The 55,913-nt window shown below is 56.9% G+C and carries 56 protein-coding genes and 1 tRNA gene (1 of these 57 cut by a window edge); 35 read left to right on the forward strand and 22 right to left on the reverse strand.

Annotated features, from left to right (window positions below; all coding sequences use genetic code 11):
• The 3 genes from AC1RDQ_RS15875 to AC1RDQ_RS15885 form a co-directional block, all read left to right on the forward strand.
• On the forward strand, positions 1–823 hold the 3' end of the coding sequence (locus tag AC1RDQ_RS15875; RefSeq protein ID WP_492587690.1) for an acyl-CoA dehydrogenase C-terminal domain-containing protein. 956 nt of this gene lie to the left of the window's left edge; the window shows 823 of its 1,779 coding nt (coding positions 957–1,779); its start codon lies off the left edge, out of view; the stop codon is at positions 821–823.
• 24 nt (positions 824–847) lie between these two features.
• Positions 848–2,491, forward strand: coding sequence for a fatty acid--CoA ligase (locus tag AC1RDQ_RS15880; protein ID WP_492587691.1), 1,644 nt, complete (start codon positions 848–850; stop codon positions 2,489–2,491).
• Between the two features lie 293 nt (positions 2,492–2,784).
• Entirely contained in the window at positions 2,785–3,126 is a 342-nt protein-coding gene (locus AC1RDQ_RS15885) for a potassium channel family protein (protein ID WP_223501153.1), read from the forward strand.
• Between the two features lie 98 nt (positions 3,127–3,224).
• Here AC1RDQ_RS15885 and AC1RDQ_RS15890 read toward each other — a convergent pair whose 3' ends face one another.
• The 5 genes from AC1RDQ_RS15890 to AC1RDQ_RS15910 form a co-directional block, all read right to left on the reverse strand.
• Positions 3,225–3,446: a formate dehydrogenase subunit delta gene (locus AC1RDQ_RS15890; RefSeq protein WP_057716316.1), complete on the reverse strand. Its 222-nt coding sequence runs from the start codon at positions 3,444–3,446 to the stop codon at positions 3,225–3,227.
• On the reverse strand, positions 3,443–6,319 hold the full coding sequence (fdhF, locus tag AC1RDQ_RS15895; protein WP_154947357.1) for a formate dehydrogenase subunit alpha: 2,877 nt from the start codon (positions 6,317–6,319) through the stop codon (positions 3,443–3,445). Before fdhF ends, AC1RDQ_RS15890 begins: the two co-directional genes overlap by 4 nt.
• The gene (locus AC1RDQ_RS15900; protein ID WP_492587692.1) at positions 6,316–7,875 is read right to left on the reverse strand and encodes a formate dehydrogenase beta subunit; all 1,560 of its coding nucleotides are present in this window, start codon (positions 7,873–7,875) and stop codon (positions 6,316–6,318) included. Before AC1RDQ_RS15900 ends, fdhF begins: the two co-directional genes overlap by 4 nt.
• Complete coding sequence (locus AC1RDQ_RS15905; protein ID WP_492587693.1) at positions 7,875–8,351, reverse strand: formate dehydrogenase subunit gamma; 477 nt, start codon at positions 8,349–8,351, stop codon at positions 7,875–7,877. Before AC1RDQ_RS15905 ends, AC1RDQ_RS15900 begins: the two co-directional genes overlap by 1 nt.
• Before the next feature lie 751 nt (positions 8,352–9,102).
• Positions 9,103–9,414, reverse strand: coding sequence for a DUF3077 domain-containing protein (locus tag AC1RDQ_RS15910; RefSeq protein ID WP_492587694.1), 312 nt, complete (start codon positions 9,412–9,414; stop codon positions 9,103–9,105).
• An 819-nt stretch (positions 9,415–10,233) separates the two neighbouring features.
• Between AC1RDQ_RS15910 and AC1RDQ_RS15915 the strand changes: the two genes are divergently transcribed.
• Both AC1RDQ_RS15915 and AC1RDQ_RS15920 read left to right on the forward strand, forming a co-directional pair.
• Positions 10,234–10,938: a zeta toxin family protein gene (locus AC1RDQ_RS15915; RefSeq protein WP_492587807.1), complete on the forward strand. Its 705-nt coding sequence runs from the start codon at positions 10,234–10,236 to the stop codon at positions 10,936–10,938.
• 17 nt (positions 10,939–10,955) lie between these two features.
• Entirely contained in the window at positions 10,956–11,123 is a 168-nt protein-coding gene (locus AC1RDQ_RS15920) for a hypothetical protein (protein WP_492587695.1), read from the forward strand.
• A 307-nt stretch (positions 11,124–11,430) separates the two neighbouring features.
• Here AC1RDQ_RS15920 and AC1RDQ_RS15925 read toward each other — a convergent pair whose 3' ends face one another.
• On the reverse strand, positions 11,431–12,906 hold the full coding sequence (locus AC1RDQ_RS15925; RefSeq protein WP_492587696.1) for a hypothetical protein: 1,476 nt from the start codon (positions 12,904–12,906) through the stop codon (positions 11,431–11,433).
• A 712-nt stretch (positions 12,907–13,618) separates the two neighbouring features.
• Here AC1RDQ_RS15925 and AC1RDQ_RS15930 point away from each other — a divergent pair.
• Positions 13,619–14,449: a hypothetical protein gene (locus AC1RDQ_RS15930; RefSeq protein WP_492587697.1), complete on the forward strand. Its 831-nt coding sequence runs from the start codon at positions 13,619–13,621 to the stop codon at positions 14,447–14,449.
• 148 nt (positions 14,450–14,597) lie between these two features.
• Here AC1RDQ_RS15930 and AC1RDQ_RS15935 read toward each other — a convergent pair whose 3' ends face one another.
• From AC1RDQ_RS15935 to AC1RDQ_RS15945, 3 genes are all read right to left on the reverse strand, one after another.
• Positions 14,598–15,773 (reverse strand): RelA/SpoT domain-containing protein, encoded by a 1,176-nt coding sequence (locus tag AC1RDQ_RS15935; protein ID WP_492587698.1) that lies wholly within the window; start codon positions 15,771–15,773, stop codon positions 14,598–14,600.
• Positions 15,774–16,221: 448 nt separating this feature from the next.
• Positions 16,222–16,551: a hypothetical protein gene (locus AC1RDQ_RS15940; RefSeq protein WP_492587699.1), complete on the reverse strand. Its 330-nt coding sequence runs from the start codon at positions 16,549–16,551 to the stop codon at positions 16,222–16,224.
• A 434-nt stretch (positions 16,552–16,985) separates the two neighbouring features.
• Entirely contained in the window at positions 16,986–17,684 is a 699-nt protein-coding gene (locus tag AC1RDQ_RS15945; protein ID WP_492587700.1) for a hypothetical protein, read from the reverse strand.
• A gap of 847 nt (positions 17,685–18,531) precedes the next feature.
• Between AC1RDQ_RS15945 and AC1RDQ_RS15950 the strand changes: the two genes are divergently transcribed.
• The 5 genes from AC1RDQ_RS15950 (at position 18,532) to AC1RDQ_RS15970 (ending at position 22,771) form a co-directional block, all read left to right on the forward strand.
• Positions 18,532–18,735, forward strand: a complete 204-nt coding sequence (locus tag AC1RDQ_RS15950; RefSeq protein ID WP_492587701.1) for a hypothetical protein — start codon at positions 18,532–18,534, stop codon at positions 18,733–18,735.
• A gap of 446 nt (positions 18,736–19,181) precedes the next feature.
• Positions 19,182–19,652, forward strand: a complete 471-nt coding sequence (locus tag AC1RDQ_RS15955) for an SLATT domain-containing protein (RefSeq protein WP_436132048.1) — start codon at positions 19,182–19,184, stop codon at positions 19,650–19,652.
• Positions 19,649–20,707 (forward strand): nucleoid-associated protein, encoded by a 1,059-nt coding sequence (locus tag AC1RDQ_RS15960; RefSeq protein WP_122425323.1) that lies wholly within the window; start codon positions 19,649–19,651, stop codon positions 20,705–20,707. The genes AC1RDQ_RS15955 and AC1RDQ_RS15960 overlap by 4 nt, the downstream gene beginning before the upstream one ends.
• Positions 20,704–21,708, forward strand: coding sequence for a GTP pyrophosphokinase (locus tag AC1RDQ_RS15965; RefSeq protein WP_492587702.1), 1,005 nt, complete (start codon positions 20,704–20,706; stop codon positions 21,706–21,708). Before AC1RDQ_RS15960 ends, AC1RDQ_RS15965 begins: the two co-directional genes overlap by 4 nt.
• Before the next feature lie 220 nt (positions 21,709–21,928).
• Positions 21,929–22,771 (forward strand): hypothetical protein, encoded by an 843-nt coding sequence (locus AC1RDQ_RS15970; RefSeq protein WP_492587703.1) that lies wholly within the window; start codon positions 21,929–21,931, stop codon positions 22,769–22,771.
• A gap of 193 nt (positions 22,772–22,964) precedes the next feature.
• On the opposite strand, the gene AC1RDQ_RS15975 is transcribed toward AC1RDQ_RS15970, so the two are convergent.
• From AC1RDQ_RS15975 to AC1RDQ_RS16030, 12 genes are all read right to left on the reverse strand, one after another.
• Positions 22,965–24,272, reverse strand: a complete 1,308-nt coding sequence (locus AC1RDQ_RS15975) for a hypothetical protein (protein WP_492587704.1) — start codon at positions 24,270–24,272, stop codon at positions 22,965–22,967.
• Positions 24,273–24,667: 395 nt separating this feature from the next.
• Positions 24,668–24,853: a hypothetical protein gene (locus tag AC1RDQ_RS15980; RefSeq protein ID WP_492587705.1), complete on the reverse strand. Its 186-nt coding sequence runs from the start codon at positions 24,851–24,853 to the stop codon at positions 24,668–24,670.
• 65 nt (positions 24,854–24,918) lie between these two features.
• The gene (locus tag AC1RDQ_RS15985) at positions 24,919–25,761 is read right to left on the reverse strand and encodes a chromosome segregation protein SMC (RefSeq protein WP_492587706.1); all 843 of its coding nucleotides are present in this window, start codon (positions 25,759–25,761) and stop codon (positions 24,919–24,921) included.
• A gap of 92 nt (positions 25,762–25,853) precedes the next feature.
• On the reverse strand, positions 25,854–28,745 hold the full coding sequence (locus AC1RDQ_RS15990; protein ID WP_492587707.1) for a DUF927 domain-containing protein: 2,892 nt from the start codon (positions 28,743–28,745) through the stop codon (positions 25,854–25,856).
• Positions 28,742–29,026, reverse strand: coding sequence for a DUF3077 domain-containing protein (locus AC1RDQ_RS15995; protein ID WP_492587708.1), 285 nt, complete (start codon positions 29,024–29,026; stop codon positions 28,742–28,744). The genes AC1RDQ_RS15990 and AC1RDQ_RS15995 overlap by 4 nt, the downstream gene beginning before the upstream one ends.
• Positions 29,023–29,304 (reverse strand): hypothetical protein, encoded by a 282-nt coding sequence (locus AC1RDQ_RS16000; protein ID WP_492587709.1) that lies wholly within the window; start codon positions 29,302–29,304, stop codon positions 29,023–29,025. Before AC1RDQ_RS16000 ends, AC1RDQ_RS15995 begins: the two co-directional genes overlap by 4 nt.
• Positions 29,301–29,459 (reverse strand): hypothetical protein, encoded by a 159-nt coding sequence (locus AC1RDQ_RS16005; protein ID WP_492587710.1) that lies wholly within the window; start codon positions 29,457–29,459, stop codon positions 29,301–29,303. The genes AC1RDQ_RS16000 and AC1RDQ_RS16005 overlap by 4 nt, the downstream gene beginning before the upstream one ends.
• A gap of 376 nt (positions 29,460–29,835) precedes the next feature.
• Positions 29,836–30,141: a hypothetical protein gene (locus tag AC1RDQ_RS16010; RefSeq protein ID WP_172791592.1), complete on the reverse strand. Its 306-nt coding sequence runs from the start codon at positions 30,139–30,141 to the stop codon at positions 29,836–29,838.
• Positions 30,138–30,392, reverse strand: a complete 255-nt coding sequence (locus AC1RDQ_RS16015) for a helix-turn-helix transcriptional regulator (protein WP_172791591.1) — start codon at positions 30,390–30,392, stop codon at positions 30,138–30,140. Before AC1RDQ_RS16015 ends, AC1RDQ_RS16010 begins: the two co-directional genes overlap by 4 nt.
• Before the next feature lie 82 nt (positions 30,393–30,474).
• Positions 30,475–31,413 (reverse strand): hypothetical protein, encoded by a 939-nt coding sequence (locus AC1RDQ_RS16020; RefSeq protein ID WP_492587711.1) that lies wholly within the window; start codon positions 31,411–31,413, stop codon positions 30,475–30,477.
• 245 nt (positions 31,414–31,658) lie between these two features.
• Positions 31,659–32,900 carry a tyrosine-type recombinase/integrase gene (locus AC1RDQ_RS16025; protein WP_492587712.1) on the reverse strand — a complete coding sequence of 414 codons (1,242 nt, stop codon included), beginning with the start codon at positions 32,898–32,900 and terminating at the stop codon, positions 31,659–31,661.
• 165 nt (positions 32,901–33,065) lie between these two features.
• Positions 33,066–33,150, reverse strand: a tRNA-Leu gene (locus AC1RDQ_RS16030).
• Between the two features lie 107 nt (positions 33,151–33,257).
• On the opposite strand from AC1RDQ_RS16030, the gene queA reads away from it, so the two are divergent.
• The 6 genes from queA to AC1RDQ_RS16060 all read left to right on the forward strand — a co-directional run bounded on the left by queA (position 33,258) and on the right by AC1RDQ_RS16060 (position 39,358).
• Positions 33,258–34,322, forward strand: a complete 1,065-nt coding sequence (queA, locus tag AC1RDQ_RS16035; RefSeq protein ID WP_056721282.1) for a tRNA preQ1(34) S-adenosylmethionine ribosyltransferase-isomerase QueA — start codon at positions 33,258–33,260, stop codon at positions 34,320–34,322.
• Between the two features lie 14 nt (positions 34,323–34,336).
• Positions 34,337–35,452, forward strand: a complete 1,116-nt coding sequence (tgt, locus tag AC1RDQ_RS16040) for a tRNA guanosine(34) transglycosylase Tgt (RefSeq protein WP_162130301.1) — start codon at positions 34,337–34,339, stop codon at positions 35,450–35,452.
• 43 nt (positions 35,453–35,495) lie between these two features.
• Complete coding sequence (gene yajC / locus AC1RDQ_RS16045) at positions 35,496–35,831, forward strand: preprotein translocase subunit YajC (RefSeq protein ID WP_007956696.1); 336 nt, start codon at positions 35,496–35,498, stop codon at positions 35,829–35,831.
• Positions 35,832–35,895: 64 nt separating this feature from the next.
• The gene (gene secD, locus AC1RDQ_RS16050) at positions 35,896–37,764 is read left to right on the forward strand and encodes a protein translocase subunit SecD (RefSeq protein ID WP_057716306.1); all 1,869 of its coding nucleotides are present in this window, start codon (positions 35,896–35,898) and stop codon (positions 37,762–37,764) included.
• Between the two features lie 9 nt (positions 37,765–37,773).
• On the forward strand, positions 37,774–38,688 hold the full coding sequence (secF, locus tag AC1RDQ_RS16055; protein ID WP_492587713.1) for a protein translocase subunit SecF: 915 nt from the start codon (positions 37,774–37,776) through the stop codon (positions 38,686–38,688).
• Positions 38,689–38,809: 121 nt separating this feature from the next.
• Positions 38,810–39,358, forward strand: coding sequence for a glycine zipper 2TM domain-containing protein (locus tag AC1RDQ_RS16060; protein ID WP_223501124.1), 549 nt, complete (start codon positions 38,810–38,812; stop codon positions 39,356–39,358).
• 259 nt (positions 39,359–39,617) lie between these two features.
• On the opposite strand, the gene suhB is transcribed toward AC1RDQ_RS16060, so the two are convergent.
• Positions 39,618–40,436: a type III secretion system regulator SuhB gene (suhB, locus tag AC1RDQ_RS16065; RefSeq protein WP_008053258.1), complete on the reverse strand. Its 819-nt coding sequence runs from the start codon at positions 40,434–40,436 to the stop codon at positions 39,618–39,620.
• 146 nt (positions 40,437–40,582) lie between these two features.
• On the opposite strand from suhB, the gene trmJ reads away from it, so the two are divergent.
• The 18 genes from trmJ (at position 40,583) to bamB (ending at position 55,751) form a co-directional block, all read left to right on the forward strand.
• On the forward strand, positions 40,583–41,353 hold the full coding sequence (gene trmJ, locus AC1RDQ_RS16070; protein ID WP_008053257.1) for a tRNA (cytosine(32)/uridine(32)-2'-O)-methyltransferase TrmJ: 771 nt from the start codon (positions 40,583–40,585) through the stop codon (positions 41,351–41,353).
• A gap of 2 nt (positions 41,354–41,355) precedes the next feature.
• Positions 41,356–42,132 (forward strand): serine O-acetyltransferase, encoded by a 777-nt coding sequence (cysE, locus tag AC1RDQ_RS16075; RefSeq protein WP_102670196.1) that lies wholly within the window; start codon positions 41,356–41,358, stop codon positions 42,130–42,132.
• Between the two features lie 251 nt (positions 42,133–42,383).
• The gene (iscR, locus tag AC1RDQ_RS16080) at positions 42,384–42,875 is read left to right on the forward strand and encodes a Fe-S cluster assembly transcriptional regulator IscR (RefSeq protein ID WP_007903581.1); all 492 of its coding nucleotides are present in this window, start codon (positions 42,384–42,386) and stop codon (positions 42,873–42,875) included.
• A 50-nt stretch (positions 42,876–42,925) separates the two neighbouring features.
• Positions 42,926–44,140 carry an IscS subfamily cysteine desulfurase gene (locus AC1RDQ_RS16085; protein ID WP_492587714.1) on the forward strand — a complete coding sequence of 405 codons (1,215 nt, stop codon included), beginning with the start codon at positions 42,926–42,928 and terminating at the stop codon, positions 44,138–44,140.
• Positions 44,141–44,241: 101 nt separating this feature from the next.
• Positions 44,242–44,628 (forward strand): Fe-S cluster assembly scaffold IscU, encoded by a 387-nt coding sequence (iscU, locus tag AC1RDQ_RS16090; RefSeq protein WP_028620148.1) that lies wholly within the window; start codon positions 44,242–44,244, stop codon positions 44,626–44,628.
• Between the two features lie 34 nt (positions 44,629–44,662).
• Positions 44,663–44,986 carry an iron-sulfur cluster assembly protein IscA gene (gene iscA, locus AC1RDQ_RS16095; protein ID WP_003227904.1) on the forward strand — a complete coding sequence of 108 codons (324 nt, stop codon included), beginning with the start codon at positions 44,663–44,665 and terminating at the stop codon, positions 44,984–44,986.
• Positions 44,987–44,994: 8 nt separating this feature from the next.
• Complete coding sequence (hscB, locus tag AC1RDQ_RS16100; RefSeq protein ID WP_057716302.1) at positions 44,995–45,516, forward strand: co-chaperone HscB; 522 nt, start codon at positions 44,995–44,997, stop codon at positions 45,514–45,516.
• A 51-nt stretch (positions 45,517–45,567) separates the two neighbouring features.
• On the forward strand, positions 45,568–47,430 hold the full coding sequence (gene hscA / locus AC1RDQ_RS16105; protein ID WP_492587715.1) for a Fe-S protein assembly chaperone HscA: 1,863 nt from the start codon (positions 45,568–45,570) through the stop codon (positions 47,428–47,430).
• 2 nt (positions 47,431–47,432) lie between these two features.
• Positions 47,433–47,774: an ISC system 2Fe-2S type ferredoxin gene (fdx, locus tag AC1RDQ_RS16110; protein ID WP_007998670.1), complete on the forward strand. Its 342-nt coding sequence runs from the start codon at positions 47,433–47,435 to the stop codon at positions 47,772–47,774.
• Positions 47,775–47,788: 14 nt separating this feature from the next.
• Positions 47,789–47,989 carry a Fe-S cluster assembly protein IscX gene (iscX, locus tag AC1RDQ_RS16115; protein WP_008070969.1) on the forward strand — a complete coding sequence of 67 codons (201 nt, stop codon included), beginning with the start codon at positions 47,789–47,791 and terminating at the stop codon, positions 47,987–47,989.
• Positions 47,990–48,078: 89 nt separating this feature from the next.
• Positions 48,079–48,504 carry a nucleoside-diphosphate kinase gene (ndk, locus tag AC1RDQ_RS16120; protein ID WP_007903599.1) on the forward strand — a complete coding sequence of 142 codons (426 nt, stop codon included), beginning with the start codon at positions 48,079–48,081 and terminating at the stop codon, positions 48,502–48,504.
• A gap of 28 nt (positions 48,505–48,532) precedes the next feature.
• Positions 48,533–49,675, forward strand: a complete 1,143-nt coding sequence (gene rlmN, locus AC1RDQ_RS16125; protein ID WP_046040918.1) for a dual-specificity RNA methyltransferase RlmN — start codon at positions 48,533–48,535, stop codon at positions 49,673–49,675.
• Positions 49,676–49,691: 16 nt separating this feature from the next.
• Positions 49,692–50,450 carry a type IV pilus biogenesis/stability protein PilW gene (gene pilW, locus AC1RDQ_RS16130; protein ID WP_154947367.1) on the forward strand — a complete coding sequence of 253 codons (759 nt, stop codon included), beginning with the start codon at positions 49,692–49,694 and terminating at the stop codon, positions 50,448–50,450.
• Positions 50,450–51,484, forward strand: coding sequence for a RodZ domain-containing protein (locus AC1RDQ_RS16135; protein ID WP_150813625.1), 1,035 nt, complete (start codon positions 50,450–50,452; stop codon positions 51,482–51,484). Before pilW ends, AC1RDQ_RS16135 begins: the two co-directional genes overlap by 1 nt.
• Positions 51,485–51,487: 3 nt before the next feature.
• Complete coding sequence (gene ispG, locus AC1RDQ_RS16140) at positions 51,488–52,597, forward strand: flavodoxin-dependent (E)-4-hydroxy-3-methylbut-2-enyl-diphosphate synthase (RefSeq protein WP_003185136.1); 1,110 nt, start codon at positions 51,488–51,490, stop codon at positions 52,595–52,597.
• Positions 52,598–52,634: 37 nt separating this feature from the next.
• On the forward strand, positions 52,635–53,924 hold the full coding sequence (hisS, locus tag AC1RDQ_RS16145) for a histidine--tRNA ligase (protein WP_008053247.1): 1,290 nt from the start codon (positions 52,635–52,637) through the stop codon (positions 53,922–53,924).
• A gap of 41 nt (positions 53,925–53,965) precedes the next feature.
• Complete coding sequence (locus tag AC1RDQ_RS16150) at positions 53,966–54,607, forward strand: tetratricopeptide repeat protein (protein ID WP_057716297.1); 642 nt, start codon at positions 53,966–53,968, stop codon at positions 54,605–54,607.
• A complete protein-coding gene (gene bamB, locus AC1RDQ_RS16155; protein ID WP_057716296.1) occupies positions 54,600–55,751 on the forward strand; it encodes an outer membrane protein assembly factor BamB in 1,152 nt (383 codons plus the stop codon). Before AC1RDQ_RS16150 ends, bamB begins: the two co-directional genes overlap by 8 nt.
• The last annotated feature ends 162 nt before the right edge of the window (positions 55,752–55,913 follow it).

Consider the following 55,913-nt stretch of genomic DNA (forward strand, 5'->3'; position numbering starts at 1 on the left):
CCGTGACCGTCTGCAAAGCCGTGCGCCAACCGGTGCGCAATTCAAGGACAAGGCCGCCGACCCGATCATCGTGCACCCGGACGTGCGACGCATGCTGTTGACCATGAAAGCCTTGAACGAAGGCGGCCGTGCGTTCTCCAGCTACGTGGCCCTGCAACTGGACATCGCCAAGTACAGCGAAGACGCACCGACACGCCAGCGCGCGCAGGATCTGGTATCGCTGCTGACCCCGGTGGCCAAGGCCTTCCTCACCGACATGGGCCTGGAAACCACCCTCCATGGCCAGCAGATCTTCGGCGGCCACGGCTACATCCGTGAGTGGGGTCAGGAGCAACTGGTGCGTGATGTGCGCATCACCCAGATCTACGAAGGCACCAACGGCATCCAGTCCCTGGACCTGGCCGGGCGCAAGATCGTTGGCAGCGGCGGGGCGCTCTACCGCTTGTTCGCTTCGGAAATCCGCAACTTCACCGCCAACGTTGGCGCTGACCTTGCCGAGTTCATCCAACCGCTGAACGCCGCCGTCGACACTCTCGACGACCTGACCGCGTGGCTGCTGGACCGGGCACAAAACAACCCGAACGAAATCGGCGCGGCCTCGGTCGAGTACCTGCATGTGTTCGGCTACACCGCTTACGCCTACATGTGGGCGCGCATGGCCAAGGCCGTCATGAGCGGCGATGGCGAGGACGATTTCTACACCAGCAAACTGGCCACCGCGCGTTTCTACTTCGCCCGGTTACTGCCGCGTATCCACTCGTTGAGCGCATCGGCCAAGGCCGGCAGCGACTGCCTCTACGAGCTGCAAGCCGATCAGTTCTGATCGAAAGGACAAGGAACCTTAAACATGATGGCGACAAAAATAATTCCGCCCGCCGACGGCGCCTATGCCTACCCCTTGCTGATCAAGCAATTGCTGCTGTCCGGCGTGCGCTACGAGCCGGGCCGGGAAATCGTCTACGCCGACAAGCTGCGCTACAGCTACCAGACCCTCAACAAGCGTATTCGCCGCCTGGCCAATGCGCTGACCGCAGCCGGGGTCAAGGCCGGTGACACCGTGGCCCTGCTCGATTGGGACAGCCACCGCTACCTGGAATGCTTCTTCGCCGTGCCGATGATCGGCGCGGTGCTGCACACGGTGAACATTCGCCTGTCGCCGGAGCAGGTGCTGTTCACCATGAACCACGCCGAGGATGACCTGGTGCTGGTGCATGATGATTTCCTGCCCCTGGTCGAGCAGATCCACGGTCGGCTGGAAACCGTAAAAGGCTACCTGCAGCTCACCGATGACGAGGCGACCACGACCTCGCTGCCGGTGCTGGGCGAGTACGAGCACCTGCTGTCCCTGGCCTCGGACCAGTACGACTTCCCCGATTTCGACGAGAACTCGGTCGCCACACTGTTCTACACCACCGGCACCACCGGCGACCCGAAAGGCGTGTACTTCAGCCACCGCCAGTTGGTGCTGCACACCCTGAATGCCGTCGGCACCCTGGGCGTCTATCAGGGCCAGCCGCTGCTGCGCTCCGACGACGTGTACATGCCGATCACGCCGATGTTCCATGTGCATGCCTGGGGCGTGCCGTATGTCGCGACTCTGATGGGCATCAAGCAGGTCTACCCGGGCCGCTACGAACCCAACAGCCTGGTCAAGCTGTACCGTGAAGAGAAGGTGACCTTCTCCCACTGCGTGCCGACCATCCTGCAGATGATCCTCAACTGCGAGGAAGGCAAGGCAACCCGTTTCGATGGCTGGAAAATGCTCCTGGGCGGCAGCGCGCTGACCCTCGGCGTGGCCAGCGAAGCCAATGCCAAAGGCATGGTGGTGCACGCAGGCTACGGCATGTCCGAGACCTGCCCGTTGCTGTGCCTGACGTACCTGCGCGATGAAGACCTGCAGCTGTCCGCCGAAGCGCAACTGCCGATCCGCATCAAGACCGGCACCCCGGTGCCATTGGTCGACCTGAAGATCATCGACGCCGACGGCAAAGATGTGCCCCATGACGGCGAGTCCCTGGGCGAGATCGTGGTGCGCGCGCCGTGGCTGACCCAGGGCTATCTGAAAGCCCCGGACAAAGGCGCGGAGTTGTGGCGCAACGGCTGGTTGCACACCGGCGACATGGCCTCGATCGACAAGCTGGGCGGCGTGGAAATCAAGGACCGCATCAAGGACGTGATCAAGACCGGCGGTGAGTGGATCAGCTCCCTGGAACTGGAAAGCCTGATCAGCGAACACCCGGGCGTGATGTCCGTCGCCGTGGTGGGCATTGCCGACGAACAATGGGGTGAACGCCCGATGGCCATGGTCGTTTGCGAGCCCGGGCAATACCTCGACCGCAAGATTCTGGAGACGCACCTGCAAGCCTTTGTCGATGGCGGCCGCATCAACAAATGGGCGATTCCCAAGAAGTTCAAGTTCGTCGCCGAAATCCCCAAGACCAGCGTCGGCAAGATCAACAAGAAGCTGATCCGGGAAACTGAAGCGAACTGACACGAACTGACCCGAACACTGTAGGAGCGAGCTTGCTCGCGATGGACTCAAGGGCGTCGCGTTTATCCTGTAAACACGCGTTATCGTTCACGACCATCGCGAGCAAGCTCGCTCCTACAACGAGTCCAGCAGCAGGCGGTTTCTGGATAGCCCGGTTGGTGTCATCTTTGTCATAGTCCTCGTCAGAGATAACGCCCCGTTAGTCGCAGTTTTCAGCGCCTGTGCCAAGCTGAACGGGGTATTAGCGCCGGGCATTCAACTGCCGGCCAGTCAACCCCCAGGAAGCCCATGCCATGAACCTCGCCCGTGCATCAAACGTTCGCCACGAGTTCTACAAAGCCGTCTGGTTCTATTTAAAAGTGGTCTGGCCGATCTTCTCGATACTGCTTTTGGTGATCATTGCGTTCGGCCTCATCATCGCCCACCTGGAAGGCTGGGGCCCGTTAGACGGTATCTACTTCGCCTTCGTGACCGGCCTGACCATCGGCTATGGAGAGCTGGTGCCCAAACTGGGTGTGTCGCGAGTGCTGGCGATCCTGCTGGGTTTCAACGGCGTGCTGATGACCGCGACATTCGCGGCGATCAGTGTCCGGGCCATTGAAGTGACGGTGACGGCATCACGCAAAGACGCGTAGGAGCGAGCTTGCTCGCGATGGTCGTCAACGATAACGCGCAAATCCAGGATTAGCGCGGTGTTTTTGAGTCCATCGCGAGCAAGCTCGCTCCTACAGTTTTATGCCTCCCAACCCGCCCCGGTCACCGCCGCCTGCACCAGCGGGTGCAAGTCCGCCCCCTGATGTTCCGTCTGCCAGGCCAGCAACTCCTTGCGCATGCTGGGCGCCCAGTACATCTGCATATGATTGCGCACGCTCAGCACCGCCTGTTGCTGGTCCGGCTGGCTGGCGAAGTACTGGGCGATCTGGTTGGCCATCTTGATCAGGTTGTTCGTGCTCATCGGCGTACCTCCGCTTTGGCGCCACGGCCCCGGTCCTTGAGCAGACGATGCTGTTCATCGCTGAATTCCTGGAAGCGTTTTTGCCACTCAGAAGGGTGATAAACGCGGCTGACTTCCACGGCGGTGACCTTGTACTCCGGACAGTTGGTGGCCCAGTCCGAGTTGTCGGTGGTGATCACGTTGGCGCCCGATTCCGGGAAGTGGAAGGTGGTGTACACCACACCCGGTGCCACCCGTTCGGTGATCCGCGCACGCAGCACGGTTTGCCCGGCGCGGCTGCCGATACCGACCCAGTCACCTTCGTTGATACCACGGCTTTCGGCGTCGGTCGGGTGGATTTCCAGGCGGTCTTCGTCATGCCAGGCGACGTTGTCGGTACGCCGGGTTTGAGCACCGACGTTGTACTGGCTGAGGATGCGCCCGGTGGTCAGCAGCAGCGGATAGCGACTGTTGACCTTTTCCTCGGTGGGCACGTAACCGGTGAGCATGAAGCGCCCCTTGCCGCGCACGAATTCCTCGATGTGCATGGTCGGCGTGCCGTCCGGTGCTTCGGCGTTGCACGGCCATTGCAGGCTGCCGTGGCTATCCAGTGCGGCGTAGCTGACGTTGGTGAAGGTCGGCGTCAGGCTGGCGATCTCATCCATGATTTGCGACGGGTGCGTGTAGTTCATCGGGTAACCCAAGGCATTGGCCAGGGCCACCGTGCCTTCCCAGTCAGCCTTGCCACCCAGCGGGTCCATGACTTTGCGTACCCGCGAGATACGCCGCTCGGCGTTGGTAAAGGTGCCGTCTTTTTCCAGGAACGAACTGCCCGGCAGGAACACATGGGCAAACTTGGCGGTTTCGTTGAGGAAAATGTCCTGCACCACCACGCACTCCATGGCCGACAAAGCGGCGGTGACGTGCTGGGTATTCGGATCGCTCTGGGCGATGTCTTCGCCCTGGCAATACAGGCCCTTGAAACTGCCGGCCAGGGCCGACTCGAACATGTTGGGGATGCGCAGGCCCGGGTCGGGTTGCAGGGTGACGTTCCAGGCCTGTTCGAACTGCGCCCGCACCACCTCGTTGGAGATGTGCCGGTAGCCAGGTAGTTCGTGGGGGAAGGAGCCCATGTCGCAGGAGCCCTGAACGTTGTTCTGCCCCCGCAGCGGGTTCACGCCCACGCCTTCGCGGCCGATGTTGCCCGTGGCCATGGCCAGGTTGGCAATGCCCATCACGGAAGTACTGCCCTGGCTGTGCTCGGTGACGCCCAAACCGTAGTAGATCGCCGCGTTGCCACCGGTGGCATACAGGCGCGCAGCGGCACGGATGTCGGCAGCGGGTACACCGCAGATCGGGCCAAGGGCTTCCGGCGAGTTTTCCGCGCGGCTGACAAACTCACTCCAGGTCGCGAAATCGCTACCCTCGCAACGGGCGTCGATAAAGGCCTGGTTTTGCAGGCCTTCAGTGATGATCACGTGGGCCAAGGCATTGAGCATGGCGACGTTGGTGCCGGGGCGCAGCGCCAAGTGATATTCGGCGCGGGCGTGCACCGTGTCCACCAGATCGATGCGTCGCGGATCGATGACGATCAGCCGCGCGCCTTCACGCAGGCGGCGCTTGAGTTGCGAGGCGAACACCGGGTGGGCGTCGCTGGGGTTGGCGCCCATCACCAGGATCACGTCGGCCTGCATCACCGAGTCGAAACTCTGGGTGCCGGCGGACTCGCCCAGGGTTTGTTTCAGGCCATAGCCGGTCGGCGAGTGGCAGACCCGCGCACAGGTGTCGACGTTGTTGTTGCCGAAGGCCGCACGCACCAGTTTCTGCACCAGATAGGTTTCTTCGTTGGTGCAACGGCTGGAGGTGATGCCACCGATGGAATCGCGGCCATATTTTTGCTGCAGACGGCGGAATTCGCTGGCGGCGTAAGTCACTGCTTCATCCCAGCTGACTTCCTGCCAAGGGTCGCTGATGTGCTTGCGGATCATCGGCTTGGTGATGCGATCCGGGTGGGTGGCGTAGCCCCAGGCAAAGCGCCCTTTGACGCAAGAGTGGCCGTGGTTGGCCTGGCCGTTCTTGTCCGGAACCATACGCACCAACTGGTCGCCTTTCATCTCGGCGCGGAACGAGCAGCCCACCCCGCAATAGGCGCAGGTGGTGATCACGCTGCGTTCCGGCTGGCCCAGTTCGACCACGCTTTTTTCCATCAGGGTCGCGGTAGGGCAGGCCTGCACGCAGGCGCCGCAGGACACGCATTCCGAGTCGAGGAAGTTCTCGCCACCGGCGGCAGCCACGCGGGATTCGAAACCGCGCCCGGTAATGGTCAGGGCGAAGGTGCCCTGGGTTTCTTCGCAGGCACGCACGCAACGGTTACAGACGATGCACTTGCTCGGGTCGTAGTCGAAGTAGGGGTTGGAGGTGTCTTTCACGTCCTCCAGATGGTTCTCGCCTTCATAGCCATAACGCACTTCCCGCAGGCCGACCTGGCCGGCCACGGTTTGCAGCTCGCAGTTGCCGTTGGCCGAGCAGGTCAGGCAGTCCAGCGGGTGATCGGAGATGTACAACTCCATGACGTTACGGCGCAGGGTCGCGAGCTTTGGCGTCTGGGTATGCACGGTCATGCCTTCAGTGACCGGCGTGGTGCAGGACGCGGGGTAGCCGCGCATGCCGTCGATCTCCACCAGGCACATGCGGCAGGAGCCGAAGGCTTCCAGGCTGTCGGTGGCACAGAGTTTGGGAATGGTGGTGCCCAGCAGCGCGGCGGCGCGCATCACCGAGGTGCCTTCGGGCACGCTGATGCTGCGGCCGTCGATGTTCAGGGTGACTTGCACCTGGCTGTCGCGGGCAGGCGTACCCAGATCGATATCGGTTTTCGGGTCGAAGAGAGTGATCATTGCTCGGCCTCCGAGGGCTGCAAGCCGAAGTCGGCGGGGAAGTGCTTGAGGGCGCTGGCGACCGGGAAGGAAACCATGCCACCCAATGCGCACAGCGAACCGTATTGCAGGGTGTCGCACAGGTCCTTGAGGATGATCACCTGCTCATCGCGACCGCTCGCGTCTGGCGCGGCGAGCAGGCGGTCGATCACCTCAACGCCACGGGTCGAGCCGATGCGGCACGGGGTGCATTTGCCACAGGATTCCTCGGCGCAAAACTGCATCGCGAAGCGCGCCATGTGGGCCATGTCCAGGCTGTCGTCAGCCACCACCACACCACCGTGACCAAGCATGGCGCCGATGGCCGTAAAGGCTTCGTAATCCAGCGGTGTATCGAATTGCGAAGGTGGCACCCAGGCGCCAAGCGGGCCGCCAACCTGTGCGGCCTTCAGCGGTCGGCCACTGGCGGTACCACCACCGTAGTCTTCCACCAGCTCCCGCAGGGTCAGGCCAAAGGCCCGTTCCACCAGACCGCCATGACGAACATTGCCCGCCAACTGGAAAGGCATGGTGCCCAAGGAGCGGCCCATGCCGTAATCGCGATAGAACTGAGCGCCCTTGGCCAGAATCAGCGGTACCGAGGCCAAAGTCAGCACGTTGTGCACCAGCGTCGGCAGGCCAAACAGACCCTTCAAGGCAGGAATTGGCGGCTTGGCACGAACGATCCCGCGCTTGCCTTCGAGGGAGTCCAGCAACGCGGTTTCTTCACCGCAGATGTAAGCGCCGGCACCGACTCGCACTTCCATATCGAAAGCCAAGCCGCTGCTGCCGACATTGGCGCCGAGGTAACCGGCATCTCGGGCGATGTTCAACGCCGCACGCAGCGTGGCCACAGCATCGGGATATTCCGAGCGAACATAGATGTAGCCGTAAGTGGCACCGACGGTAATGCCGGCGATGGCCATGCCTTCGATCAGCAGGAAGGGGTCGCCTTCCATCAACATGCGGTCGGCGAAGGTGCCGGAATCGCCTTCGTCGGCGTTGCATACGATGTACTTCTGCGCCGCTTCGGTCGCGCGCACCGTGCGCCATTTGATCCCGGCGGGGAAAGCCGCGCCGCCACGGCCACGCAGGCCTGAATCGAACACCGCCGTCGCGGTCTGCTCGCCGCCAAGGGCGATGGCCTGGGTCAAGCCCTCGAAACCACCATGGGCGCGGTAATCCTCCAGTGACAGCGGCCGGGTAATACCAGCACGGGCGAACAACAGGCGTTGTTGAGTCTTCAGATAAGACAATTCTTCCACCAGACCCAAGGCCAGTGGATGGCTGGACGGCTCACCTTGCAGCGCATCGAGCACAGACGGCACATCGGCAGCGGTCAATGGGCCGAAGCCGATACGACCTTGCGGGCTGTCCACTTCCAGCAGCGGCTCCAGCCAGTACAGGCCGCGCGAACTGGTGCGCTGTAGCTCCAGCGGCAGATTGCGTTCCTTGGCCTGAGTGATCAGGGCCACGGATACCTCATCGGCACCCACGGCACGGGCTAGCGAATCACAGGGCAGATAGAGAGTCGGCATCACGCGTCCTCCCGGCAAGCGTCGAGCAAGGCATCCAGACGCTCAGCGCTGAGCCGCGCATGCACCCGACCATCCAGCTCCAAAGCAGGCGAACAGGCGCAGGCACCAAGGCAATACACCGGACGCAAACTGATGCTGCCATCGGCGCTGCTGCCGTGATCGTCCAGTTGCAGACGATCGCGCAACTGCGCGGCCAACTGCTCGGCACCGCGACTCTTGCACGACTCAGCCCGGCACAGCCGCAGGATATGTTTGGCCGGCGGCGCGGTACGGAAATCATGGTAAAAACTGATCACCCCGCGAACCTCGGCCTGACTCAGATTGAGGGCATGAGCAATCTCGGGGACGGCGACATCGGGGATGTAACCGATGCGTTCCTGAATATCATGAAGAATGGGCAACAGCGCACCCGCAGAGCCCTTGTGGCGCTCCAGCAGACTGTTGACCACAGGCAGGTGCAACATCTCATCAGGCATTCAGCAATCCTCACGGTCACGGACAAACCAGATGGTCGTCGGTCGTCCGAAAGTGTCGGCTGCGGCACTCACACCACGTCACGGTATCGTGGCATTTTCAGGCCGTTGGCCAGGGCACCCTGAGCGGGCATCTTGTTGTGCCCGGCGCGGTCTTCGCCGCACCTCTACTGGGCATAAAGGGCAGCTTGCCACGCTGCTGTTGATCGACCTGCACCAAAGCGACGTGCTCGGTTCTGCCTACGACTATCCATTTAGTCTAGATGAGTGCCGAAAGGGGCGTTCACCCACCGGCCTAATGCCCGGAGGGCTTGTCGATGGCTGATGTATAGCAAGCATTACAGGTGAGAAGAAGCATCAGAACCGTGGGCAATTTTACGGAGCAGATCCGCCGATCCATTCCGCTACAAACCGAAAGCCATCCCCCCCGAACCGAACACAAAAAGCCCCGAAAAACCTCAAGGCCAAGCCGAAATACCACCCGCCACACAACCCCCCTGTGGGAGCGAGCTTGCTCGCGATAGCGCCAGCCCAACCACCCTCAATGCTGAAGATTGCACCACAAACCCACTCACACACTGGGGCCAAACAATGCCCGCCAGCCCACCGCAACCCCCTGTGGAAGCGGGCTTGCTCGCGAAAAACGCAAGGCATCCACGTGTCCCGCTGAATACCCCGGCCACCGCAACCAAGCCCGCTCTCACAGCGTCACGCCTGACTTTTGAAACCAAAAACTATCCTGGCGCTTCGCCCACTACCCCTCAGCCTTAGCCCCCGTCCGCTTAGACGCCAGCTCATTATCCCGATCCCGAGTAAGCACCTTCACCGCATCATCCACCAACGCCTTACTCATCGAAGTCAGATAATGCGCCGCCCAGGCGTGACGGTCGGTGTCTCTGGCATAAGCAGCATCTTCAGTGAGCGTCTTGGCCAGGAACAGGAAATCAGAGGCGATGGACAAAGCATCGCCGAGAGGAACGCCGCGAGTGACATGAAACAGCGCTTGATCCGCGCAGTAGATGGCCGGCGTCAGACCGATGGTTTTGAGTTCAGGTTGTTCAGTCATTGGCCACCTCCGAGGATGGAGAGGCAATGGGGGAGGGGTTTACACGATTGGGAGTTGCGTAGAGGGAAAAACCAAATTTCAAACGGATTGATACTGCGCATTATCCAACTCCTTGATATGAGGAGCTGCCACGTTCGTTACCACACGAATGGGTGACAGCTGTGCGCAGGGTGGTAAACCGGGAATCAAGGAAACCGGCACGCCCGAGGGCGTCCCACGCACAGCCGCCATAACTCACGCCGCAGGCACAAAAAAAGCGCCTGATGACGTGATTGGGGCGCTGTTGCGCCTTGAATAACTCGGGTTACCACACCCGGTCGCTGAATTGGCAGCGACGGGTGGGAGGTTATAGTCCAGATCCTTTTCCTGCAACCTTCAAAGGCCTCGATCCCAAACCACCTGAGACGAAAAATGTGTTCTGTCCTCGATTTGTTCGTTGCGCGTGTGGCAGCCGCTACGCTCATCGTCCGCTTTCGGCTGTGGATTCAACCGGTCGCTCCAGAGTGTCTATTTAATCAGGGGCGATTCACTACATTGGACTCCGCACACTAGGTGGCGCGCATGCAGCAAAATCATGAGAATCCCGTTCTAGAGCGGTAGAAAATGGGAAAGCGTAGGTTCTGATGTATTTTCCAGAACTGAGTGGGTCATCAGCGGTGTCTGGAGCGAGCAAGGTAGTGATTCGCACTGAAGGCGCTTAATGCTTAGATTGCAGGTCTGATAGCCAATGAAACCGACGTGTGCCGAGGTAGTTTTAGCCAGCATAAACCGACAGGAAGGTTTTTTATGGAAAATGGTGCAGTACCAGCAACGCAAGCGATGACGCCCGCAGAGCTTGAGATTTCGGAGCAAGCGGCCAGCTTCGCTCGCTCAAATAAGAAAGCAATCGCCAAGCGTCAGACGGACAGAACCATTTATCCGCCAGAGGAAGCCCCAGTATCGGTGTTCATGGCCGGCTCCCCTGGAGCAGGTAAGACTGAAGCGTCAATCGCCCTTGTGAACCTTTTCGCTGATACGAAAATCCTAAGAATTGATCCGGATGAGCTTCGAAACGAATTTTCTGAATATTCGGGAGGAAACTCCTGGCTTTTTCAGAAAGGTGTTTCGATTTTGGTTGAAAAAATCCATGATTTCGCGATCGATCAAAGACAGTCATTCCTGCTCGACGGAACATTTTCAAGCATCGATATAGCCAGGAAAAATGTCGAGCGCTCCTTGAAAAAAGGCAGATTCGTACAGATCTTGTATGTCTATCAGAACCCTTTTCTTGCTTGGGGCTTTGTGAAGGCTCGTGAGGAGGCTGAGGGAAGAAGGATTCGCAAGGAGCATTTCATCGATCAGTATTTCGCAGCGCGTGACGTAGTGAACTCACTTAAGCTAGAGTACGGCGGCGACGTCCACGTGGATCTACTGCTCAAGCATATCGACAATTCGGGACGACTTTACAAAGCTGGTGTCGATAAAATTGACTACCATATACCTGAGCAACACACACGGGCCGATCTAGAGGCCAAGCTCGGGTAACCATCAGGAGCGCATTCATGATTTCGATTAAGCTAGGCTTAGCCAAGGGCGCTAAAAGCTCATTTGCCGATTTTATTCGTAACGCGAAGTCGGACCAGAAAAAGCGCATCTACAGCGAGGTTCTGACAGAGGCGACCAAACAACAGAACCTTGTGATGATGCAGGCTGAGGCAAAGCGAGCCTAGTAAATCCGCCCAGGATCAAAGAGAAGCCCGGCCTAAGTTCCGGGCTTTTTTTCGTGTCCGCATCCCGCACATACGCCCGGAACGCTGCAAGCGCAATCAATTTCCGATCATCGTTTGGTGATTCCGATACCCTGCTTGGCGTGTACCTGGGCGGCAGCTACATTACCGAGGCAGGCAATGAAGACCGCCGCTGGGCGGGTGACGGCCAATCAGGAAAACGGTGTGAGTACCGCTTGGTATCGGCGGTCGTACCTACAATGCGACCACCAAGGAGACAGTCCATGCCTGAGGCACGTTTCATTGGTTTTCACGTAGGTTTTTTTACCAAGTCCAATATTTTCTTTAAGTCTTCAATACTGATTTTTTCGAGTAGTTGATAGACAGGCGGCTTTTCCGTGTGCTTGCCGTCCAGCGTATTGGAAGCGTTGAAGGCAATGGCATCAATGGCTTTTGCAATCAGTTCTTTTTGCAAAACATCCTCGTCTACCTGAAGCGCCTCAAGTTGCTTTTTGTAGCTTTCATATGAAGAGGCAAAAGCCTCCTTATGGGCGTACTCTTGTTGAAGCCGTTCATACTGGCTACGGCGAGTTGCTGAGAATATCGCGACCCAAACCACCGGTAGGACAATCGGGAGTCGCGTAAGAAGCGTGCGTAGCATTTCCTCCCAGCCGGCTGTTTTTACGAATTCAACGCGAAATGGCTCCAGAGCGATATGGTCCGTTACTAGTGCCAACCCACCCAGAAATAAAATCAGCATTGAGGCGTAGAAAGCTCGCGTGTACCGAATGATAGGTGTTTTAAAGTGCTCCTTGAGTGTCGTATAGGCTGAGGCCAGACCTGCACTTGTAGCTCCGGGCAATAACGATTCTATGCTTTGGAATAACGCTTCCTGACGTGTTTTTTGCTCAGTTTCGTGCCTGCCTAGCTGCTCAAGTCGAGCGTCGAGTTCCTGCTTTAGTCCATCCTCTGGAACTTCGTCATCGTCAGCCTTCCGACGACCAAATATTCGTTCGTAGAAGCGCTCCAGTTCCTTATTTCTTGATGTGGCTGAGTCCAGCATCTCGTCAAGTGAGTCGAGATGCTGATGAATCTCTTTGGAAAAGCTCGAGATTTTCTCGGATGTTGATTCAGGTCCGTCGAGAAGCTTCTGATACAGAGCTTCCACCTCTTTTTGGCTAACTTCCACTTGAGAAACCATCTCTTGGATGTACGTCTCTGCTGGTTTGTTTCCTTCTACACCTACATACAAGTAATCGTCGAACTGCTTTGCACGCAGCTCGATGGCCTCGATTTCCTTTTGTTGTCTGACGGCCTCAGTTGTAACACTTTCTAGGTTCATCTGAGCGCGTTTGGCTTTCTTTTCGAAGGCACCTATGTACTGCGTGATCTGATCAGAAAATTTCCGAACACCGTCCCCATACGCCTTCAAAGCATGTTCTGGAGCGACCATGTATGGACGTACGTACGTAAGGAGATTATCGGCGTGTTCGTTTGCCTGAACGAGGTGCGCTGCGTTCCGGTTTGAGACGTACGCTCGTACCTGTAGTAAGCAGGCGTCGGTTTGGCCATGACAATTTTGCCAAACGGATCTTGGGGTAAGTTCAATATCTGCATTAGCGATAATGCCGTCGACGAACGCGAGCGCCTTTTTCAGTCGCGCCAGTTCCTCCACCGTTGTCGACACTGTTTGGTCATCAACATCTAGCGGGTCAACTTCCCCCAACAGCGTTGACCATGAGCTCTTGAACGGAAGCTGATCAAATTCATGAATCCATCTCGACATCTGGCTTTCCTTCCAATTTTTGCCACATGTTACCAGTGGCTTGAAGCAAGCACGAAAGTCCGAAGCTCCCCCGCTGGGTAATTGCACGGATCTGACCACTCGTTTGCATTCGACCTGACCACGGATTGCATCGGATTTGACCAGCACGCTTCGTAACCACGACCGGCAGAGAAGACCCTACGGATGTAGTCCACGCATGGTTCGAGCAAGCCTTGATTGAGACTGTCATTGGACTCCAACAGCTCAAGGGCAGTAAGGAGTGGGGGGTGGAGCAAATGGACGTGGCGTTCTCCGAGGAAGCCTTGACGGCAACCGTCATGCAGCGATACCACGTGCACAATCAATGTCGCCGCGATCTGGGGGCGAAACTTGATAAAGCACTTCAAACGGAGTAACGCGAACGTTTACGGCTCGGCACCAACAAGGCCCTCCAGTGTGACGTCCCACACCTTCGACGTGGCAGCGCCTGAGCTTGGGCGCTAGAGACCGCTTTTGGCCATTTCTGCCTTTGGCGGATGGCAACAGTCGACCCCGCCTGTGTGAAAACGCCAGTGATTGTCTAATCTTCTGATCGCGAGCTCATAGCGAGGTGAACGATCATGAGGCGATTCATTGAGGGTGAGGCCCGGACGCGAGTGACGCTGCTGCCGGGGTGCCTGGACGATTACGTAACTCAGTTTATGATTTCACCACTAAGAACGAAAAATACAATATGCCAGCTATGAAACACACCTGCGGATCACCCCTTTCACGCATCAACGGTCGCACGCTCAAAGCAGCACTCAATGAGACCAAGGCAAATCACCAATTCGGACTATTCTCGAATACGCAGTGGGTCAGCGTCTGCCCGGCTTGCGACGCCTATGCACTTGGCGCTGAGACGATACATCCATGGCCTTTTGCGTGTTTCGACGGAGTAATGCGCACAGTCAACGACTTCGACCTGAAGACTCATGAATTCGACTCTGAGGACTTAGATTTCTGCGGTTTCAAGTTCTCAAGGTTTGCGCTTGAAAGCGCGATTCTGCTGGCAGGCAAGGAGTTTGATACCTCGAGCGATGTGGAGAGCCTGGGAGCGGCTCTTTCGGCGGGGAGCCCCATAAATGTGCTCCTGTTTAGCCAAAAGGTTTGCGATTGGGGGCAGGGGCAACGGGTATGGGCAAATCTCCTTCGCCGGAACGGCAAGGAGAAACTGGAGAACCTGTTGGGAGAGTGGCTAAAAGGGGCTGCTGGCGCCAGTGACGAAGACGCAATCCTTGGAGGTACCAATATCCTTGGGCTGGGTGTTTCGTTCGCCAGCAAGCATCTACGCATGCTTGCCCCCGAAAAGTACGCCGTTCTGGACGATGTTCTCAGCGAAGGGCTGGGTTTTGCCCTGAACGGCAAAGGCTATCGGCTATTCCTGAGTTCCTTGCGCAAGTTTTCCGTAGATCATTCTATTTCAGGCAGCCTGGCAGAGCTTGAAGCGGGGATATTCCTGCTAGTTCGCCAAGAAGTACGCTCTAGAACTCCAAGCGACTCTCAATCGTCCTTGGTATCGTAGAAATACCCCATTGGCCATTTTTGGCCGCTTTCTGCCCTTCACAGCAGGCAGCTCTCGGCCAAGCGGTCATTCAGTCGCGAATGGCGATGCTACGGCTAATAGGATATAAAACCGTCTATACCTTTTTATTTTTCGTTTACTTCTCTTCCTAACTTTCTGTTTTTTTCTTACGGGGAGTTTTCGATACTTGCAATGCTTGGTCTATAATCTGAGGGTAAGAGGCAATATTTGCGATGTTAAGCATCTTGTTAATCTCATCCAAGCCTTGTAAGCCTAGCAGGTACTTAGAAGGTTCTATCGTATTTGCTAGCACTGATCTCGCCTGCGCTGCCAGATCTATATTGACCAGATTTTTAGCAAACTCGCTATTACGTTGAATATTCTCCATCCATTTTCCGGAAAATACGCCAGTACTCATCTCCGCAACTTCCGCTGCCGATCTCATACGAGAAAGCTCTTCTTTAAGCTTAAGAACTGCGCCTTGTGACTGAGCGTGCTGCTCCGTCTTCTGCTCCAACTCGGAAATTAGCGCGCCCATGGCCTCTAAGGATTTTCTTTTTTCATCATGAGCAGCGGCTAGCTCAGCCTGAGTAGTGGTGGACGCTTGGGCCAAAGCTTGTACGAAGCTACCCATTTCGTCAGCCTGTCCAGCCAACCTGTTAAATATGGCCAGAAACACATTAACCATCTCGTCCGCATTGAAATTTGGGTAACGTACCCGATGGTCAATTTCACTCCATCCTTCTTCAAATATTGTTCGAACTTGGACTTCGGCAAAAACCTGACGCTTTTGAGGTTGCGCTTTAATAATATAGTGCACTGATCGATAGCCAGCTGGGTGCTCACGATGCTCGAACCGATCCTTGGGGAAGACATCTTCGGAGACGGTGTCACCTTTTCTGGTATACACCAGTGGCTGTTCTGTATCAATTAGTTGCTGATTCTCACGTATGGATGCATCGATCTCTAGGGCTTCATTTTTGAAAAGATGCAAGGCTCTAATGCCAATAAGATCGGTAATAATTGAGTAATAGTTTTGCGCGTCTATCTCGAGGTATTTATCTGATTTTGCTGCCCGCTTTCTAACAATTTTTTCTAGCATATGTTCGCAGTCTTTAATGCGCCAACGAACAGAATGCACGCCATCATATTGTTGCATTACCCTTGCGAGCATCCCGGCATATTCCCGTAACTGAGCTCCATGGCGCTCATAATCTTGACCGATTGCTATCAGCGTTTCCCAATCAATAGCAGATGCCTCCCACGTGTCTCGACTGATTCGATTGCGGTGAAGAAAATCTTCCGGTGTCAAATTACTGATCATATGGAGTCCTAGTTATGCAACTACAGGGCGCCGAGTTGCTCTGCGTAATTGGCGGATATACCTTGAAGATTCAATTGTGCCGACTGGACCGGTGGCGCGCAATGTCACATTGATGGCAAAGCATGAGTGAGGCGAACGCCTCTGCGATTTTTTGACACGTTTGCAGCTTGGGGGATCAACGTCCGTCTTTGCTGACAGACTGCTTAGTGTCGGACGCGGTTGCTCCCGAATGGGTGCTTTTGGCCGAATGCTGCCCAAGGTGAACGGCAGCAATTGGCCGGAAGCGGACTTGGCTAAACGCTAATAGACGGTAAAAAAACTGGGGGGAAGGGGGGTGGAAAAGGGAGGGGACGGAGGAAAAAAGGGACAGATTCTTTATCGGTTAAGACGCAGCGACCAACGTCGGTTCGGTTAAAGGGCACTATCGCTTTAAGGCTCCCTGCGTTCTTCATTGAATATCTTTTAAATAGTCCTTCAGCGCAATGAGCGGGACATCAATCAGCTCCATCGTCTGAACACTGGCAAAATCAGCCGCCAACCTCCGCAACTCCCGCCCCAACGGCTTATCCACACCCCCAACAGCCTCCAGCGCCACGCCCACACACTCACCCACCTTCACCTGAATCCCCTCAACATCCCCCCGCCGCACCAACAGCTCAAACACATCCCGCTGGTAATCCCCCATCACCAAATCATCCCGCAAGATCGGGCTTGAACCTTCCGTCTCATAAGCCAGTTTGAGGGAGAAGAGGGCGACGGTTTCCAGGTGCAATTCCATGGTTGGGAATCCTTGATGAGTGTCTTACTGACCGAGGGGTGTGAAGTTCAAAGAAATCGCTGGCAAGCCAGCTCCTACAGGTCGGTGGGGTGTCAGGTGCTTTTCTACAGGCGAAAAAAAAGGCCTTGCTGTGCAAGACCTTTCTTAATTTTGGTGCCCGAGGGAGACTGTAGTGTTTCAGTAAACTCAAGGCCTCCAGAGAGGTTTGCTATCTCGGGATACATGTAGGGATACATGATCACGTGTGCTGGTCTAGTATGAATAGTCTATGCGGCACCATGCAATCCCTTCGACCAGGCGTCGTTTGAACTGGAGGCTATGGCTCCCGTTTTGTAGGGGGTTGGCTAGTGGTGTTTCGGTTAGGCATACACGAAACCGCATGCTAGTCATGATGCTCGCGTATTCGATTGAGCAATTTTTCACGCCTTGGATCGTCAACCGTTTGCACCCAATGCTGCGTTGAGTGACCGCCCGATCTCAACAATCAGCTGCGATTGTCGTGCACATTCCAGCTTTAAAGCATGCATAGCCCAACGTTCCTCAAAAAGCTCCTTTTTATATTCAAAGCTGGCGAACACTAGCCCGTGAGGTTGCCCTTCTTGTTCTAGATCTAGGGAATAGGGCGTATCCACAATGCTTCGATGTTTGCCGTGATTGTTGAGTGCGGAGAAATAGCGGAAATCATCATGTTCCACCAATGTTTTGAGCAGGTTGTGAATCGGTCCAACTGGTAGGAGCTCAATGACCCTCGCCATTCCTATATCACGCGACCTGAGGCGCGTCGCCTGGGTTAAGTTCATGCCGAGAGCGAAATATACGGTGTGAGCAAGAAGATCTGCTACCGAATGCATGTTCTGCACGCAGGAGGAGATGTGAGCTGTTGCTTGGAACCGTGCATCTTTGAACTGTTCGCTCGCAGCATCGTCTCCGAGCAACAGCCGCGCCATTGCACCTGAGCCGGTATGGGAACCGGTGGCATTCGCTAGTAATCGTGCCGCCTCTTGGTAGTAATAGCTCATAAATTTCATGCGCTGAACAACCGAACTCAAAGAGGGGTTGATAGCTTCTTTTTGGGCATAGCCGTGCAATTTCTCCACAGCATCCCTTAACGCCTCCAGGTTCCATGTAGTCACGATAGATAGCTTCCTTCATCTGTGCGCCCAGATCAGGCTTTGTGGCCATGTGCGGCGACGTCGCATGGCATGAACCTCTAGAGCGATAGCGTCCACGAGGTTTCGGAGCTTATTTCCTACCCTCTGCCGCCGGTGATATGAGCGCTAGGCTGATAAAGCCCATATTCTGATCCAGAGTCTCAAGTGCACCTCTGACATTGTTAGCCACATCAAAGGAGCCCCGTTGTTCCACCCAATTGGTTGTCATTGAACCGTGTGAGCAGTGATGCGAGTAGGGAAATGTCTTCCATGATGATTCTCCATATGGTGACTTCCATACTAGCGCCACAGTCGGCCAAGGGAAAAGCGTATAGGCACCATGAAGCCCTTCATGACTCAGGCGGTTCGCCCCGAATGCTGCTGGGGACCCTGGGTGTTTTCCTAAAGTACGGGGTCGGAAACCCGCGGGATTTTGTTAGCGACAGGCATCCCACCTTACTGAAATTTCAACGTTGAAATTGAAAGGATCCTGACGAAAAAAGGGGCATCGTTACCGTGTTGGTAAAGACGCCCCTTTGTGTTTCTGATAACGCACACATGGGGTTCGTCAACCGTGTCAACTTCGTCAACCTGTCAACCAACCTCAAAAAACCAGCCGCTAACACGAACGCGCGGGTTTTGTGCCCCGTGCCATTCAGAAAAGCTCAGGGTCCCCGGCGACCTCTCAACACCTTGTGCAGTTGCACTGGTGAACTGTGTGTTCACCCGGTTCACCTGTTCACTAAGCTGCGCACCTGTCCGCTAACAGAGTCCGGCGGGTTTCCGACCCCGTACCCACCGAACATCCCCAGGGTCCCAGGAGGTGTCGATGCCCGTCGTGCATCTTGCCTGTTCTTTGTTGGCAGAACGCACCTCCAAAGCATCCTGGCGTTCGGCAACCCAGCGTTCGAATTCTGCATTAGTCGATACCAAGCCAGCATTGCTTTCGCTGGCGGCGCTATCACCGATGGGGTGTGGGGGGGCGAAAAGACGTGTTACAGGTGTTGCGGGTGTTACGAACGATGTTAACTAATTGAATTTACGAGGTTTTTTTGGAGTTACACACCGTTCATCTGTCACGTGCGTCGGGTGTTACAAGCCATATAGGTGTTACAGCAGCGTTTACAAATTCGGGTAAGCCGTGAGCCGCAATCGGCCAGAAGAGGACGTTCAGGAGTGGCTGCTTCCGGCCAATAGCTGCCTTTCGTGTAGAACGACTATCGACAAAGGCCATCTTCCGCCTAGTCTCGCGTCGACTTGCGCAGAAAAGCTGTATGAATGTACAGTTGCCTTGGCCGTGCGGATCGTTGCCCCGGAAATCTGCGAGATCGTGCGCCAGTGATTCTCCAAGTTGGTAACGAAGGAAATGATGATGCTAAAGAGCCATTGCTTGTGATACGTTTGATTTCCACGCTTGGCAGGGACGTCTAAGCTAGTTGCGTACATCCCTTCCTCGCATTTTTACACTAAGGGATGTACATGAGTTCTGAACTAGAGTTTCGGAGCAGCGCTGAAGTTTTGCAGCGCTGGCTCAAGCGATCCAGAGAGTCACAGCTGTCGCATCAGTTAATGGCAGAGCGTCTAAGCTCGGTCCACCGCTGGCTGGGTGTGCTAACCATCGGCATCACTGCAATTGCAGGTGCCACCACATTATTGGCGACGCTTGGGGATGTATCCAAAGTGTTGCTCGCTCTCTTCACGCTGCTGGCAGCAATTCTCTCCTCATTACAAACTTTTTTGAAACTTGAAGATCGCACGAACCTTCACCGAATTTCTGGGGCTGGCTATGGCCATGTCCGTCGGAAACTGGAGTTAGCCATGGCACTCGAAAGTTCTGAAAAGGAAATCCGGTTGAAGGAGGCTGAGTCCGAGTTGAACAAACTGGCAACAGAAAGTCCGAGTGTATCAAAGCGGGTCTATGACGCTGCGTTGAAGAGGAATGGTCAATGAGCAATCCATTCAACAACTTGATCTTTGATCGCATTATTTTGCATAACGTACATAAGCCTAATGAGCATGGCGCTACGCCCGCCACAATCAGCCTTGAGTTGACTACCCTCGATCAAGCGGGTAAGCAAATGCTTCAGGAGCGGGTCAGCAAGGTTCTCGGGACAGGGTCAGGGTCGTTGGCAATGGATGTCTCCAACAAAACGACTGCGAGTTGCTACGAGTACTCTAAGCAACTAGTTCAAGCATCTGATCGGGGATTTATTACCACCTCGGCAGCGATTGCCCACCACCATACTTCCATCCACACCAGCAAACGCTGGCCTGGCGGCACTTTGGTGATTATTTCTGGGACCACGGACACAGACAACAAGCGGTGCTTGATCATTATCAAGGCCGAACAGCAAGCTGGTTTCACGGAAACGGAAGAGGATGGCAAGATCACTCTCGCTTACCTTGAAAACCTGATCCTCACCCCGCAATCTAAACTTTATAAGATCGGTATTTTTTACGAAACGGTTTCCAAAACTAGCGGAGCGGTTGTTGACCTTAATGCGCATGTATTCGACAGCAATATAAAATCCGATGACGATCGTCAAGCTGCGAAATATTTTTACTCCAGCTTCTTAGGGCTCAGAATTCCGGACAACGCGGTGCAGCGGACCCGCGATTTTTTCGATTACACCGCCGAATTTATCGGAGGGATGGATGTGCCACCGGAGCGAAAAATCGACTTGCAACAAGCGTTGTACACCTACCTCAAGACGGATACGTCGACCACAATCGAAGGTACCGAATTCGCTGAGCGTTATATGAGCCCTGAGGAATCGGATGATTTTGTGGGTTACATGGGAAGGAAAGGCTTTCCTGACTCTGCGATTGTCAAAGATACCAAGGCGATCAACAGGAAATTGGCCCGTCGCAAGCTAAGCTTCACCAATGATGTCAAGATCACCGCGCCGGCTGATACGTTTGCAGAGCTTGTGAAGGTGGTGGAAACAACTCAAACGCATACAACGCTGATGATCCAAGGAGCTCTTGTGAGCCAGGACAAATGACAGAGGAAGATTACCTCAGTCGGTTCCGAAGTGAGGCCCCATACCTTAAGGCTTGGGGCCAATTTGTCGTTGAAAAAATAACAGAAGCTATCACCTGTACTTTTGGCACTCAGGCCTATCAGAAGTGGGTGAAAATCCCGCCTGAGGTCAGGGTTAAGGACGAGAGCTCACTGATCGCTAAGGCATTTGTGCTTAACAAAGGCTGGTTCTCCAACTATGAGGATATTACAGATAAAGTAGGAGCCCGCTTTGTGTTGGGGTTGTCTGATCAGATTGTAGAGGTCTCAAGGCTCATTGAGGCATCGGATCACTGGCACACGATGAGTAGTAAAGAATTCGATGAGTGGCGTGAAAAAGATCCTCGAATATTTGACTATCAGTCCGCCCATTTCATCGTAACATCCTACAGTGAGTTATCTCACGAGGGAGTACTGATACCAGTCGGTACCAAGTGTGAGATACAGGTTAGAACTCTTCTTCAGCACGCCTATGCTGAGTTAAGTCACGATACTCTTTATAAATCAAACATAACCAGTCATCCCGATGTTCATCGATTGTTTGCCAAGAGCATGGCGCTTATGGAAACAACGGATGATATGCTGCTAAGGGCAAATAAAAGTACTTTAACATCACTCGCTACTGTCCAAGCTATTAAGGATGAGGTGGCTAAAGTAAATGCCTTAGAGCTTTCTACTGTTGTTTTCGAGCCCAAGTCTCGCGAAAATGATTACATCATCGACCAATTACGAGTTGCTATCGGGAGTAATGGGCTCGAGGGGTATGGCGCTTTTGTACAGAAATTTGCGAATGTCCTCAAGGCCAAGATAGAGGAGAGAAATGCAAAAGAAGCGATCTATCGTATTCCTGCAATCACTCTTATATATTTTCTTGTGAAAACTCGATCACGTTCCCTTCCTGGATGTTGGCCTTTTGATCTGCAGATGCTTGAGCCAATATACAGTGATCTGGGCATTGCGCCCCGGTGGACTAAAGATATCTGAATCTGTGACCGGCAACAGATCGACCGCAATTAGGCGATTTTTTGCCCTGCTTAGGGGATTAAAGCTACGAATAACCAGTTTCCTATCATGACCTGTCATTTGTTTTTCCGTGCGGTCGTAAAGCGAGATAAAAAATACAGCTGTTGAGCTTGGCTTATAAGTTAGGCATATTTTATATTTTATCGGTAGAAACCATTATTCATTATTTCGAGAGATTGACGTGTCAAACAAGAAGCTCATCTACTTAGATTACAATGTGTTTGCTTATTATCACGACAACAAAGATCCTAGGGTTCGTTTGCGTATTGATAAACTAAGGGATGCATATAGATTCTGTTACAGTCCCGCGCATTTGGAGGATATTGGATCTTCTCTTATGTGGAATAGGGGCCAGAATAAAGCTGAAGCCAAAAAGATTGCGAAACAAACAATTAACAAAGCTATAACTATTTCCAAAATCACTGAGGATCTTGAAGTTTTTCCAGGTACAGGGTGTGAGCCGGCAAAATTCATACGAGAGTTTCCTGCCAGATGTCTCGATCGTGTGTTGAAGCACGCTGATAGAAACTATTACCTTGACCCGAAAGAACGAAGCATGCTCGAAGGATTTAAAGCCCAAGACCCTAAGGGTGCAACTTCTAATGTAATGGCTAATATGCCGGTGGACTTTTTGTGTAAGCCAGAATATGAAAACCCTCTGTTGGAAAAGTTGAAGTCGAGTCTTTCGCTCGCAGAGAAATGCGCGCGTGCGGGGGTCACTAATTATACGTGGGAAAGCATATCTAAATCGCAAGAAGTCATGGAGCACGTTTTCGAGGTGGTATTCAATCACCTCGAGGAAATCCGATATAAGCCTGATGCTGTTAAAAAGTCCAGGTCGCGGATGCATGATGTTTCACACGCTATTTATGCGGCGCACGCAGATTACTTTGTGACCAATGACGGAGGCTTTTCAAGTAAAGCGCGCGTCGTCTACTCATATCTTGGCGTACCAACGGAGGTGGTGGATTATCTACACTTTATGGAGCACCCTGAACTCTTTGAATGCTGTGTAGACTCCTGAGCATTCCGCGGATCACTATGGATCAACGTTGATATTACGACTGACAGGCTGCAATGGGCTGAAGGCCGCCGCCTACGAGTGGCAGCTTTCGACCCATTGCAGCCGTTCGCTGACGACTGCAATGGGGCGTGAAAGCAGGCCGGTTTGTGTTAAGACGTCTATAGAAAGATCTCGCTGTGGATGCGTTCAGACGTTACTGGTCTTGAGACCTCAATACATTGATCCATGCACTGGGAATCTCGCGCCCCCAAGCGGAGTAAATTGGAGCAAACGCTACTTGCGCCTGATCTCGTAATATCTCCGTTTCTGCGAGGGTTGTAACATTATTATCCCGAATGATTTGGGCGTGTAATTGCACCGGATCACCAGTTTTACTCACAAGGGTGGCCGTTAGGAACTCATTTTTGTCGGGTGCATCCACTGCTCGACGATAAGGTTTGCTCGGATCAAAACGGGCGGACCAGACCTCACCAATAATGATTACAGCATCCGCTCCATGCTTGATGACCTCATTTGCGAGCACCCTCATGACAAGGTACTTTTCCCCGTGTTCTTGTACAGCCAAAGTGGAAATATGTGCGATATTGGTGCCCTTGAGTAGGAATGCAATGGTGATGTGATGACCATCTACTAAGAACATTTTGCGGGCAGTAGCAAATAGATCATTCAACTTCGATTCCGGGCCAGGGGCTGTTGATGGGAACATATCCTTCGGAGATAGCCCATATCTTTTGGCAGCTTGCTCCGTTTCAGCCAAGTCAATCTCGACTTCTTTTTGTGTCAGTTCCATTGCCTGCCCCGTCGCAAGCCATACATCGTGACTCCGGGATTCGCCGTGACCAATCATGCAGGGTAATCTGCCACCGCGTGATTCTCTGCCTGAAGTGTGATCAACATCGTTGACCATTGTGGAAGGCGGTTCCAAACCTAGCTCACGGTGAGCATCAACTACTAATTCAGCTATTTTTCCGTAAGCTATACCTACAGCGTCTAAAAGCTCGTAATCTGGCAAACTATTTTCTACCCAGCGTCTTTGTATACGCAGGATGCCATCTTTAAAGACATGCTTTCTTAGTTCTTCAGATTGAATGCTGTTAATTAGTTCTGCTGGGCTTTGGAAGAGTTCTGCGGGCACGTCGATGCGCGGGCCCTCTTCGTAGTATGAAGCGACGATTTCGGCTCGAACAAAGCTATGCGCCTCCAGATCTCCCTGTTTTTCGATCCTGTTACGGGCATCCACCATCCAGCGCATCAACGGATCCGCGCGCAGCTTCAACTGCCAAGACTCATACCAAGGGTCAAAATTACTAAAAATCCGTTTATTGCTCTGCAAAATGAAGCTAACAGTGCGCAACGTTTGAATCGCAGTCTGGATCGCAACCCTAAATGTGTCAGGGTCGAAATATCCACGTTCAGCCTCATGCCAATGACGATGCACATCACTCAGTCTGCGATCCACTGCACTCAACGGGCAGTGATATTCATGTTTTTCTTCCGTCATTTACAACCACCTAACAGTTTATCGAAAGCCAAAGGGAGTAAACTCGGTTTCACGACCTCGAACATTTTGTGAACGCATTCGTACGTGATATTTTCGATTGATCCAAATGAAATGAACAAGAGCCCTGTTAAGGTGGCCACTGATTTCTATCTACCAGACTAACCGCACTTCCCTAGTGCCCCATTGCTAAAGTTCGACGCTACTGCTTTGCCATCATATTGTCTACCTTACTGATACGGACCGGTCTTGCCGGCACAAGCAAAACTCACAAGGGTCATGGCAAGAGTCATGTCTACGGGAGTTTGTCAGACCGGATCGACAGGCTGCTTTTGGCCGGAAGCTGCCTGCCGAATTTGAATGCAACGGAAGCTTTCGCGAGCTTCCGCTTATCCGAATCACCGTTTTTTCAGCTTATGCTCAATGTGCCCCATTTCCGCCTTGATCGCGGTAATGGTGAGCTTTTGCATCGCTGTGCTTTTTCCGATTTTGGTATCCACGATTTTGAGTAGGGCGGTCAGGTGGGCTTTTCTCGCATTAAGCGCTTCTGAAGTAGTCGAGGTGTTTTGTGCCGTTGCATTCATGGCATCGATCCTTGGAGTGATTTAAACAGCCCGCGAAAGCAGGCTGTTTCAGGGTAAATCGACGGTTACATCGCGAGCAGGTCCTGCAGGCGATGCCGGCTGCTACGGTCTGCGAGCTCACTCCATTTCCAACTACCAAAATTCTCACCTAGTTGGGGAATATCGAGCTTAAAGAGTGATACCGGATCCCGGTTGATCATGCGGGAAGCAGCATAGAGCTTGCCGCCTACCTCAAGTAGCTCATGGGCCGCTTCATTCCACTGTTCTTCCAAAACGTCATGAGCGAGGTGTAAGGCCTTTTTCTCTATCTTTTGTTGCTCTTCCTGAGCCTCGGTGATGTGTCGGTCAACAGTCACCAGCTCCTGCTCCAGGGCGGTGATGATTAGGTGCTGACGACGATGTTGTTCAGTCGTGGCGGTGAGGTTTTTTGCCGCTTTCTGTGCGTCACTGCTGGCAGATTTCTCACCCTCTACATCGCCCCATGCCACTGCCTGTGCGTAAGCGGTGGCCGCGAGGGTCTCCGCTTGGCGCGCACTGGCTATTTCCTCCTGCGCTTGCTGACGCACTTCCTCCAAACGTGTGCTGAGGCTCTGTCGTTTTGTATTGAGTTCGGTCTCGTCCGCAGCCCAGTTCGCCATGTCGGCGATGTAGTCCGCCATGAGGGTGTCGCAGTTGGCAAGGTTCTCGCGGCGGTGAATCTTCGGGTTCAGCCGGTAGAGTTCCATATCCAACGAATCAATCTTTCTTTTTCGCTCGTTGTACTGCTCACGCACTTCACGTTCCTGGCCCTGCTCAATCGTTTCGGGGTTCTCCAACGCTCTTTCATAGGGAATCAGGGCGGCTTGAAGACTCTCAATCTCACTGGTCAGTTGGTCGCGGCGGTCTTTCATTTCTTGAATGTCGTTCATTTGACTGGTCTCTGTGTGAATCGATAGTGGAATGGTTGAGCGGCTGGCGAGGCCGGAATGAGCCGGCGCTACCTCAGTCAGTAGGCTGGCCGTCAGGCGGCCTGAGCCTCGCCCTCATCTGTTCCCGGAATCGTCTTCACCACATAGCAACGCTGGGTGCCCATGCCGGGTAAGCGGACGGAGCAGGAGGCTTTACCATTTGGACCTGGCTCAAGGACGCCACGGCGAATTAGCTCTTTGTTCACGGCATTGAGGTTCATGCCCTTGAACACTTCAGAGCGCCATGCCTCGGGCAACACGTAGTAGGTATTTGTGGTGTGCAAGGCATCACCTAGGCCGTGCTCCAACGTCTTGCGAAAGCCCAATCGGTCTATGGTGCGCGGACCGTGCTCGTCGATCTTCGCAGCGGCTGACTCCCAGCGGGTGAAGCGGCTTTCACCGAAACGCTCGATCACCTGGCGCAGGCGCGCCAGGATCGCGTCCCCTTCGAGGTTCCCTGCGCCGCCGCGCTCATTCATCCAGGCACTGAGACACACCCGAGCGGCTGTAGTGGCGGTGCCGTCAGGCCAGCCAGTGATCCCCATCGCGGTGGCCAGCTCGCCTGCTGCGGCGGCCAGACCAAACCGGGCCGCCGCACGGTACGCTTGACCGCTGGCCGAGGCGGGCAGTGCCTTGACAATAAAACCCTCCAAGGTGTGGCGCAGAATCGTTGACCACCCATGCAGCTTGCCGGGCTCACAGAGGGTCGACAGGAAGGCGGTGAGTGGTGTGCCGTAGTATTTGGCTACCCTTGCCTTGAGCGCATCGGAGAGGGCGGCGGCGTCATCAAAACCATTCAGTACGTCGAACATGCCCAGACCTTTGCTGGCGTCCGCTGGCACGGCGAGCATCCGCACTTCCATGCCTGCTTTGAGCTCCTTGTTCGCTTCCGCCATGTGTTGCGCCAACGTCTTCTCACCAGTCGACAGAAACAGCAAACGCCATTCCTGCACCTGCCGGCCTGCTTGTCCTCGGTCGTTGGCGCGGGCTTTACCGGTGCCATTGCCAAGCATGTACACCGTTTCGCCAATGATGCGTGGGTCGCACATGCCGATTTCATCCAGCACTAGGAGCCCGTCGGAATGTGCGGCGGCGATGGATTCCAAGGCGTTGTCCGTCGAGCGCCAAGAACGCACCAGACGCGGGCCACCGTAGATCGAGGCGGCCACTTGCAGGTGGGTGGTCTTGCCACCCGAGCTGTCACCATAGAGGTGAAAGCCGCCCGACTCATGGCCAAGCAGGTGCAGCAGTGGACCGGCAAACGCCACGCTGGCCACAAACGCCAAGCGGTGATTGCCGATGCACAAAGCGCCGATTTGCTCTTGCCATTGCTCCAGGGTGCCGGCTTCGCTGATTGGTGGGAGCTGCGCGCCGGCCTCATAGAAGTGCAGGTGCTCCACATGCGCACCGACCTGTTTTTCGGGCAGCAAGAAGGCGCTGTCGTGCCAGCCCAAACGGGTGACCAGTCGTGCGCGCTGGGCGCTGTCGAAGCCGCCGAGATAACTCTGCAGGTCGTTGCGGGCGTTGCGACCGGAACGACTGCCGGCCAGTCGCAACCCCATGTCCACGAGTGGGCCGAGTACGTCTTTGCCGAAGTCGCCGGTCATGGTCCGCGCCGGGATGTTCCAGCGCTTTTTCGCCCCGTCGGGATCGTCGAATTCGACTAACAATCCCCAGTTGTGACCTTGTGCATCGCGGGTGCGCGCCAGGATCTCCAGTGGTGAGCACACCGGGCGCGCTTCGCCATCATCACCCGAGTAAAACACACCTTCCGGCGTGAGGCGAAAGCCACCGGGCAGCAGATCGTTTTTGGGATTCGCGGTACGTTTGGTCGTTGGCTTGGTCTTGGCTTCGGGTGGCTCGGTTGGTGCCTTCTCCGGCTCGACGCCAAACAACTCACCGCTGCGTTCCAGCTCGGCGAAGTGCGCCGCCGTCCAGCCTTTGGCCTGCGCATCGGCCGCGTCGTCGCCGTCATCCCATTGACCACCTTTAGCGAATGTCGGTTGGTCATTCTTGAGCGTGGGCTTGCGTTTGAAGACGTCCAGGGCGATCAGTCGCACAGACGCGGCGCCGATCTGGTGAAGTTGATCGGCGACGGCATTCATGCAGCTTTTGCCACTGGCGTCATTGTCTGGCCACAACACCACGGACCGACCTTTGAGCGGTGTCAGGTCAGCTTTGTGCCAGGAGTTTGAGCCGTTCGGCCAGCACGTGGCCACGTAATTGGGCAGCAGATCCGTCACGGCGTCGGCGGCCTTTTCGCCTTCGCACAGAATGACCGGAGCCTCTGCGCGTTGCGCCAGTTCATCCAGGCGCAGCAGTGGGCGCGGCTCCGGCAGACCTTGCCAGCGCCATTGCTGCGTTTGACCGTCGGCACGTTGGCACCAGGTCAAGGGGGCAAACACCTTGCGTGGCTTGCCGTCTTCATCCGGGCCCAAATCGAAGCGGTAGAGCGCCATGACTGGCTGGCCCTGAGCGTCGCGGTAAATCCAGACTTTGGACGGCGTACCGTGTTGCCGGTGTTTGGCCGGGCACTTGCTCATGGCCTCGGCCGGGATCGGCTGAATGGCAATCCATTCCGGTGTTTTGTTTTTGCTGGGGCTCGGTTTCGATTGAACCGCACCAGCGGTAACGTGCAGCAGATCCGCCAGCTTATTGCAGGCTTCGACGTCGGTGCTGCCATCCAGATAGCGCACCAGATCGATCAGGTCGCCACCTTTGTCATCGGTGGCAAAATCCGCCCAAGTGCCTTTGCTCAAGTTGACCTTGAGGGAACCTGCGCGCTTGTCGGTGCGAGTTGGATTGGGAGCGGTGTATTCCTTGCCGCCATCCACGCGCTTGCCGTTGGGCAGCCAGTGAGCAAGCACACGATCAATGTTCTGCAACGCAGCAGCTTTGACTTGAGCGAACGTGGGTCGACGGACGTTGGAAGTAGAGGTGGTCATGCGCCACCGCCTTGGGCCAATTGCAACCCACTGGTGACGTCATCGATGATCGCCTTGGCCATCTCACTCAAGTAATGCGAAGCCCAGACCATTGAGGCGTTGTCATTCTCCATACCGCTCAGGAAGGTGAGTTTTTTCACGCAATCCATGAGCAGGGAGGCTTGCTCAAGCGCCTCTTCGCACGAGACGCCGGCATTGATTCGGAACAGTGGCTGATTCTGAGCGTTGCACTTAGCAAAGGTAGCGCCGCCAACGGTATTGATCACCATGGAAGGATTCATTGCGCGCCTCCGTCCATAACTTGCCGGGTGGAGTTGTCGGCGTGCACGGCGAGGGTGCGGATCAATCCCAAGGTGCCCCGAACGTCCCATAGGGCAGCCGCGATGACATGGTTGGCTAAACGAGGGCCGTCGCAGTCGAACTGATCTTCAAGAAGCAAAAGTACAGAGTTGGCGCGTTCCACAGCACAGGTAAGGGCATCAATCGGAACACCGGCTTCGGCGTCGTTGTGGACGCAAAGCAAGTCCTCGGGCAGGGCGAAACTCAGAGCGGAATTCATTGGGCACCGCCTGCGGCTTCGAGAGCGCGGGCTTTGGCCATATGAGAATTGAAACGGGCGAGACGGGTAGCGAGACTGGAGTTGGCGTGTAAAGCGGCGAGAGCCATTGCACGATGGGCAGCGGCGCGAATTTTGGACGGATTGAGGGTGTACATGGGGTGAAGCTCCTGTATGTGAGGAGCTGCCACGGTTCGCCGTCAAACGAATTGGGGTGGCAGCTGTGCGCAGGTTGACGGACCGGGCATACAGGACCCCGGCAGACCCGAAGATCTCCCACGCACAGCCGCCATAAAACGGGAATGCGGGCACAAAAAAAGCGCCTGCAATCGATATGGGGGCGCCTGTGCGCCTGTATGTACTCGGGCCGTCAAACCCGGTCGCTGATTTTGCAGCGACGGCCAGAGAGTAACGTCCGTTTTTCGAAAGTGCAACCGTGCGTATAACTTGCGAAATTTTCAGGTGGGGCATAAATTGTTCTGGCATGTAGATTTACCTCAACGCCTTCGGATCGCTCCCGGGGGCGTTTTCATTTCAGGCATGAACTTCCCAGCGCAGGGAAAGCAGGGGCAGGAAGTCACCATCGATCATGGCGCGAGCATCTTCGTAGGCGGCTGCTTGCTGGCCTTCGTCGACAGTCACTGCATTGAATTTTTCGGTGTGGAAGGTAATGGCGCACCAGGTGCCGTCAGGCCAACTGAGCACACCAACGACGCGACTTTGTTTTTCCTGCCGGCTGCGATAACGCTCAAGGCGTTGCATGTAACGCGGCGAAAAACCGACTTGGCGCAGAATTGAGAAGGGTTGCAACACTGCCGTAGTGATAGGTCTTTTTCTCATGCTGCCACCCGATCACGTGCAGCGATGCGCGCGCGAGTCCATGCTTGAATCTCTCCGAGCACCCACGCGACTGGCGCACTTCGGGCGTTGCTGTTACTTAGCTTCACTGGGAGTGGAAATCCACTCTCAGGTTGGCGCATGAGCTTGTAGATGGTCGGGCGGGCAAGCCCAACGATTGATACCACCTCTGGCATACGGATGAGAGTCGTGGCGGGGTCGTGTGAAGCAAGGTGTTTTATTGCGGTAGTCATAGCGATCCAAACCTGCGTTTATTGAGACGACAGGCCATACGCTACGGAGAGGGAGGGGAACGGACTGTGTCCGTTCCCTTTTTTATTTGAGTGGTCGAAGACCTAGCGCGGTCAAATGATCGCGGATGGTTTTCTTGGTGCCGTGAACGGCCTGGTCGAACAGTAGGTTGGTTAGCTCTGCATCTGTCAGGTTTCGTTTCTCGATTCGCCGGCCTGCAATAATTTGCTCTGCGGCTGCCTTTATGTTTGAGCGCCTATCCATCGTTTCTATTTGCGTTTTAGAGCCTGCCTCTTGATTACCTTTGCCAGCCTCTTGCCCGCGTTTAGATGCCTTCGCTGAGAAGGCTTCGTCAAGTAGTCGAAGCATCAGACTCGATGTGTTGAAGCCATTTTTGGATACATCGATGCTCTCAACCTGGCGATAGAGGCTTGCCATCAACAATGTCTGATTAGCCTCACCTTTCAAGACTGCAAACTGCTCTCTCGCTTCTATTTCAAAGCCGGCGCGGCGATCTCGTTCTTTATCGATAAGAGCCGCGTACTGGCGGGGTGAGTCCTTTCTTAGCCCCTCTATCAGATCCGCATCTATATCGTAGGTAGCGACCTCGAGCTCGAAGAGCCAATTTGCAAGTATTTCCACAGCTTGTACGCCGAGTACCAGGGCAAAAGCTGCAGCGAGTTGTGAATCTGTAGCTGGATGATCGACCCCGAGAAAGCCTCGAATGACGTAAGGCAGTGAAGCTGCTTCCGCAGAGCTTGCACGTTCACCGATGGCATCCCGGAGTCGAAACAAGGTTCTTGTGACTGATTCTGCACAGGTCGCGTAAGAGCCATCCTCAAGCCAGAACGAAGTTGCCACGCCGATGAGGTCGAAAGCTTCTCGGAAATGCTCGTGGAAATGGGGAAACAACGCTAACTCACGCACTGCTAGTTCGGCGTCACCCATGTCCCAAATCAGACACTTCACGTCGGTCCCTGCGATTTCTAGTTCTTCAGGTTCAATACCTAGCTCGATATCCATTTAGGCCGCCCCTCGCCCCGAGACAGGCGCGCTGTTCCAGCGTCGTGGATTGGATAAAGCCGCTGCCGACAGGAAGGACTCGGGGATATTTCTGTTACACGACTTCGTGTCGTTACACTTGAGGCAATCGAGGTGAAAACAACGTGTAACTGATAAATAATTCATTATTATCAATGAGTTGGATGGCTGCGTTACACCTGTAACACGCGTTACACCGATTTTTAAGGGGAGGCGATTACGTGCGCTCATACCGCCTTCCCAAACTGTCCCTGCACCACATTACCTGCTGCCATTTGCTCAAGGTGATCGGCATACCACTGCATCATCACTACACGCTGCTCTAGGTACTGAGCCTTGTTATATACCCCTGAAATACCTTCCTCTTTGTGGGCAAGCTGCGCCTCAACGTGTTCTTTAGGCCAGCCATGTTCTCGAAGCAATGTGCTCGCTGTGTGGCGAGTCCCGTGTCCAACGAGACGACCTTTGTAGCCTATGGTGGCGAAGACCTTGTTGATTGTGTTTTCACTGATGGTCGGATTTTTTGCTCCCACTCCTGGGAAGAGCCAGCGGCTGCGACCGGTTAAGCAATACAGCTCTTTCAGTGCCGCAACGGCTTGGTGGGGAAGGGGACATACAAAATCCCGGCGCATCTTCATCTTGGCAGCAGGTGTAGTCCAAATGGATTTTTCAAGGTCGAATTCTTTCCATTCAGCCAATCGAACCATGCCGGGTCGTGATGCTGTCCAGACACAAAGCCAAGCAGCAGTGCGGGCTGTCAGTCTGCTCGGTGTGTTTCTGAGCGCTTGGAGGAATTCAGCCAGCTCAGGCTCCAGCAAATGTGGATGCTGCTGAGTCTTAGGAGCTTGTGCAGCAATGTCACGCAGGCGGCTGCCCGGATCGTTTTCGGTGAGTCCTAAGCCAATAGCTCTACCGAAGATCTGATTGATCCAGGTGCGGCACTTTTCCGCCACGTTGTGTGCGTTTCGGGCTTCGAGGGATGCCTGGAGTTCAGCGCAGTCAGTACGGGTGATTTCGTCGAGCGGCTTATCTCCCAACGCCGGGAGTATGTCTTTGTCGAGGTAGGTGCGGATTTTGTTAAGGGTGGAGGGAGCGAGGCCCTTTTCTTCTTTGGCCTTGAGCCAAGCTTCAGCAGCAGCTCGGAAGGTCCGAGTCCTGGCAGCATCAATGGCAGCTCTGGCGGAGCGTTTCTGTTCGAGAGGATCGGCACCGCTGCTAACTACCTTGCGTAGTTCGGCAGCTTTGTCCCGTGCCAACGCACCACTTACTTCCGGGTAACCCCCGAGCCCCATCCATGCCCAATTGCCCGCCGGGCGTTTGTAACGGAGCTGCCAGGATTTACCACCATCAGGTTTGACCCGGAAATACAGGCCGTTTCCGTCTAGCTCCCGGTATTCCTTTGATTCCGGCTCCAGTCCCGCAAGTGTTGTATCTGCGAGAGGGCGGCGCTTGATGTCTGCGCGCTTCATCCTTGTATCCCAAAGTTCGGTATTTTTCTCAGGATACAAGCAGGGATACAGGGATACAACGGATAAGGGGATACAGAGGTAGATAGCCAGACACAAAAAAACCGGCTCAAGTGGCCGGTTTCTCTGGGTCTGAAAGTCTGGTAGAGACTTTCAGATACTGCTATATGGTGCCCCGAGGGAGACTCGAACTCCCACTCCTTTCGAAAACGGATTTTGAATCCGCCGCGTCTACCAATTCCGCCATCAGGGCTCAATGGCGGCGAAGTATAGAGATGAGATAACCGCTGGTCAATCAGGTACATGGAGAATTTTTGATAATTCCGCTAGACTTCCCGGCCCTGCTAGACGAACCCCATCATGCGCGTTGCTGACTTTACCTTCGAGCTCCCTGATTCGCTGATCGCCCGCCATCCGCTGGCCGAGCGGCGCAATAGTCGCCTGTTGACCCTGGATGGGGTCAGCGGCGCCCTGGCACACCGTCAATTCACTGATTTGCTGGAGCATTTGCGCCCTGGCGACTTGATGGTGTTCAACAATACCCGGGTGATTCCGGCGCGGCTGTTTGGCCAGAAGGCTTCCGGCGGCAAGCTGGAAATCCTGGTGGAGCGGGTGCTCGACAGTCATCGCGTGCTGGCCCATGTGCGTTCCAGCAAGTCGCCCAAGCCTGGGTCGAAGATTCTCATCGACGGCGGTGGCGAGGCTGAAATGCTGGCGCGTCACGATGCGTTGTTCGAGCTGGGGTTCGCTGAGGAGGTGTTGCCGTTGCTCGACCGTGTCGGGCACATGCCGCTGCCTCCTTATATAGACCGCCCGGACGAGGGCGCCGACCGCGAGCGTTACCAGACCGTCTACGCCGAGCGTTTGGGCGCGGTGGCGGCGCCGACGGCGGGGCTGCATTTCGATCAGGTGCTGATGGAGGCGATTGCCGCCAAGGGCGTCGAGACTGCGTTCGTGACCCTGCACGTCGGCGCCGGTACGTTCCAGCCGGTGCGCGTGGAGAAGCTCGAAGACCACCACATGCACAGCGAATGGCTGGAAGTCGGCCAGGACGTGGTCGATGCCGTTGCCGCCTGCCGCGCTCGCGGTGGTCGCGTGGTGGCGGTGGGGACCACCAGCGTGCGTTCCCTGGAAAGCGCCGCTCGCGATGGTGTGCTCAAGCCGTTCAGCGGCGACACCGACATTTTCATCTACCCGGGCCGGCCGTTTCATGTGGTCGATGCCCTGGTCACCAACTTCCATTTGCCTGAATCCACGCTGTTGATGCTGGTTTCGGCGTTCGCCGGTTATCCCGAGACCATGGCTGCCTACAAGGCCGCGGTCGACAACGGTTACCGCTTTTTCAGCTACGGTGATGCGATGTTCATCACGCGTAATCCTGCGCCGACTGCCCCTAAAGAATCGGGCCCAGAGGAAACTGTATGAGTCGCACCTGTCGTATGTCTTTCGAGCTGCTGGCCACTGATGGCAAGGCTCGTCGCGGTCGTTTGACCTTCCCGCGCGGTACCGTCGAGACCCCGGCTTTCATGCCGGTGGGCACCTACGGCACGGTCAAGGGCATGCTGCCACGGGATATCGAGGCGACGGGCGCGGAAATCATTCTGGGCAACACTTTCCACCTGTGGCTGCGCCCGGGCACGGAAGTGATCAAGAAGCACGGCGACCTGCACGATTTCATGCAGTGGAAAGGTCCGATCTTGACCGACTCCGGCGGTTTCCAGGTGTTCAGCCTGGGCGCCATGCGCAAGATCAAGGAGGAGGGCGTGACCTTCGCTTCCCCGGTCGACGGCGCCAAGGTGTTCATGGGCCCGGAAGAGTCGATGCAGGTCCAGCGTGACCTGGGCTCCGACATCGTGATGATTTTCGACGAATGCACGCCGTACCCGGCCGACGAAGACGTTGCCCGTATTTCCATGGAATTGTCCCTGCGTTGGGCCAAGCGTTCGAAAGAAGCCCATGGCGACAACACGGCGGCGCTGTTCGGTATCGTTCAGGGCGGCATGCACCAGGACCTGCGCATGCGCTCCCTGGAAGGCCTCGACAAGATCGGCTTCGACGGCCTGGCCATCGGCGGTCTGTCGGTGGGCGAGCCCAAGCACGAGATGATCAAGGTGCTGGATTACCTGCCGGGCATGATGCCGGCTGACAAACCTCGTTACCTTATGGGCGTTGGCAAACCGGAAGACTTGGTTGAGGGTGTGCGCCGCGGTGTGGACATGTTCGATTGCGTGATGCCAACCCGTAATGCCCGCAATGGGCATCTGTTCATTGATACCGGTGTGCTGAAGATCCGTAACGCGTTCCATCGCCATGATGATTCGCCGCTCGATCCGACCTGCGATTGCTATACCTGCCAGAACTTCTCCCGCGCTTATCTGCATCACCTGGACAAGTGCGGCGAAATGCTGGGAAGCATGCTCAATACCATCCATAACTTGCGCCATTATCAAGTGCTTATGGCTGGTTTGCGCGAGGCTATTCAACAGGGTACATTGGCCGCCTTTGTCGATGCCTTCTACGCCAAACGCGGGTTGCCTGTTCCGCCTTTGGACTGAGTTTACTGACCCCAAGATTCAACATTTGCAACTGGAGTGCTAAATGAGCTTTTTTATCTCTAATGCCATGGCAGACGCTGCTGCACCTGCGGCAGCCCCTATGGGCGGCGGTTTCGAGTGGATTTTCCTGGTCGGCTTCCTGGTCATCTTCTACCTGATGATCTGGCGTCCACAGGCCAAACGCGCCAAAGAGCAGAAAAACCTGCTGAGCAGCCTGCAGAAAGGCGACGAAGTTGTGACCACCGGCGGCATCGCCGGCAAGATCACTAAAGTGGCCGACGATTTCGTCGTTCTGGAAGTTTCCGACACCGTCGAAATGAAGTTCCAGAAAGGCGCCATCGCCGCCACGCTGCCAAAAGGCACGCTCAAAGCGATCTAAGTTTCAACTTCATTTTCAATCGACGGGGCGCGCAAGGCGCCCCGCGTCATAAACGGGCGGCGTGATGCTGAACAAATATCCTCTGTGGAAATACATTCTGATCCTGGCGGTGCTGGCGGTCGGTCTGATTTATTCCGCTCCCAATCTTTATCCTGATGACCCGGCCATTCAGGTCAGCGGTGCAAGCACTGCGCTGCAAGTCAATCAGGCTGATCTGGATCGCGTGAGCGCTGCGCTCAAGGAATCCGGGATCAACGTCAAGGCTGCCACGCTGGCAGAGGGCGGCAAGGGCGGTCTGATTCGCCTGACCAAGGCTGAAGACCAGCTGCCGGCCAAGGACGTCGTGCGCAAGGCATTGGGTGATGACTACGTCGTCGCGCTGAACCTGGCACAAACCACTCCGCAATGGCTGCGCAACCTCGCTGCGCACCCGATGAAGCTGGGTCTGGACTTGTCCGGTGGTGTGCACTTCCTGCTGGAAGTGGACATGGACAAAGCCCTCGACGCGCGCCTGAAAGTCTACGAAGGCGACGTCAAGAGCCTGCTGCGTAAAGAGAAGCTGCGCTATCGCAGTCTGCCGCAACTGGGCGGTGCCATTCAGCTGGGCTTCACTGATGAAGCAGCCCGCGAACAGGCCCGTACGCTGATCCGCAAGAACTTCAACGATTTCGACATTGTTCCGGCCGACCTCAACGGTCAACCGGTGCTGCGTCTGGCGATGACCCCGGCCAAGCTGGCGGAAATCCGTGAATACTCCATCAAGCAGAACTTGACCACGGTACGTAACCGCGTCAACGAGCTGGGTGTTGCCGAACCGATCGTCCAGCGTCAGGGCGCCAACCGCATCGTGGTTGAGCTGCCGGGCGTGCAGGACACTGCCGAAGCCAAGCGTATCCTCGGCAAGACGGCCAACCTTGAGTTCCGTCTGGCGGCTGAGCCGGGTGCTTCGAAAGCCACTTCCGAATCCTTCGAGTTCCGTGAGGGCAACCGTCCTCCTGCGCTGATCGAGCGTGGCCTGATCATCACCGGTGACCAGGTAACCGACGCCAAGGCTGGCTTCGACGAGCACGGCAGACCAGAAGTGAATATCCGTCTGGATGGCCATGGCGGCGAGCTGATGAGCCGTGCTACCCGTTCGAACGTCGGTCGCAGCATGGCGGTGATCTTCATCGAGCAGCGTCCGGTTACCACTTACACCAAGCAGGTGGTCAACGGCGTCGAGAAAGACGTGCCGGTTCAGACCTTCAAGGAAGAGAAGAAGATCATCAGCCTGGCGACCATTCAGTCGCCGCTGGGTGCTCAGTTCCGCATCACTGGCCTGAACGGCCAGGGCGAGTCGTCCGAACTGGCGCTGCTGCTGCGTGCCGGTGGTCTGGCCGCTCCGATGTACTTCGCTGAAGAACGCACCATCGGTCCAAGCCTGGGTGCCGACAACATCACCAAGGGTATCGATGCATCGCTGTGGGGCATGCTGTTCGTCTCGCTGTTCATCATCGCCATCTACCGCTTCTTCGGCATCATCGCCACTGTCGCGCTGACGGTGAACATGGTGATGCTGCTGGCCTTGATGTCTCTGCTGGGTGCAACGCTGACCCTGCCGGGTATCGCCGGTATCGTGTTGACCATGGGTATGGCGGTCGACGCCAACGTGCTGATCTTCTCGCGGATCCGTGAAGAGATCGCCGCCGGCATGACCGTGCAGCGCGCAATCAACGAAGGCTTCGGCCGGGCATTCACCGCGATTCTCGACGCCAACCTGACAACACTGTTGGTCGGCGGCATCCTCTTTGCCATGGGCACCGGCCCGGTCAAGGGCTTCGCAGTGACCATGTCCCTCGGGATCTTTACCTCGATGTTCACGGCCATCATGGTGACCCGCGCGATGGTCAACCTGATCTTCGGCGGTCGTGACTTCAAGAAGTTGTGGATTTAAGGGGCTGCCATGTTACGTACAATCAACTTCATGGGCGTTCGCAACTTTGCGTTCGGCGTCACATTGTTCCTTACGGTGCTGGCCTTGTTCAGCGTCGCCACCAAGGGCATGAACTGGGGCCTGGACTTCACCGGCGGTACGCTCATCGAGCTGACCTACGAGCGTCCGGCCGACGTCACCCAGGTGCGTGAGCAGCTGGTGACCGCGGGTTATCACGAAGCCATCGTGCAGAACTTCGGTGCAACCACCGACCTGCTGGTGCGCATGCCTGGCGAAGACCCGCAACTGGGTCACCAGGTGGCCGAAGCCTTGCAGAAGGTGGGCGGCGAGAACCCGGCGACGGTCAAGCGCGTCGAGTTCGTCGGCCCGCAGGTGGGTGAAGAGCTGCGCGACCAGGGCGGCCTCGGCATGCTGATGGCGCTGGGCGGCATCCTGATCTACCTGGCGTTCCGCTTTCAGTGGAAGTTTGCGGTCGGTGCGATCGTGTCCCTGATCCACGACGTGATCGTGACCATCGGTATCCTGTCGTTCTTCCAGATCACCTTCGACCTGACGGTACTGGCGGCGGTGCTGGCGATCATCGGTTACTCGCTCAACGACACCATCGTGGTATTCGACCGGGTTCGTGAGAACTTCCGGGTACTGCGCAAGGCCAGCCTGATCGAGAACATCAACATCTCGACCACGCAAACCCTGCTGCGGACCATGGCGACTTCGATTTCCACCTTGCTGGCGATCGCGGCCCTGCTGTTCTTCGGTGGCGACAACCTGTTCGGCTTCTCCATCGCCCTGTTCATCGGTGTTCTGGCGGGTACTTACTCATCGATCTACATCGCGAACGTGGTGCTGATCTGGCTGAGCCTGAGCACGGAAGACCTGATTCCTCCGGCCAATACCGAGAAGGAAGTCGACGACCGTCCTTGAAGGAAGCTTCTTTCAGCGATGTAGTCCGAAAAAGGCGCGAGTTGAACTCGCGCCTTTTTTTGTGCTCCAAGGCAGGGAGAAGCGCGGGTTTATCCCGCATGTGATGGTCCAGGAGGTTCATGTGAACAAGTCGATGCTGGTTGGTGCTGTACTGGGTGCTGTCGGTGTGACTGCCGGGGGTGCTGTGGCCACCTACAGCCTGGTTAAAAGCGGCCCGGAGTTCGCACAAGTACTCGCCGTTGAGCCGGTCAAGACACAAATCAAGACTCCACGTGAAGTGTGCAAGGATGTAGCGGTCACCCGGCAGGCGCCGGTGAAAGATCAACATCAGATCGCCGGTACGGTGGTCGGTGCATTGGCAGGTGGTTTGCTGGGTAACCAGATCGGTGGCGGCAGCGGTAAGAAGATCGCCACGGTCGCAGGTGCTGTCGGTGGCGGTTACGCCGGTAACAAGGTGCAGGAAGGCATGCAGGAGCGTGACACCTACACCACCACCCAGACCCGCTGTAACACGGTTAACGACATCAGTGACAAGGTTGTAGGTTACGACGTGCGTTATTCGCTGGACGGCAAGGAAGGCAAGGTGCGCATGGATCGTGATCCGGGGAACCAGATCCCTGTGGATAAAGAGGGCAAGTTGATCTTGTCGGATAATCAGACGGCTCACTGATCTGCTGACGCTGGATTAAAAAGAAGCACCCTGCGGGGTGCTTTTTTTGTGCCCGCGATCTATGCGCCACCGCAATCCCCTGTAGGAGCGAGCCTGCTCGCGAAGAACCCAAGGGCGCCGCGTTTATCCAGAATTCCCGCGTTATCGTTGACGACCTTCGCGAGCAGGCTCGCTCCTACAGAGGATTGCGGTGTTTTGAGGAACAAATTCCAGGCATAAAAAAAGCACCCCGAAGGGTGCTTTTTCTGTCGCTGGAAGCTTAGCGCTTCAGCGAGGCCGGCAGGTGCGGCTGGATGGCCGTCAGGACTGCCTTGAAGCACTTGGTGTTGCCGGCAACGACGTGGCCTTTTTCAAGGAAGTCGTGACCGCCGGTGAAGTCGCTCACCAGGCCGCCAGCTTCCTGAATCAGCAGGGCGCCTGCTGCCATGTCCCACTCGGACAGGCCCGACTCCCAGAAGGCGTCGAAGCGGCCGGCGGCCACGTAGGCCAGGTCCAGGCTTGCAGAGCCGGCGCGGCGGATGCCGGCGGTCTGGCCAACCAGGGCGCGGAACATGCCCAGGTAGTTGTCGAGGTTGTCCATCTGGTCGTCACGGAACGGGAAACCGGTACCCAGCAGGGCGCCGTCGAGGCTGGTGCGACCGCTGACGCGCAGGCGACGACCGTTCAGTTGAGCGCCGCGACCACGGCTGGCGGTGAATTCTTCCTGGCGAACCGGGTCCAGAACAACAGCGTGCTCAAGACGACCGCGGTATTTGCAGGCGATGCTGACAGCGAAGTGAGGAATGCCGCGCAGGAAGTTGGTGGTGCCGTCCAGCGGATCGATGATCCACAGGTACTCTTCGCCTTCGATGCCGGTGCCGGCGTGCATGCCGGTTTCTTCACCCAGGATCGAGTGATTCGGGTACGCCTTGCGCAGGGCGTCGATGATTTTCTGTTCGGCGGCGCGATCCACCTCGGATACGTAATCCTTGGCGTCTTTTTCGTCGACCTTGATGGTATCCAGGCGCTCGATGGAGCGGAAGATCAATTCACTGGCGCTGCGGGCGGCGCGCAGCGCGATATTCAGCATGGGCTGCATGGATGTGTCACCTAAGGTTGTTAAAGAAAGCCGGGCATTCTATCAGAAAGTTTCTACAGGAGAAGGACGACGTTCGCTTTCATGGCTTAACGGTAGGATGAGCTGTAAGATTCTGCTCCCGATTATTGTGTTCGAGAGCGCCTCCCTTGCTGCAAAACATTCGTGTCGTCCTGGTCAATACCAGCCATCCGGGCAATATCGGCGGGGCTGCGCGTGCCATGAAGAACATGGGGCTGTCGCGGCTGGTGCTGGTCGAGCCTCGTGTGTTCCCGCATCACGAGGCCGATGCCCGTGCCTCCGGTGCCGGGGACATCCTTGAAAACGCGCAAGTCGTCGCCACCTTGGAAGATGCCTTGGTCGGTTGCAACCTGGTGCTTGGTACCAGTGCTCGCGACCGGCGCATTCCCTGGCCGCTGCTCGATCCCCGCGAATGCGGAACGAAGGTGGTCGAGGAAGCGGGGCAGGGTGCGGAAATCGCTCTGGTGTTCGGTCGTGAAGATTCCGGCCTGACCAACGAAGAGCTGCAGCGGTGTCATTATCACGTGCACATTCCATCAGACCCTGAGTTCAGTTCGCTGAACCTTGGGGCGGCGGTGCAGGTGTTGGGTTATGAAGTGCGCATGTCCTGGCTGGCGGCCCAAGGTCAGCCGAGCAAGGTCGAGAAGGAAGAAGTGGCCTCGGTCAAAAGCGCTGAGCTGGCGACCATGGACGAGCTGGAGCGATTCTATGAGCACCTGGAGCAGACCCTGGTGGCCATCGAATTCCTCGATCCGGAAAAGCCACGGCACTTGATGGCGCGCCTGCGCCGGTTGTACGGACGCAGCTCGGTCAGCCGGGCGGAAATGAATATTTTGCGTGGCATCCTCACGGAAACCCAAAAAGCGGCCCGTGGTGAGCTCCTTAAGCGGAAGGATTAATGATGTTCGAGCGTTTGCGTGAAGATATCCAGAGCGTATTCCACCGAGACCCGGCGGCGCGTAACGCTTTTGAAGTCCTGACTTGCTATCCGGGCATGCACGCCATCTGGATCCACCGTTTGTCGGCGATGCTGTGGCGCGCGGACCTGAAATGGCTGGCGCGGCTGGTGTCGAACTTCGGCCGCTGGTTGACCGGGATCGAGATCCATCCGGGGGCCAAGGTCGGTCGTCGTTTCTTCATTGACCATGGCATGGGCATCGTCATCGGTGAAACCGCCGAGATCGGCGATGACGTCACTATTTATCAGGGCGTGACCCTGGGCGGCACCAGCTGGAACAAGGGCAAGCGTCACCCGACGCTGGGTGATGGCGTCGTGGTCGGGGCGGGCGCGAAGGTGCTCGGCCCGTTCACTGTCGGTGCCGGTGCCAAGGTGGGTTCCAACGCTGTCGTGACCAAGGAAGTGCCGCCGGGTGCCACTGTGGTGGGTATTCCGGGGCGGATCATCGTCAAGTCCGATGTCGAGCAGGACGCCAAGCGCAAGGCCATGGCCGAGAAGATCGGTTTTGATGCCTACGGCCTCAGCGAAGACATGCCTGACCCGGTGGCGCGTGCCATTGGTCAGCTGCTCGATCACCTGCAGGCGGTCGATGGACGTCTGGAGGGGATGTGCGGGGCGTTGAAGGACCTGGGCAGCAATTACTGTGCGAAAGATCTGCCTGAGCTGCGCGAAGAAGATTTCGCCTGTGTGAAGGATAAAGACCAAAGCCAAGCCAGCTGACGTTTTGTAGGAGCGAGCATGCTCGCGATGGACCTGAGAGCGCCGTGGGGTGTCAGGCCCCCAGCGTTATCGTTGACGACCATCGCGAGCATGCTCGCTCCTACAGTACTGCTGGCTGTAACCGGCCAGGCTTTGCTATGATGCTGCCGCTCTTTTGCGGGTAAACCTGACTAAAGTACTAGGTCTTATAGTTGACTTAAATACTCGGGAATTGCATACTCGCCTCATTCCGAACTCCGTGGTAATTGTCCATGCGACTGACTACAAAAGGCCGATACGCCGTGACCGCCATGCTTGACCTGGCGTTGCACGCGCAGCACGGGCCCGTGTCCCTGGCCGATATCTCCGAGCGCCAAGGCATCTCCCTGTCCTACCTCGAACAGCTTTTCGCCAAGCTGCGCCGCAGCAATCTGGTGTCCAGCGTGCGTGGTCCGGGTGGTGGCTACCAATTGTCCCGCGACATGCAGGGCATCCAGGTCGCCCAGGTGATCGATGCGGTGAACGAATCGGTCGATGCAACCAAATGCCAGGGCCAGGGTGATTGCCATCAAGGCGACACCTGTCTGACCCACCACTTGTGGTGCGATCTGAGCCTGCAAATTCACGAATTTCTGAGCGGTATCAGCTTGGCTGACCTTGTGACTCGCCGTGAGGTGCAAGAAGTAGCCCAGCGTCAGGACCAGCGCCGTTGCAACAGCAAGGCGCCACGCCTGGACAAGATTGAAGCGTCCGCCGTCGAATGACAGCCAAAGAGCTAGCGGCACGCCAGCCAGCCTGATTTAGGAGATAGTCCATGAAATTGCCGATTTACCTTGATTACTCTGCGACCACCCCGGTTGATCCGCGTGTTGCGCAAAAAATGAGTGAATGCCTGCTGGTCGACGGAAACTTCGGTAACCCGGCGTCCCGTTCCCACGTGTTCGGCTGGAAAGCTGAAGAGTCCGTTGAAAACGCTCGTCGTCAGGTCGCTGACCTGGTCAACGCCGACCCGCGTGAAATCGTCTGGACTTCCGGTGCCACCGAATCCGACAACCTGGCAATCAAGGGTGCGGCACATTTCTATGCCACCAAAGGCAAGCACCTGATCACCACCAAGATTGAGCACAAGGCTGTCCTGGACACCATGCGCCAACTGGAGCGTGAAGGCTTCGAAGTGACCTACATCGAGCCTCGTACCGATGGCCTGGTGACCCCGGAGATGATCGAAGCCGAACTGCGCGACGACACCATCCTGGTTTCGGTCATGCACGTGAACAACGAAATCGGCACCGTCAACGACATCGCAGCGATCGGCGAATTGCTCCGTTCCAGGGGCATCCTGTTCCACGTCGACGCCGCTCAGTCCACCGGCAAGGTCGAGATCGACCTGCAGAAGCTGAAAGTCGACATGATGTCGTTCTCCGCCCACAAGACCTATGGTCCTAAAGGCATCGGCGCCCTGTACGTAAGCCGCAAGCCGCGCGTGCGTATCGAAGCGACCATGCACGGTGGCGGCCACGAGCGCGGCATGCGTTCCGGCACCCTGGCGACCCACCAGATCGTCGGCATGGGTGAAGCTTTCCGCGTAGCCAAGGAAGACATGGCTGCCGAGAATGCGCGCATCAAGGCGTTGAGCGACCGTTTCTACAAGCAGGTCGAGCACCTGGAAGAGCTGTACGTCAACGGCAGCATGACCGCCCGCGTTCCGCACAACCTGAACCTGAGCTTCAACTACGTTGAAGGCGAGTCGCTGATCATGGCGCTCAAGGATCTGGCGGTTTCGTCCGGTTCGGCCTGCACCTCGGCGTCCCTTGAGCCTTCGTACGTACTGCGCGCCCTGGGCCGCAACGACGAACTGGCACACAGCTCGATCCGCTTCACCTTCGGCCGTTTCACCACCGAAGAAGAAATCGATTACGCCGCGCAGAAAGTTTGCGAGGCCGTTACCAAGCTGCGCGCTCTGTCGCCGCTGTGGGACATGTACAAAGACGGCGTCGATATCTCGAAGATCGAGTGGGCGGCACACTAAACAAAGAAGCCGCCGGATACGGGTCCTGTAGCAGCGCGGCGGTACATGCAGCGTAACTGCAGGGTCTCAAGAGCGGCCCTGATGAGTGAGGATTGAGAATCATGGCTTACAGCGAAAAGGTCATCGACCACTACGAAAACCCGCGCAACGTCGGCAAGATGGACGCGGAAGATCCTGATGTCGGCACCGGCATGGTCGGCGCTCCGGCGTGCGGCGACGTGATGCGCCTGCAGATCAAGGTCAACGAAGCCGGCATCATCGAAGATGCCAAGTTCAAGACTTACGGCTGCGGTTCGGCTATCGCTTCCAGCTCCCTCGCTACCGAGTGGATGAAGGGCAAGACCCTGGACGAAGCGGAAACCATCAAGAACACCCAGCTGGCTGAAGAACTGGCCCTGCCGCCAGTGAAAATCCACTGCTCGGTACTCGCTGAAGACGCCATCAAGGCGGCTGTTCGCGATTACAAGCAGAAGAAAGGCTTGATCTGATTTTCGAGTTTTGGCGACGAGTAAGGAGTCACCGATGGCTATCAGCATGACAGAAGCGGCTGCTCGACACGTGCGGCGCTCCCTCGACGGGCGCGGCAAAGGTGAAGGGATTCGTCTGGGTGTTCGCACCACAGGCTGTTCCGGCCTTGCCTACGTGCTGGAGTTTGTCGATGAGGTGGTTGCAGAGGACCAGGTGTTCGAGAGTCACGGCGAGAAAGTGATCATCGACCCGAAGAGCCTGGCCTACCTGGACGGCACCGAGCTCGATTTCGTCAAGGAAGGGTTGAACGAAGGCTTCAAGTTCAACAACCCCAACGTACGCGGTGAATGTGGCTGCGGCGAAAGCTTCAACATCTGAGGCTTGTCGTGGGTACTCCTTGTCATTTCGCTTTATTTGAGCTGCAACCGAGTTTCGATCTGGACCTCGATCAGCTGGCTACGCGCTACCGTGAGTTGGCGCGCGGCGTTCATCCAGACCGTTTTGCTGACGCTTCCGAGCGCGAGCAGCGGTTGGCGCTGGAACAATCCGCGAGCCTCAACGAGGCCTACCAGACGCTCAAGAGTCCACCCAAGCGCGCGCGTTACCTGCTCGCCTTGAATGGTGGCGAGCTGCCGCTGGAGGTCACGGTGCATGATCCGGAGTTTCTGCTGCAGCAGATGGAGTTGCGCGAAGAGCTCGAAGACCTGCAGGACAGCGCCGACCTGAATGGCGTTGCCGTCTTCAAGCGCCGCCTCAAGGCTGCCCAGGATGAACTGAACCAAAGCTTCGCAGCTTGCTGGAACGATGCCGCGCACCGTGAACGGGCCGAACGCCTGATGCGGCGCATGCAGTTCCTCGACAAGCTCACCTACGAAGTGCGCCAGTTAGAAGAGCGCCTCGACGATTAACCCAGTGCCGCTCCGGTCGCACGCCTGATATACAGATAAGTCCTGATAACGATGGCCCTACTGCAGATCGCCGAACCCGGCCAAAGTCCTCAACCGCACCAGCGTCGTCTGGCTGTGGGGATCGACTTGGGCACTACCAATTCGCTGGTCGCTGCATTGCGCAGTGGACTTTCCGAGCCTCTGGCTGACGCAGAAGGGCGGGTCATCCTGCCGTCTGCCGTGCGCTACCACGCCGATCGCGTCGAGGTTGGCGAATCCGCCAAGCTGGCCGCCGCCACCGATCCGTTGAACACCGTGCTGTCGGTCAAGCGCTTGATGGGTCGTGGTCTGTCCGACGTCAAGCAATTGGGCGAGCAACTGCCGTACCGCTTTGTCGACGGCGAGTCGCACATGCCGTTCATCGAGACGATCCAGGGCCCGAAAAGCCCGGTGGAAGTCTCCGCCGACATCCTCAAGGTCCTGCGTCAGCGTGCCGAAGCGACCCTGGGCGGTGAGCTGGTGGGCGCGGTGATCACCGTTCCGGCCTATTTCGACGACGCTCAGCGTCAAGCCACCAAGGACGCGGCCAAGCTGGCCGGTCTGAACGTGTTGCGCTTGCTCAATGAGCCGACCGCGGCAGCCGTGGCTTACGGTCTGGACCAGCACGCCGAAGGCCTGGTCGCGATTTACGACCTGGGCGGCGGCACCTTCGATATTTCGATTCTGCGCCTGACCGGCGGTGTCTTCGAAGTGTTGGCCACTGGCGGCGACAGCGCCCTGGGTGGCGATGACTTCGACCACGCGATTGCTGGCTGGATCATTGAGGGCGCCGGTTTGTCGGCCGACCTTGATCCAGGCGCGCAGCGTCAACTGCTGCAGACTGCCTGTGCCGCCAAAGAAGCGCTGACCAGTGCCTCGTCGGTCGAAGTGGCGCATGGCGCCTGGAAAGCCGAACTGACCCGTGAAGCCTTTGATGCGTTGATCGAGCCGATGGTCGCACGCAGCCTGAAAGCCTGCCGCCGCGCGGTACGTGATTCCGGTGTCGAACTGGAAGACGTGCATGCCGTGGTCATGGTTGGTGGTTCGACTCGCGTGCCTCGCGTTCGCGAAGCCGTCGCCGAAGCCTTCGGTCGCCAGCCGCTGACTGAAATCGATCCGGATCAAGTGGTGGCCATCGGTGCTGCGATCCAGGCCGATACCCTGGCCGGCAACAAGCGCGATGGCGATGAACTGCTGCTGCTCGACGTGATTCCGTTGTCCCTGGGGCTGGAAACCATGGGCGGCCTGATGGAGAAGGTGATTCCACGCAACACCACCATCCCCGTCGCTCGTGCCCAGGACTTCACCACTTACAAAGACGGCCAGTCGGCTATGGCCATCCATGTGTTGCAGGGCGAGCGCGAGCTGATCAGCGACTGTCGCTCCCTGGCGCGCTTTGAGCTGCGTGGCATTCCAGCGATGGTGGCCGGCGCAGCGAAGATTCGCGTGACCTTCCAGGTCGATGCCGATGGCTTGCTCAGTGTGTCCGCCCGCGAACTGGGTTCGGGCGTCGAAGCCAGCATCCAGGTCAAGCCGTCCTACGGTCTGACCGACGGCGAAATCGCCAAGATGCTCAAGGATTCGTTCCAGCACGCCAACGACGACAAGGTTGCCCGCGTACTGCGTGAGCAGCAGGTCGATGCCCAGCGCCTGATCGAAGCGGTGCAGGCTGCCCTGGAGGCCGACGGCGACCGACTGCTCGACGCCGACGAGCGCATGGTCATCGACCTGCAGGTGCAGGAACTGACCGAACTGATGAAAGGTACCGATGGTTACGCCATCGAGCAGCAGACCAAACGTCTGTCGCAAGTGACCGACGCCTTTGCTGCCCGCCGCCTGGACTCGACGGTGAAAGCCGCGCTGGCGGGGCGCAACCTGAATGAGATTGAGGAATAACGATGCCGCAGGTCATTTTTCTGCCACACGAGAAGTTTTGCCCCGAAGGCATGGTTGTTGAAGCTGAGACGGGTATTTCCATCCTCGAACTGGCCCACGAGCACCACATCGAGATGGAAAGTGCCTGTGGCGGCGTTTGTGCCTGCACCACTTGCCACTGCATCATCCGCGAGGGTTTCGACTCGCTGGAAGAGGCTGACGAGCTGGAAGAGGACTACCTTGATAAGGCTTGGGGTCTTGAGCGCGAGTCCCGTCTGGGGTGCCAGGCCAAGGTCGGTACCGAAGACCTGACCGTCGAGATTCCGAAGTATTCGCTCAACCATGCGGCCGAAGCACCGCACTGATTCAAGGATCTGAAATGAGTCTGAAATGGGTTGATGTGCTGGAAATCGCGATCCAGTTGGCTGAAAGCAAGCCTGAGGTGGACCCGCGTTACGTGAACTTCGTCGATCTGCACCAATGGGTGCTGGCATTGCCGGAGTTCAGCGATGATCCGACCCGCGGCGGCGAGAAAGTGCTTGAAGCCATTCAGGCCGCCTGGATCGAAGAGGCAGACTGAGTCTGTCGAGCAGGTTAGGCAATACCCGAGAACCCGCGTATAATTCGCGGGTTTAATTTTTCGTAAATTACCGTTTCTGGAGTTACACCATGGCTGTTCAACGTACTTTCTCCATCATCAAGCCTGACGCCGTTGCTAAAAACGTTATCGGCGAGATCACCACTCGTTTCGAAAAAGCTGGCCTGCGCGTTGTAGCTTCGAAACTGAAGCAACTGTCCAAAGCCGAAGCTGAAGGCTTCTACGCTGAGCACAGCGCTCGTGGTTTCTTCAACGACCTGGTTGCTTTCATGATCTCCGGTCCGGTTGTCGTTCAGGTTCTGGAAGGCGAAAACGCTATCGCTCTGAACCGTGAGCTGATGGGCGCTACCAACCCTAAAGAAGCTGCTGCCGGCACCATCCGCGCTGACTTCGCTGATTCCATCGACGCCAACGCCGTACACGGTTCGGACTCCGAAGCCGCTGCCGCTCGCGAAATCTCGTACTTCTTCGCAGCTACTGAAGTAACCACTCGCTAAGCATTGGCTTAAGAGTGAAGGTGAATCCATGACTACATCGACTGTAAAAACTAACCTGCTGGGTCTGACCCAGCTGGAAATGGAAAAATTCTTCGACTCAATCGGGGAGAAGCGTTTCCGTGCCGGTCAGGTAATGAAATGGATTCACCACTTTGGTGTCGATGATTTCGATGCCATGACGAACGTCAGCAAGGCCTTGCGCGAAAAGCTCAAGGTTGTTGCTGAGGTCCGTGGTCCGGAAGTGGTCAGCGAGGACATCTCCAGCGACGGCACCCGCAAGTGGGTGGTGCGCGTGGCGTCCGGCAGCTGCGTCGAGACCGTTTACATTCCCCAGGGCAAGCGCGGCACCTTGTGCGTTTCGTCCCAGGCAGGCTGTGCCCTGGATTGCAGTTTCTGCTCCACCGGCAAGCAAGGCTTCAACAGCAACCTCACCGCCGCCGAAGTCATCGGGCAGGTGTGGATTGCCAACAAATCCTTTGGCAGCGTCCCGGCAACCGTCGACCGTGCCATCACCAACGTGGTGATGATGGGCATGGGTGAGCCGCTGCTGAACTTCGACAACGTCGTCGCGGCCATGCATTTGATGATGGACGACCTGGGCTACGGCATTTCCAAGCGCCGTGTGACCCTGTCGACCTCCGGCGTGGTGCCGATGATCGATGAGCTCTCCAAGCACATCGACGTCTCCCTGGCGTTGTCCCTGCACGCACCGAATGACGCATTGCGTAACCAATTGGTGCCGATCAACAAGAAGTATCCGCTTAAGATGCTCCTTGAGTCGTGCCAGCGCTACATGTCGAATCTCGGCGAAAAGCGCGTGCTGACCATCGAGTACACCTTGCTCAAAGATATCAACGACAAGGTCGAGCACGCCGTGGAGATGATCGAGCTGCTCAAGAACATCCCGTGCAAGATCAACCTGATCCCGTTCAACCCGTTCCCGCACTCCGGTTACGAGCGCCCGAGCAACAACGCCATTCGTCGTTTCCAGGATCAGCTTCATCATGCCGGTTTCAACGTCACCGTCCGCACCACCCGTGGTGAAGACATCGATGCGGCCTGTGGTCAACTGGTAGGGCAGGTGCTGGATCGCACCCGTCGCAGCGAACGTTATATCGCCGTGCGTGAACTCAACGCCGACAACGATGTAGCGCAAGACGCCGCGAAATAACCAAGAGAGGATCTCTATGTCCCTGCGCTTTGCGCTGCTGTTGCTGTTGGCCAGCCTGTGTGCTGGCTGCGTGCTTTCGGGTGATTACAACCCGATGAAGACCAGCAAGGGCCGTGATGAAGCGCGTGAGGCCTATGTGCAACTCGGTATCGGGTATTTGCAACAAGGCATGACCGAACGCGCCAAGGTTCCGTTGAAGAAAGCATTGGAGCTGGATGGCTCCGACCCCGATGCCAACGCGGCGCTGGGGCTGGTGTTCCAGGCCGAGATGGAGCCGGAACTTGCCGACGAGCATTTTCGCAAGGCGCTGGCTTCCCGTCCCGGCGATGCACGAATCCTCAATAACTACGGCAGTTTCTTGTTCGAGCAGAAGCGTTACAACGAAGCCTACGAGCGCTTTGAGCAGGCCGCTGCCGATACCCTGTATCCTGAGCGTTCGCGGGTGTTCGAGAACCTGGGCATGACCGCAGCGATGCTCGGTCAGCGCGATCTGGCCCGGCAGCAACTGGAAAAAGCCCTGCGCCTGAACCGCCAACAACCACGTGCATTGCTGGAAATGGCTGAGTTGTCTTACGAAGACAGGCATTATGTGCCTGCGCGTGACTATTACGACCGTTTTAGCCAGCTCTCCGAGCAAAATGCACGTAGTCTATTGCTCGGCATTCGGCTGGCAAAGGTGTTCGAAGACCGCGACAAGGCCGCAAGTGCAGGCCTGCAACTAAAAAGACTCTATCCCGGTACGCCGGAATATCAGCAATACCTGTCGGAGCAATGATGAAAGCGGCGCATCCCGAAGTTGTAGCAGCGAATCGCGTAAACCCCGGTGAGACTTTGCGCCAGGCCCGCGAAAGCAATGGCTGGTCGCTGGCCGAAGTGGCCCTCAAGCTCAACCTCACCACCACTTCCCTGAGCAATCTGGAAGCCGGCGCCTTCGACAAGCTGCCCGGGCATACTTTTGCCCGTGGTTACATTCGCGCCTATGCCAAATTGCTCGGCATGGACCAGGCCGTTCTGGTCCAGCAATTCGATCAATCCACCGGTACCGACTCCCAGGGCAGCAATGTTCACAGCCTGGGCCGTATTGAAGAGCCGGTCCGGGTTTCCCACACCATTTTGCGAATCGTCAGCCTGTTGTTGCTGGTCGCGGTGATCGGTGGCGGTTTCGTCTGGTGGCAGGATCAGACCTCGATGCGCACCAAGGATCTGATCGGTCTGGCACCAGAGCACGTAGAAGTCGAAGGCGCCGACGGTACTACACAGATTCACCCGCTGGACGAGCCGGAAGACCAGGCCGTCGTGGAAGGTCAGAGCGAAGGCGTAACCGCCCTCGCGCTGCCACAGGCCGACGCTCCGGCTGAAGCACCAGAGCAGGCTCAGGCGACTGCGCCAGCCGCCCCGGTAGCGCCGACCACGCCAGCCGCACCCGCGCACACCACTGCGCCCGTTGTCGCAGCGCCGGTGACCCCGGCAGCTCCGGCTCCGGCAGCTCCTGCCGTCCCGGCCCCGGTGGCGACTGCACCGGTAGCCACTGTCGCTCCGGCTCCAGCGGCAGCCGCGCCGGTGGCCGGTCAAGGCCAGGTTCAGGTGCAGTTCACTTCCGATTGCTGGACACAAGTGACCGACGGTAGCGGCAAGGTGCTGTTCAGCGGTCTCAAACGCAAAGGCGACAGCCTGGCAATCAATGGCAAACCACCGTTTGCCGTGCGTCTGGGCTTTGCCCGTGGCGCTCAGGTCAGCTACAACGGCCAGCCGGTTGATGTCGCTCCGTTCACCAGTGGCGAGACTGCTCGCCTGAAGTTGGGTCAATAAGTCATGCACGGCGAATCTCCAATCAAACGTCGCGAATCCCGCAAAATCTGGGTCGGTAACGTGCCTGTTGGCGGCGATGCGCCTATCGCTGTGCAGAGCATGACCAACAGCGACACCAACGATGTTGCGGCCACCGTCGCGCAGATCAATCGCCTGGAAGCGGCCGGCGTCGATATCGTGCGGGTCTCCGTACCGGACATGGACGCCGCCGAAGCCTTCGGCAAGATCAAGCAGCTGGTCAAAGTACCCTTGGTTGCCGACATTCACTTCGACTACCGGATCGCTTTGCGCGTAGCCGAACTGGGTGTCGATTGCCTGCGGATCAACCCGGGCAACATCGGTCGCGAAGACCGCGTTCGTGCGGTGGTGGATGCCGCCCGTGACCGCGGGATCCCGATCCGTATCGGCGTGAACGCCGGTTCCCTGGAAAAAGACCTGCAAAAGAAATACGGCGAGCCGACCCCGGCAGCGCTGGTCGAGTCTGCCTTGCGCCACGTCGAGCACCTTGAGCGCCTGAACTTCCAGGACTTCAAGGTCAGCGTGAAAGCCTCCGATGTGTTCATGGCCGTCGAAGCCTACCGCTTGCTGGCCAAGGAAATCGTCCAGCCGTTGCACCTGGGCATCACCGAAGCCGGTGGATTGCGTTCCGGCACGGTGAAATCTGCCGTGGGCCTCGGTATGCTGCTCGCCGAAGGGATTGGCGATACTATCCGCATCTCGTTGGCGGCCGACCCGGTCGAGGAAGTGAAAGTTGGCTACGACATTCTCAAATCCCTGCACCTGCGTTCCCGTGGCATCAACTTCATCGCCTGCCCGAGCTGCTCGCGGCAGAACTTCGATGTGGTCAAGACCATGAACGAGCTGGAAGGGCGCCTCGAGGATTTGCTGGTGCCGCTGGATGTCGCGGTTATCGGTTGCGTGGTCAATGGCCCGGGCGAAGCCAAGGAAGCCCATATCGGCTTGACCGGCGGCACGCCGAACCTGATTTACATCGACGGCAAGCCGTCGCAGAAACTGACGAATGACAATCTGGTGGATGAGCTTGAACGCTTGATCCGCCAGAAAGCGGCCGAAAAGGTCGAAGCTGACGCTGCAGTCATTGCGCGCGGCTGAGTCCGACTAACGAGCCGCATGAATTTAAGGATTTAAAGTGAGCAAGTCTCTGCAAGCCATTCGTGGCATGAACGACATCCTGCCCGAACAGACTCCCCTGTGGCGTCATTTTGAAGGCACCGTTTCGCGCCTGCTGGATAACTACGGTTACAAGCAGATCCGCATGCCGATCGTCGAGTTCACCGAACTGTTCAAGCGTTCCATCGGTGAAGTGACCGACATCGTCGAAAAAGAGATGTACACCTTCGACGACCGCAACGGCGACTCCCTGACCCTGCGCCCTGAAGGCACGGCGGCCTGTGTGCGCGCGGTGCTGGAACACGGCATCACCGGCGGCGGCCAGGTTCAGAAACTCTGGTACATCGGTCCGATGTTCCGCCACGAACGTCCGCAAAAAGGCCGTTATCGCCAGTTCCACCAGATCGGTGTCGAAGTGTTCAACCTCGACGGTCCGGACATCGACGCCGAGTTGATCGTGCTGACCTGGCGCCTGTGGGGCGAGCTGGGCATCCGCGATGCGGTCAAGCTCGAGCTCAACAGCCTGGGCACCAGCGAGTCTCGCGGTCGTTATCGCGAAGCACTGGTCGAGTTCCTGTCCCGGCATCTGGACAAGCTGGACGAAGACAGCCAGCGCCGCCTGAAGACCAACCCGTTGCGGGTCCTGGACACCAAGAACGCCGAGACGCAGGCGATTCTGGTCGATGCGCCGAAAATGGCCGACTACCTCGACGAAGAATCCCGCGTGCATTTCGAGGGCCTCAAGGCTCGTCTGGACGCCGCCGGCATTCCTTATGTGATCAACCCGAAGCTGGTTCGCGGGCTGGATTACTACAGCAAGACCGTTTTCGAATGGGTCACCGACAAGCTGGGCGCCCAGGGCACCGTGTGTGCCGGTGGCCGCTACGACGGTCTGGTGGAGCAGATGGGTGGCAAGCCGACCGCCGGCGTTGGCTTTGCCATGGGCATCGAACGGCTGGTGCTGTTGCTCGAAACCCTGGAGCAGATCCCGCAAGAGATCTCCCGTCAGGTCGACGTCTACCTCTGCGCCTTCGGTGAAGCCGCCGAACTGGCCGGCCTGACCCTGGCAGAGCGCGTTCGTGACCAGTTGCCCAACCTGCGCCTGCAAGTGAATGCCGGCGCCGGCAGTTTCAAAAGCCAGTTCAAGAAGGCCGACAAGAGCGGCGCGCTGTACGCGCTGATCCTCGGTGACGACGAAATGGCCCAGCAAGTGGTAGGTTTCAAACCCCTGCGTGGCCAGGGCGAACAACAAAGCATTGCCTGGGATGCGCTTGCAGCACACCTGGCCACCTGCGTCGTGCAGGGTTGAAGCTGTCTTAACAGCCGAATTAGCGATTAAGGAGTATTGGGGTGTCGAGTACCGAAGACGAACATTTGATGGAATTGAAGGAATGGTGGTCACGCAACGGTAAGCCCCTGGTCACTGGCGGCCTGTTGGCGCTGGTCATCGTGTTCGGCTGGCAGGCGTTCCAGAAGTATCAGAGCAATCAGTCGCAAGGCGCCTCGATTCTCTATCAGCAATTGCTCGAAACCACGCTGACGCCTGACGGCAAGCCTGATGCGGCCCGTGTTTCGGACCTGGCCGGCAAGCTCAACAGCGAGTTTGGCGGCAGCGCCTATGCGCAGTACGGCAGCCTGTTCGTGGCCAAGGTAGCGGTCGACAGTGGCAAGCTGGACGACGCGGTCACCGAGCTCAAGGCCATTGTCGCCAAACCGGCCAACCCGGCGCTGGGCGAAATCGCCCGTCAGCGTCTGGCCCAGGTACTCGGCGCGCAAAACAAGGCCGACGAAGCACTGAAGCTGCTCGAAGGCGATGCCGACAAGGCATTCCTGGCCACTCGCGAAGAGCTCAAGGGTGACCTGCTGGTGCAGCTGGGTCGTACCGACGAGGCGAGCGCGGCGTATCAAAAAGCCAAGGCGGCACTGTCGGATGAAGCGGCGGTCGGTGGCCTGCAAATCAAGCTGGACGACCTGGCCAAAGGGGATGCGTGACGTGATTCGTTGGAAACATGCAGCATTGCTGGCCCTGGCCATTTTGGCCGCGGGTTGCAGCAGCAACAGCAAAAAAGAACTGCCTCCGGCCGAGCTGGTCGACTTCAAGGAAGAAGTGGTTCTGCACAAGCAGTGGAGTCGTTCGATCGGTGACGGTCAGGGCGAAACCTACAACATGCTGGTTCCGGCCATCGATGGCGATACCATCTATGCCGCCGACGTCACTGGCGTGTTGATGGCGATGGACCGCAACACCGGCGACGTCAAATGGAAGAAAGACCTCGAGTTGCCTGTTTCCGGCGCCGTTGGCGTAGGTTACGGTCTGGTCACCATTGGTACGATCAAGGGTGAAATCGTTGCCCTGGACGCGATCAACGGTGAAGAAAAGTGGCGCGCTCGCGTGTCCAGCGAAGTACTGGCGCCGCCAGCCAACAACGGTGACGTCGTGGTGGTTCAGACCCAGGACGATCGTCTGATCGGCCTGGATGCCTCCACCGGTGACCGTCGCTGGATCTATGACAGCACGCCTGCGGTACTGACCCTGCGTGGCACCAGTGCGCCGATCGTGACCAACCGCCTCGCGGTGGCTGGCCTGTCGACCGGTAAAGTGGTTGCCGTGGACATCTCCAACGGCGTACCGGTGTGGGAACAGCGCGTAGCGATCCCGCAAGGTCGTTCGGAGCTGGAGCGTGTGGTCGACATCGACGGTGGCTTGCTGCTGTCGGGCGAGACGCTGTATGTCGCCAGCTATCAGGGGCGCGTTGCTGCTCTGGACCTGCAAAGCGGCCGTCAGCTCTGGCAGCGTGATGCTTCCAGCTATGCCGGTGTCGCCCAGGGTTTCGGTACCGTTTATGTGACCCTGTCTTCGGGCACCGTTGAAGGCGTCGACGAGCGTTCCACCACAGCCTTGTGGAGCAACGACTCGCTGGCCCGCCGTCAACTGTCGGCTCCGGAAGTGTTCTCCAGCTACGTTGCAGTCGGTGACCTGGAAGGTTACCTGCACCTGCTGAGTCAGGTGGACGGTCGTTTCGTCGGCCGCGAGCGCATCGACAGCGACGGCCTGCGTGCCCGTCCGCTGGTGGTGGGTGACACGATTTATGTATATGGCAACAGCGGCAAACTGGAAGCCCTGACCATTAAGTAAAGGTTTGACTATGCTTGGGGTTAACCCCCCAGGCTGCTTCACCGTTTGTAAGAGTGTAGGAGCGAGCTTGCTCGCGATGGACGTCAACGATTACGTTGGCAATCTGGATAAACGCGGTGTCTTTGCGTTTTTCGCGAGCAAGCTCGCTCCTACAAAAAAACA

It is taken from the genome of Pseudomonas sp. GW823-FHT02E01 (assembly GCF_058797535.1).

What these genes read in the sequence shown, in the direction of transcription:
- AC1RDQ_RS15880 (WP_492587691.1), top strand. Translation starts at nt 848, where the DNA reads ATGATGGCGACAAAAATAATTCCGCCCGCCGACGGCGCCTATGCCTAC.
- AC1RDQ_RS15885 (WP_223501153.1), top strand. Translation starts at nt 2,785, where the DNA reads ATGAACCTCGCCCGTGCATCAAACGTTCGCCACGAGTTCTACAAAGCC.
- AC1RDQ_RS15890 (WP_057716316.1), bottom strand. Translation starts at nt 3,446, where the DNA reads ATGAGCACGAACAACCTGATCAAGATGGCCAACCAGATCGCCCAGTAC.
- fdhF (WP_154947357.1), bottom strand. Translation starts at nt 6,319, where the DNA reads ATGATCACTCTCTTCGACCCGAAAACCGATATCGATCTGGGTACGCCT.
- AC1RDQ_RS15900 (WP_492587692.1), bottom strand. Translation starts at nt 7,875, where the DNA reads ATGCCGACTCTCTATCTGCCCTGTGATTCGCTAGCCCGTGCCGTGGGT.
- AC1RDQ_RS15905 (WP_492587693.1), bottom strand. Translation starts at nt 8,351, where the DNA reads ATGCCTGATGAGATGTTGCACCTGCCTGTGGTCAACAGTCTGCTGGAG.
- AC1RDQ_RS15910 (WP_492587694.1), bottom strand. Translation starts at nt 9,414, where the DNA reads ATGACTGAACAACCTGAACTCAAAACCATCGGTCTGACGCCGGCCATC.
- AC1RDQ_RS15915 (WP_492587807.1), top strand. Translation starts at nt 10,234, where the DNA reads ATGACGCCCGCAGAGCTTGAGATTTCGGAGCAAGCGGCCAGCTTCGCT.
- AC1RDQ_RS15920 (WP_492587695.1), top strand. Translation starts at nt 10,956, where the DNA reads ATGATTTCGATTAAGCTAGGCTTAGCCAAGGGCGCTAAAAGCTCATTT.
- AC1RDQ_RS15925 (WP_492587696.1), bottom strand. Translation starts at nt 12,906, where the DNA reads ATGTCGAGATGGATTCATGAATTTGATCAGCTTCCGTTCAAGAGCTCA.
- AC1RDQ_RS15930 (WP_492587697.1), top strand. Translation starts at nt 13,619, where the DNA reads ATGCCAGCTATGAAACACACCTGCGGATCACCCCTTTCACGCATCAAC.
- AC1RDQ_RS15935 (WP_492587698.1), bottom strand. Translation starts at nt 15,773, where the DNA reads ATGATCAGTAATTTGACACCGGAAGATTTTCTTCACCGCAATCGAATC.
- AC1RDQ_RS15940 (WP_492587699.1), bottom strand. Translation starts at nt 16,551, where the DNA reads ATGGAATTGCACCTGGAAACCGTCGCCCTCTTCTCCCTCAAACTGGCT.
- AC1RDQ_RS15950 (WP_492587701.1), top strand. Translation starts at nt 18,532, where the DNA reads ATGCCCGTCGTGCATCTTGCCTGTTCTTTGTTGGCAGAACGCACCTCC.
- AC1RDQ_RS15955 (WP_436132048.1), top strand. Translation starts at nt 19,182, where the DNA reads ATGAGTTCTGAACTAGAGTTTCGGAGCAGCGCTGAAGTTTTGCAGCGC.
- AC1RDQ_RS15960 (WP_122425323.1), top strand. Translation starts at nt 19,649, where the DNA reads ATGAGCAATCCATTCAACAACTTGATCTTTGATCGCATTATTTTGCAT.
- AC1RDQ_RS15965 (WP_492587702.1), top strand. Translation starts at nt 20,704, where the DNA reads ATGACAGAGGAAGATTACCTCAGTCGGTTCCGAAGTGAGGCCCCATAC.
- AC1RDQ_RS15975 (WP_492587704.1), bottom strand. Translation starts at nt 24,272, where the DNA reads ATGACGGAAGAAAAACATGAATATCACTGCCCGTTGAGTGCAGTGGAT.
- AC1RDQ_RS15980 (WP_492587705.1), bottom strand. Translation starts at nt 24,853, where the DNA reads ATGAATGCAACGGCACAAAACACCTCGACTACTTCAGAAGCGCTTAAT.
- AC1RDQ_RS15985 (WP_492587706.1), bottom strand. Translation starts at nt 25,761, where the DNA reads ATGAACGACATTCAAGAAATGAAAGACCGCCGCGACCAACTGACCAGT.
- AC1RDQ_RS15990 (WP_492587707.1), bottom strand. Translation starts at nt 28,745, where the DNA reads ATGACCACCTCTACTTCCAACGTCCGTCGACCCACGTTCGCTCAAGTC.
- AC1RDQ_RS15995 (WP_492587708.1), bottom strand. Translation starts at nt 29,026, where the DNA reads ATGAATCCTTCCATGGTGATCAATACCGTTGGCGGCGCTACCTTTGCT.
- AC1RDQ_RS16000 (WP_492587709.1), bottom strand. Translation starts at nt 29,304, where the DNA reads ATGAATTCCGCTCTGAGTTTCGCCCTGCCCGAGGACTTGCTTTGCGTC.
- AC1RDQ_RS16005 (WP_492587710.1), bottom strand. Translation starts at nt 29,459, where the DNA reads ATGTACACCCTCAATCCGTCCAAAATTCGCGCCGCTGCCCATCGTGCA.
- AC1RDQ_RS16010 (WP_172791592.1), bottom strand. Translation starts at nt 30,141, where the DNA reads ATGAGAAAAAGACCTATCACTACGGCAGTGTTGCAACCCTTCTCAATT.
- AC1RDQ_RS16015 (WP_172791591.1), bottom strand. Translation starts at nt 30,392, where the DNA reads ATGACTACCGCAATAAAACACCTTGCTTCACACGACCCCGCCACGACT.
- AC1RDQ_RS16020 (WP_492587711.1), bottom strand. Translation starts at nt 31,413, where the DNA reads ATGGATATCGAGCTAGGTATTGAACCTGAAGAACTAGAAATCGCAGGG.
- AC1RDQ_RS16025 (WP_492587712.1), bottom strand. Translation starts at nt 32,900, where the DNA reads ATGAAGCGCGCAGACATCAAGCGCCGCCCTCTCGCAGATACAACACTT.
- queA (WP_056721282.1), top strand. Translation starts at nt 33,258, where the DNA reads ATGCGCGTTGCTGACTTTACCTTCGAGCTCCCTGATTCGCTGATCGCC.
- tgt (WP_162130301.1), top strand. Translation starts at nt 34,337, where the DNA reads ATGTCTTTCGAGCTGCTGGCCACTGATGGCAAGGCTCGTCGCGGTCGT.
- yajC (WP_007956696.1), top strand. Translation starts at nt 35,496, where the DNA reads ATGAGCTTTTTTATCTCTAATGCCATGGCAGACGCTGCTGCACCTGCG.
- secD (WP_057716306.1), top strand. Translation starts at nt 35,896, where the DNA reads ATGCTGAACAAATATCCTCTGTGGAAATACATTCTGATCCTGGCGGTG.
- secF (WP_492587713.1), top strand. Translation starts at nt 37,774, where the DNA reads ATGTTACGTACAATCAACTTCATGGGCGTTCGCAACTTTGCGTTCGGC.
- suhB (WP_008053258.1), bottom strand. Translation starts at nt 40,436, where the DNA reads ATGCAGCCCATGCTGAATATCGCGCTGCGCGCCGCCCGCAGCGCCAGT.
- cysE (WP_102670196.1), top strand. Translation starts at nt 41,356, where the DNA reads ATGTTCGAGCGTTTGCGTGAAGATATCCAGAGCGTATTCCACCGAGAC.
- iscR (WP_007903581.1), top strand. Translation starts at nt 42,384, where the DNA reads ATGCGACTGACTACAAAAGGCCGATACGCCGTGACCGCCATGCTTGAC.
- AC1RDQ_RS16085 (WP_492587714.1), top strand. Translation starts at nt 42,926, where the DNA reads ATGAAATTGCCGATTTACCTTGATTACTCTGCGACCACCCCGGTTGAT.
- iscU (WP_028620148.1), top strand. Translation starts at nt 44,242, where the DNA reads ATGGCTTACAGCGAAAAGGTCATCGACCACTACGAAAACCCGCGCAAC.
- iscA (WP_003227904.1), top strand. Translation starts at nt 44,663, where the DNA reads ATGGCTATCAGCATGACAGAAGCGGCTGCTCGACACGTGCGGCGCTCC.
- hscA (WP_492587715.1), top strand. Translation starts at nt 45,568, where the DNA reads ATGGCCCTACTGCAGATCGCCGAACCCGGCCAAAGTCCTCAACCGCAC.
- fdx (WP_007998670.1), top strand. Translation starts at nt 47,433, where the DNA reads ATGCCGCAGGTCATTTTTCTGCCACACGAGAAGTTTTGCCCCGAAGGC.
- iscX (WP_008070969.1), top strand. Translation starts at nt 47,789, where the DNA reads ATGAGTCTGAAATGGGTTGATGTGCTGGAAATCGCGATCCAGTTGGCT.
- ndk (WP_007903599.1), top strand. Translation starts at nt 48,079, where the DNA reads ATGGCTGTTCAACGTACTTTCTCCATCATCAAGCCTGACGCCGTTGCT.
- rlmN (WP_046040918.1), top strand. Translation starts at nt 48,533, where the DNA reads ATGACTACATCGACTGTAAAAACTAACCTGCTGGGTCTGACCCAGCTG.
- pilW (WP_154947367.1), top strand. Translation starts at nt 49,692, where the DNA reads ATGTCCCTGCGCTTTGCGCTGCTGTTGCTGTTGGCCAGCCTGTGTGCT.
- AC1RDQ_RS16135 (WP_150813625.1), top strand. Translation starts at nt 50,450, where the DNA reads ATGAAAGCGGCGCATCCCGAAGTTGTAGCAGCGAATCGCGTAAACCCC.
- ispG (WP_003185136.1), top strand. Translation starts at nt 51,488, where the DNA reads ATGCACGGCGAATCTCCAATCAAACGTCGCGAATCCCGCAAAATCTGG.
- bamB (WP_057716296.1), top strand. Translation starts at nt 54,600, where the DNA reads ATGCGTGACGTGATTCGTTGGAAACATGCAGCATTGCTGGCCCTGGCC.